Below are 56408 nucleotides of genomic sequence, written 5' to 3' on the forward strand. Positions count from 1 at the left end.
GCAAGCGGTTCTTCCTGGACGAGTTCGGCATCGAGAACGACGAAGCCTGGCTGCCCGACACCTTCGGCTTCGCCGCCGGCCTGCCGCAGATCATCCGGGCCGCGGGCTCGACCCGGCTGCTCACCCAGAAGATCTCCTGGTCGCAGACGAACAAGTTCCCGCACCACACCTTCCAGTGGGAGGGCATCGACGGCACCCGGATCTTCACCCACTTCCCGCCGGCCGACACCTACAACTGCTCCATGAAGGGCAGCGAGATCGCCCACGCGGCCCGCAACTTCAAGGACAAGGGCGTCGCCCGGCACTCCCTGGCCCCCACCGGCTGGGGCGACGGCGGCGGCGGCACCACCCGCGAGATGGTCGCCAAGGCCGCCCGGCTGCGCGACCTCGAGGGCTCCGCGCAGGTCGTGTGGGAGACACCGCAGGCGTTCTTCGACAAGGCCCAGGCCGAGTACCCCGAGCCGCCGGTCTGGGTCGGCGAGCTGTACCTGGAACTGCACCGGGCCACCCTCACCAGCCAGGCGAAGACCAAACAGGGCAACCGGCGCAGCGAGCACCTGCTCCGCGAGGCCGAACTGTGGGCCGCCACGGCCGCCGTCCGCACCGGGTTCAGCTACCCGTACGAGGAACTGGACCGGATCTGGAAGACGGTGCTGCTGCACCAGTTCCACGACATCCTGCCCGGCTCCTCCATCGCCTGGGTGCACCGCGAGGCCCGGGCGACCTACGAGCGGCTGGCCGGTGAGCTGACGGGCATCATCGACGCCGCCCAGCGCGCGCTGGCCGGCGAGGGCACGGTCCCGCTGGTGTTCAACGCGGCCCCGCACGCCCGCGCCGGGATCCCCGCGGGCGCTGCCGGCGCCCCGCGGGCGACGGCCGGCACCCGGCTCACGCCCCGGCCGGACGGCGGACACGTCCTCGACAACGGCCTGCTGCGCGTGGAGATCGACGGGCGGGGCCTGGTGGTGTCGGTGTACGACATCGGGGCCGACCGCGAGAGCGTCGCACCGGGCCGTGCCGCGAACCTGCTCCAACTGCACCCGGACTTCCCGAACATGTGGGACGCCTGGGACGTGGACGAGTTCTACCGCAACACGGTCGTCGACCTGACCGACGTGGACGCGGTCACGGCGGGCGAGGACGGCGGCTCGGTGCGGATCGAGCGGTCCTTCGGCGACTCCCGCGCCGTCCAGGTGCTGTCCCTGCCGCCGGGGGAGCGGCGCCTGGTCGTGGACACCGAGGTCGACTGGCACGAGACGGAGAAGTTCCTCAAGCTGGCCTTCCCGCTCGACGTGCATGCCGAACGGTACGCGTCGGAGACCCAGTTCGGGCATTTCCACCGGCCCACCCACACCAACACCTCGTGGGAGGCGGCCAAGTTCGAGGCGTGCAACCACCGCTTCGTGCAGCTGTCCGAGCCGGGCTGGGGCGTCGCCGTCGTCAACGACTCGACGTACGGCCACGACGTGACCCGGACGGTCCGCACCGACGGCGACCGCGGCACCACCACCACCGTCAGGGTCTCCCTGCTGCGCGCCCCGCGCTTCCCCGACCCGGAGACCGACCAGGGCGTCCACCGCTTCCGGCACGCGCTGGTGCCGGGCGCGGACATCGGTGACGCGGTCCGCGAGGGCTGGCGGATCAATGTCCCGGAGCGTCAGGTCGAGGGCGCCGGGGAGGTCGCGCCGCTGGTGACGGTGGACGACGACGCGGTCGTCGTCACCGCGCTGAAGCTCGCCGACGACGGCAGCGGGGACGTGGTGGTCCGCTTCCACGAGGCCCACGGGGGACGCGCCGCCGCCACTCTGACGGCCGGTTTCGAGATCGCCGACGTCATGGTCACCGACCTGCTGGAACGCCCGCTGTCCGACACGACCGCCCCCGCCCACGACGGCGCACGCATCACCGTACGGCTACGCCCGTTCGAACTGATGACGCTCCGCCTGCGACGCCCGTGAAACGCGGGGCCGTGGGCCACACCACCCACCCCACGGCCCCGCACCCCCCGCCAGACACGCGCCCTGCCAGATACGCGCCCCGCCAGGGGCGCGGGGAACTGCGTGCTCAGCCACGACGTGGCCGTGGCCGACGGGGGGACCGTCAGCGTTTTAGCGGCGCGGGGAACTGCGCGCCCAGCCACGACGCCGCCGCGCCCGACGGAGGACCGTCACCCCTCACCCGGAGGGACCGTCACGCCTCACCCAGCGGAGCGCGAAGCTGGGCCCGCAGCCACTCCTCCACCTCACCGACATGCGCCGCCGCCGCGGCCCGGGCCGCCTCCGGGTCGTGGGCCGCCAGCGCTCGGTGGATGGCGGCGTGTTCACGGCGGGTGCGGGCGAACGCACCCTCCTCCTGGTAGCCGCGCCAGACCCGGGCGCGGAACGTCCGGGAGGACAGGCCGTCCAGGATCGCGGCCATGGTCTCGTTGCCCGCCGCGGTCGCGATCTCCCGGTGGAAGGCCAGGTCGTGGGCGAGGATCTCCTCGGGGTCCTCGGTCGCGTTCATCGCCGCCAGGTGCTTCTCGACCTCCGCGAGCCCGTCCGGGGTGATGCGCGCGGCGGCCATCGCGGTCGCCGTGGACTCCAGGATCCGGCGCACCTCCAGGAGTTCCACCAAGCGCGGGCCGCGTGACAGGTCGGCGACCACCCCGAAGGTCTCCAGCAGGTCGCCGGCCTCCAGCGCGGTGACGTAGATGCCCGAGCCGTGCCGGGCCTCCAGGACGCCGAGCACCGTCAGCGCCCGGATCGCCTCTCGCATCGAGCTGCGCGAGATGCCCAGCTGGGCGGCAAGATCACGCTCCGTGGGCAGCCGCTGGCCCGGTTCCAGCCGGCCCTCGGCGATCATCGCCTTGATCCGCTCGATGGCGCGCTCGGTCACGGTGCCCTTCTGCGGGGCTGTCTCGTCCACGCCACTCCTCCTGTCACCGGTCCGCCGCAGTCTAATCACTGATGTGGTCGGACCACTATGGCGGTTTTATGGGAAAGACAGCCTCGCAGGGGTGTTGTGGAGGCCGAGTGGTCTGATAAGTATGCGGGCATCGGCCAGACGACGTCGACTAGGAGCCTGCAGATGCCCGGCGCAACACTGAGGTCACCGAGGAAGCGGAACCGGATCCGGATCATCGGCGCGACGGCCCTGGCCGTCGGTGCCTCGCTCGTGCTCGCCGCATGCGGCAGCACCAAGGACGACGGCGCCTCCGGCGCCGCAGGCGGCGGCACCGGCAAGGTCGGTGTGATCCTGCCGCTGCTCACCTCGCCGTTCTGGCAGTCGTACAACGACTACGTGCCGAAGATGGCTAAGTCCGAGGGCGTGGACGTGCTGAAGACGATCAACTCCAACAGTGACCCTGCGCAGCAGATCACCGACATCAACAACGAGCTGAACCAGGGCGTCAAGGGCCTGGTCGTCGCGCCGCTCGACAGCGCCGCCATCGAGGCCGGGCTCGACCAGGCCGAACGCAAGGGCGTGCCGGTCGTCGCCGTGGACGTCGCCCCCGACAAGGGCAAGGTCGCCATGGTCGTCCGCGCCAACAACGTGGCCTACGGCGAGAAGGCATGCGACTACCTGGGGCAGCACGTCAAGAGCGGCAAGGTCGTGCAGATCATGGGCGACCTCGCCTCGGTCAACGGCCGTGACCGCTCCGAGGCGTTCCGGTCCTGCGCGAGCAAGAAGTACCCGGACCTGAAGGTCCTGGAGATCCCGGCGAAGTGGGAGTCCGACACCGCGGCCTCCAAGCTGGACACGCTGCTGAACGCCAACCCCGACATCAAGGGGATCTACATGCAGGCCGGCGGCGTCTACCTGGCGCCCACCCTGCAGACCCTCAAGTCCAAGAGCATGCTGAAGCCGGCGGGGCAGCCGGGCCACATCGCCATCGTCTCCAACGACGGCATCCCGCAGGAGTTCGACGCCATCCGCAAGGGCGAGATCGACGCCACCGTGTCACAGCCCGCGGACGCCTACGCCAAGTACGGCCTCTACTACATCAAGGCCGCGATGGAGGGGAAGACGTTCGAGCCCGGGCCGACCGACCACGACTCCACCATCGTCAAGCTGCCCAGCGGCATTCTGGAGGACCAGTTGCCAGCGCCGCTGGTCACCAAGGACAACGTCGACGACCCCAAGCTGTGGGGCAACACGGTCAAATGAGCACCCCACCGGCCACACCCCTTGTCCAGGCGCAGGGCATCGTCAAACGCTACGGACCCACCGTGGCCCTCGCCGACGGCCGGCTCACCGTGCTGCCCGGTGAGTCGCACGCCCTCGTCGGCCGCAACGGCGCGGGCAAGTCCACCCTCGTCAACGTCCTCACCGGCCTCCAGGCCCCCGACGAGGGCACCGTCCGCTTCGACGCAGAGCCCGCGCCACCGCTCGCCGACCGGGACGCCTGGCGGCGCCGGGTCGCCTGCGTCTACCAGAAGCCCACGGTCGTCCCCGAACTGACGGTCGCCGAGAACCTCTTCATCAACCGGCAGCCGGTCAGCCGGGGGTTCATCAGCTGGCGCCGACTGCGGGCCGAGGCCGCCGACCTCCTGGACACCTGGGACGTGCGGGTCGACCCCGAGGCGCGCACCGCCGACCTCAAGGTCGAGGACCGCCAGATGGTGGAGATCGCCCGGGCGCTCAGCTTCGGCGCCCGGTTCATCGTCCTCGACGAGCCGACCGCCCAGCTCGACAACCGGGAGATCGAGCGACTGTTCGCCCGGATGCGGTCGCTCCAGGACTCCGGCGTCACCTTCCTGTTCATCTCGCACCACCTCCAGGAGGTCTACGAGGTCTGCCAGACCGTCACCGTGCTGCGCGACGCCCGCTGGATCGTCACGGCCCCGGTGGCCGAACTGCCGCGCGCGGCCCTCGTGGAGGCCATGGCGGGCGAGGCGATCACCGAACAGGCCGTGCAGGTCAGGGATGTCGACGCCGGCGCCCCCGTCCTCCTAGATGCCCGCGGCCTCACCTCGGACGCCTACCAGGCCGTCGATCTGACCGTCCGTCGCGGCGAGGTCGTGGGCCTCGCCGGGATCAGCGGCAGCGGCAAGATCGAGCTGGCGGAGTCCTTCACGGGACTGCACACGCCCAGCAGCGGGACGGCCCGGTTGAACGGGAAACGGCTCCCGTTCGGCGATGTGCAGGCCGCCCTGCGGGCCGGCGTCGGCTTCGTCCCGCGCGACCGGCACGCGCAGGGCCTGGTGTTCGGCATGACCATCGGCGACAACGCCACCCTGAGCGTCCTCGATCGCCTCGGCCGCTTCGGGTTCGTCGGTACCGACCGCAAGCGCCGCTTCGCCACCGACCTGATCGAACGCCTCGACATCCACACCGAGGGCCCCGACCAGTCCGTCTCCGACCTGTCCGGCGGCAACGCGCAGAAGGTCGTCATGGCCCGCGCTCTCGCCTCCGACCCGCACCTGCTGGTGCTCGTCAACCCGACCGCGGGCGTCGACGTGAAGTCCAAGGAGTCCCTGCTCTCCCGCGTGGACACCGCCCGGGAGGACGGCACCGCGGTCCTCGTCGTCTCCGACGAACTCGACGACCTCCGCCGCTGCGACCGTGTCCTCGTCCTCTTCCGCGGCCGCGTCGTCGCCGAGTATCCGGCGGGCTGGCGCGACCACGAGCTGATCGCCTCCATCGAAGGAGTGGACCATGGCTGACACCAAGGCTTCGCAGGTGCAGCAGGTGCGGCTGACCGACGGCCGGTCGGCGCGGACCGTGCTGCTGCGCCGGGCCCGCGAACTCGCGCTGGTTCCGGCCCTGCTGCTGTTGCTCGTGCTCGGCGCCGTGCTCAACGACTCCTTCTTCACCGAGGAGACGTTGATCTCCATTCTGGCCTCGTCGGCCGCGCTGGCCATGGTGGTGCTCGCCGAGTCGCTGGTGCTGATCACCGGCAAGTTCGACCTGTCACTCGAATCGGTGGTCGGCATCGCGCCGGCGGTGGCGGCGCTCATGGTGCTGCCGGCCGCGAAGTCGGGCTGGGGTACGGAGCTGCCCCCGGCGCTGGCCCTGCTGGCCATCCCCCTGGTGGGTGCGGCCATCGGCGCCTTCAACGGAATCCTCGTGGTGAAGGTGAAGCTCAACGCGTTCATCGTCACGCTGGCCATGCTGATCATCCTGCGCGGAACCCTCGTCGGTGCCACCAACGGCAAGACGCTGTTCGGTATGCCGGACTCGTTCTTCTCGTTGGCCACCACGACGTTCCTGCGCATTCCGCTGTCGGTCTGGCTCGCCGCCGCTGCCTTCGCCGTGACCGGGCTGGTGCTCAAGTACCACCGTGTCGGCCGGTCGCTGTACGCGATCGGCGGCAACCTGGAGGCGGCCCGGGCCGCCGGCATCCGGGTCGACAGGGTCCGGCTGGGCGTCTACGTCGTGGCCGGTGTGCTCGCCTCGATCGGCGGTCTCATGTACACCGGTTACGTCGGTGCTATCGGCGCCAGCCAGGGCCAGAACATGATCTTCACGGTGTTCGCCGCCGCCGTCATCGGAGGCATCAGCCTCGACGGCGGCCAGGGGACCATGTTCGGGGCCCTCACGGGAGTCCTTCTGCTGGGCGTGGTCAAGACCATGCTCACCCTGGCCCAGGTCCCGTCGAACTGGATCGACGCCATCTACGGCGGAATCATCCTGCTGGCCCTCATGATCGCCCGCGTGACCACGGGCCGGGCCCAGGACTGACCCGCGCCCCGCCACCTACCGACCGAAAGGCATTCCGTGTCCCCGACCCCGGCCCGCGTCATCGCGGTCGACACCCACGACATCCGCTTCCCGACCTCGCGCGAGCTGGACGGCTCCGACGCGATGAACCCGGACCCCGACTACTCCGCGGCGTACGTCGTGCTGCGCACCGACGCCGCCGACGGGCACGAGGGGCACGCGTTCACCTTCACCATCGGGCGGGGCAACGATGTCCAGGTCGCCGCGATCGACGCGCTGCGCCATCACGTGGTCGGCCGCTCCGTCGAGGAGATGTGCGGCGACCCGGGATCACTCTTCGCGGACCTGATCGGGGACAGCCAACTGCGCTGGCTCGGGCCCGAGAAGGGCGTGATGCACATGGCGATCGGGGCCGTGGTCAACGCCGTGTGGGACCTCGCCGCCAAGCGGGCCGCGAAGCCGCTGTGGCAACTGCTCGCCGACGCCGACCCCGAGTGGATCGTGCGGCAGATCGACTTCCGCTACCTCACGGACGCGCTCACCGCCGACGAGGCGCTGGACCTGCTGCGCCGCGGCCGGGCCGGCGCCGAACAGCGCCGGGCCCGCCTCCTGGAGCGCGGCTACCCGGGCTACACCACGTCCGCGGGCTGGCTCGGTTACGACGACGAGAAACTCACCCGGCTCGCCACCCAGGCCGTCGCCGACGGCTTCCGGCAGATCAAGCTGAAGGTCGGCGCCGACCTGGACGACGACGTACGCCGCTGCCGCGCCGCCCGCGCCGCCGTCGGACCCGGCATCCGCCTGGCCATCGACGCCAACCAGCGTTGGAACGTCGACGAGGCGATCCGCTGGACCCGGGCGCTCGCCGAGTTCGACCCGTACTGGATCGAGGAGCCCACCAGCCCCGACGACGTCCTCGGCCATGCGGCGATCCGCCGGGCGGTGGGACCGGTCAAGGTCGCCACGGGCGAGCACGTGCACAACCGCATCGTCTTCAAGCAACTGCTCCAGGCCGACGCCGTCGACATCGTGCAGATCGACGCGGCCCGGGTCGGCGGCGTCAACGAGAACCTGGCGATCCTGCTGCTCGCGGCCAAGTTCGGCGTCCCGGTGTGCCCGCACGCGGGCGGAGTGGGCCTGTGCGAACTCGTCCAGCACCTGTCGATGTTCGACTATCTGGCGGTCTCCGGCACCACCGACGACCGGGTCATCGAATACGTCGACCACCTGCACGAGCACTTCCTCGACCCGGTGGTCGTCCAGGACGGCCACTACACGGCCCCCACCGCCCCCGGCTTCTCCGCCGCCATGCGGCCCGAGTCCATCGCGCGCTACACCTACCCCGACGGCACCTTCTGGGCCGCCGACCCCGAAACCCGGAAGGGACACGCGGCATGAACGACTTCGAGGGACTGACGGCCCTGGTGACCGGCGGTGCGTCCGGGATCGGCCGGGCCACCGCCGAGCTCCTGGCCGCACGCGGCGCCCGGGTCGCCGTCCTCGATCTGGACCCCTCGACGGTCGGCGGGCCCCTGATCGGACTGCGTGCCGACGTCACCGACGACGCCTCCGTACGCGCCGCGGTGGACGCGGCGGCGGCGCAACTCGGCGCCGACGGCGTCCTGGACGTGCTGGTCAACAACGCGGGCATCGGCGCGCAGGGCACCGTCGAGGACAACACCGACGACGAATGGCACCGCGTCTTCGACGTCAACGTCGTCGGCATGGTCCGCACCGCCCGCGCCACCCTGCCCCACCTGCGCCGCTCCCGGCACGCGGCCATCGTCAACACCTGCTCGATCGCCGCCACCGCCGGCCTGCCGCAACGGGCCCTGTACGGCGCCACCAAGGGTGCCGTCCTCTCCCTGACCCTCGCCATGGCCGCCGACCACCTCTCCGAGGGCATCCGCGTCAACTGCGTCAACCCCGGTACGGCCGACACCCCGTGGATCGGCCGCCTGCTGGACTCCGCCGCCGACCCGGCGGCCGAACGCGCCGCGCTGGAAGCCCGCCAGCCCACCGGCAGGCTCGTCTCCGCGGCCGAAGTGGCGGGCGCCATCGCCTACTTGGCGAGCCCGCTGTCCGGCGCCACCACCGGCACCTCCCTCGCCGTCGACGGCGGCATGCAGGGACTGCGGCTGCGCCCGGCGGCCCGGTGAACACACTCGGCCGCAGCGCCGTCCCGGTCAGCGCCCTGGCCCTCGGCACCGCGAGCATCGGCAACCTGTACACCGAAGTCGGCGACGAGCAGGCGCACGAGACGGTGGCCGCCGCCTGGGAGCAGGGCGTCCGCTACTTCGACACCGCTCCGCACTACGGCCTCGGCCTCGCCGAACGCCGCCTCGGCGCGGCCCTGCGGGAACTGCCCCGCAACCAGTACACCGTCTCCACGAAGGTGGGCCGCCGCCTGGAGCCGTCGACGACGGGCGGCGACGACCTCGCCGACGGCTTCGCAGTGCCCGCCACCCACCGCCGCGTCTGGGACTTCAGCGCCGACGGCGTCCGCCGCAGCCTGGACGCGAGCCTGCAACGGCTCGGCATCGACCGGGTGGACGCCGTCTACCTGCACGACCCGGACCACCACGCCGAGCAGGCATTCCGCGAGGGCTACCCCGCCCTGGAGGAACTGCGCGCCCAGGGCGTGGTGGGCGCGATCGGCGCCGGCATGAACCAGACGGAGATGCTCACCCGCTTCGTCCGCGACACGGACGTGGACGTGGTGCTGTGCGCGGGCCGCTACACCCTGCTCGACCAGCGCGCCCGGACCGAACTGCTGCCGGCCGCCGTCGAGAAGGGGGTGTCGGTCGTCATCGGCGGCGCGTTCAACTCCGGCCTGCTGGCCGACCCGAAGCCCACGGCGACCTACGACTACGCCCGGGTGCCCGCCGGACTGCTCGACCGGGCGCTGCGCATGAAGGCGGTCGCCGACCGGCACGGCACCACTCTCAGGGGCGCCGCCCTGGCCTTCTGCGCCGCGCACCCGGCCGTCGCCGCGGTCCTGGTAGGCGCCCGCTCCGCGGCCGAGGTCCGGGACAGCGCCGAGCAGTTCGGCACACCGGTGCCGGACGCGTTCTGGCACGAACTGCGCGACACCGGCCTGCTGCCCGAGGAGCCGTCATGACGTCCGGAGCCGGCACACGAACCGCGAAGGAGCCGTCTTGAGAGCCGCCCCGCCCACCGCGGTCCGCCCGCACGCAACCACCGCGCCCACCCGGGTTCGCCCGCACGGGACCGCCGCGCACGAGGCCGCCCACGTCGGGGAGCTGCGATGACGGTCGATGCCCACCACCACGTGTGGGACCTCTCGGTGCGCGACCAGGACTGGATCACCGGGCCCGGACTCCAGCCGCTCCGACGCACCTTCACGGTCCAGGACCTGCAACCGGAGGCACGCGCGGCCGGAGTGGACCGTACCGTCCTGGTGCAGACCGTCACCGTGGCCGAGGAGACACCCGAGTTCCTGGCCCTCGCCGACGGGCACGAGCTGATCGCGGGGGTCGTCGGCTGGACCGACCTCACCCGCCCCGACGTCGCCGACGAACTCGCCCGGCTGCGCGCACTCCCCGGCGGCCGGTACCTGAAGGGCATCCGCCACCAGGTCCAGGGCGAACCCGACCCCGAGTGGCTGCTGCGCCCGGACGTCCTCCGGGGCCTCGCGGCGGTGGCCGACGCGGGTCTGGTCTACGACCTCGTCGTCCTGCCGCACCAACTCCCGGCGGCGGCCCGGGCCGCGGCGGCGCTGCCCGGGCTGACCTTCGTCCTGGACCATCTGGGCAAGCCGCCCGTCGCCTCGGGTGAGCCCGGGTCCTGGACGGCGGACCTCCGGGCGCTCGCCGCGCTCCCCAACACGGTCGCCAAGCTCTCCGGACTGGTCACCGAGGCCGACCCGGCGTCCTGGACGACCGGTGATCTGCGCCCGTACGCGGACGCGGCCCTGGCCGCCTTCGGCCCCGACCGGCTGATGTTCGGCTCCGACTGGCCGGTGTGCACCCTGGCGGCCTCGTACGGCCGGGTGCTCGCCACGGCCCGGGACCTGACGGCACAGCTCGCCCCGGCCGAGCGCACCGCGGTCTTCGAGGGCACCGCCGTCCGCGTCTACGGCATCTGAGCCGTCGCCGCCAGCCGGGTCGGCGGCAGGAACTCCCGGACGTACGTACGCTCCCAGCAGGCGCCCGTCGCCCGCAGCTCGTGCCAGGTCGTGTAGCGGTAGCGGAAGAGGCGGGCGCGGACGTAGCGCGGCGGCCGGTCCGCCGGGAACGGTGAACGGCGCAGCAGCCGCAGGGTGTCGCGGTCGTTCTCCAACAGCCGCTCCACGAGGCCGCCGAACCACTCCCCGGCGTAGGCGGGCGAGAGCGCGGCGAACCACATCAGCCAGTCCAGTCGCAGATGGTAGGGGGCGAACTGACGCGGCCAGCGCCGTGGATCACTCGGCTTGCCCTTGAACTCGTACTCCCGCCACCCCTCGTCCGCGCGCGGTACGGCGTCCAGCGTGCCCTCGACCACCACCTCGTAGCGGATCCGGCTCACGCTGCCGAAGGCGCCGTAGGTGTTCACCAGGTGCAGCGGGTCGAACGAGCGGTTCATCACCTGGCGCCGGGAGACCATGTTGACCACGGGGCGGTAGCTCAGGAACAGGACGAGCGCGGCGGCGGTGAGCACCACGCCCGCGTACCAGTGCGGGGCCGAGGGCACCTGCGGCGGTGTGCCCGGGTACCGGATCGCCGAGAGGGCCAGCACGATGGTGATCCAGTTCAGCCAGGAGAAGTTGCCGGACAGCACCAGCCACAGCTGAGTGACGATCATCAGGGCCGCCGCGGCCGTCGCCACCGGCTGCGGGGTGAACAGCAGGACGGGCACGACGAGTTGGGTGACATGGTTCGCCGCCGCCTCCACCCGGTGCAGCGGCCGGGGCAGCCGGTGGAAGAACCAGCTCAGCGGGCCCGGCATCGGCTGGGTCTCGTGGTGGTAGTAGAGGCAGGTCAGCTTCCGCCAGCACGGATCGCCGCGCATCTTGATCAGACCCGCGCCGAACTCCAGGCGGAACAGGATCCAGCGCAGCAGGAACAGCACCACCACCGGCGGCGCGACCTCGTCGTTGCCGAGGAACACGGCGAGGAAACCGACCTCCAGCAGCAGCGACTCCCAGCCGAACGCGTACCAGGTCTGGCCGACGTTCACGATCGACAGGTACAGCGCCCAGGGGACCAGCCACAGCAGCATCGCGCCCGCCAGCGGGAGCCGGGCGTCCAGGCCCGCGAGCAGCGCCGCCGACACGGCGCAGCCCGCCCAGCAGCAGGCGGCGAAGAAGCGGTCCGAGTAGTGCAGGTGGAAAAGGCTCGGTGCGCGCCGGAACGGCACCCCGGCCACGAACCGGGGGATCGGCAGCATTCCGCGCTCGCCCAGCAGGGCGCGGAACTGGAGGACGGCCGTCAGGAACGCGACCAGGTACACGGTGGCAAGAGCCCGCTGGAACACCAGTCGGCTCAGCCAGTACTCGGGTGCGGTGAACCAGTCCACGGCCGTGCGCTCCTTCCTCCAGTGTCACCCACGGGCGCGTACCCCACTGTCCGTACCGCACCGCTCCGCTTGCGTAACCCGGCGGAGTGACGCAGACAATGGTCACGCAATGCCCCGAACGGTGCCCGAACGAGGTCGGAGAACGTGGTGCGGATACCCACCGGAACCATCGTCACGGTCAGTGCGCGCGCGGTGCTCCCGGCGGCGCCGCTCCCCGCGGGACACGGCGGCGGTGCCGGCCGGGCCACCCGGTCGTCCGGCCGGGTCCGCCCGGAAGCGGCGGACGCCCCGGGACCCGCTCCGTCCGCGCACTCCACGGCCACCCGGACGGCCCAGCCGGGCCGCGACTGCTGCGCTCCGGCCTCCCGCCAGGTCCTCCCGGCCGCCCGCCGGGTGTCCTTGGCTGCCCACCCGGCGCCGTGCGGCGCCCGTCCGGTTCCGCCTGCCACCCGTCCGCTCCCGGCACCCGCGGCGGAGCCGCAAGCCGCCCGGCGGACCGTCCCCGACACGCCCGCCCGGACTCCAGGCGCCTGCCCGGCGCCGGACACCGGCAGCACCCTCGACGGCCCCTGCGGCGCCGTCGGCCGCTGAGTGTCCGCCGTGGCCGCACCGGCACCGCTCGAAGATTCGGGCGAACCCTGGCAAGGTGGCCCCATGGCTGATCGGGGAGCGAGCGCCCTGTCAGTCCCGGACGACTGGCCGGCCCACCCGGATCCGTTCCTGGCACTCAACCGCATGGGCACCTTCGACTGGGACCTGGGCACCGGTCTGTATCACATGGATGCCCAGGCGTACGAGGTGTTCGACCTGCTCCCCGAGGAGTTCGACGGGCGCCTGGAGTCGCTCGGCCTGCGGATTCCCCAGACCGAGGCGAGCCGGATCGACGCCGTGATCTCCCGGGCCATCAAGGACGGCAGCGAGAACTACGGAGCGTACTTCCGCATCCGGCGCCGGGACGGCAGCTACCGCTGGACGCACACCCAGGGCTACATCAGGCGCGACGACACGGGCCGGCCGGTCCACGTCATCGGCATCGTCCGCGACGCCACCCAGGAGCTTGAGGACAGCGAGGGACGCCGGCTGCGGGCCGCCCAGGAGGCCGCCTTCCGCAGGCAGAGCAACGTCGTGCAGGTCATCACCGCCGCCCTGTCGCACGCCCACAGCGTCCAGGACGTCATCGACGCCCTCAAGGACTCCGACGGCGTACGCCACCTGGGCGCGGCCAGCCTGGTGATGGGCCTGGTGGAGGCGGGCCGCATCCGGCTGGTCGCCGAGGGGCCCGAAGGCAGCCTGGTGCCGGGCACCCTGCTCACCGGGATCGACGAGCAGTACCCGATGAGCGAGGCGGTTCGCATGCTCAGCCCGCGCTTCATCGAGTCGCCGGAGGACTTCGCCGCGCGCTATCCGATCCTGTGGCCGCACATCACCGGCCTCGCCGTCACCTCGGCCGCCTATCTGCCGCTCATCGCCCAGGGCCGCCCGATCGGCGCCATGGGCCTGCTCTACAGCGACCGCCGCGGCTTCTCCACCGAGGAACGGGCCGTCCTGATCGCGCTGGGCAGCAGCATCGCGCAGAGCCTGCAGCGGGCCATGCTCTACGAGCAGGAGCGGGACCTCGCCCAAGGACTCCAGCAGGCGATGCTGCCGCGTACCATCCCCAGCGTGCGCGGCGCCGACATCGCCGTCCGCTACCGGGCCGGCTCCGCCGCGGGCTCACTGGGCCGGGACATCGGGGGTGACTGGTACGACCTCATCCCGCTGCCCGGCGGCCGGGTCGGCGCGGTCATCGGCGACGTCCAGGGACACGACACCCACGCGGCGGCCGTCATGGGCCAGTTGCGCATCGTGCTGCGCGCCTACGCCGCCGAGGGACACACCCCGGCCGCGGTGACGGCGCGGGCCTCCGTCTTCCTGCACGAACTGAACACCGACCGGTTCGCCACCTGCCTGTACGCGGAGGCCGACTTGGCCACCGGGGTGGTCCAGGTGGTCCGGGCCGGGCACATCGACCCGCTGATCCGGCACACCGACGGGAGCTGTCGCCGGGTGGCGGTCGACGGCGGGCTGCCGCTCGGCCTGTCCGCCGAGTTCGGGCAGCTCGCATACCCGGTCACCACCCTCGAACTGGACCCCGGCCAGACCCTCCTGCTGTGCACCGACGGCCTGGTCGAACAGCCCGGCACCGACCTCGACGACGGCGTGCGGGCCCTCACCGGGCTCATCGCCACCGGTCCCCAGGACGTCCGGGAACTGGCCGACCGGCTCATCGACGTGGCCGAGGAGCGCGGCGGCGACGACGACGTGGCCCTGCTCTTGCTGCGCCGCCGGAACCTGGACGCCGCCCGGAGCGGCGTCCGGATCCAGCGGCACGTGGCCCCCGGCGACCCGGAGGCCCTGGTGACGGCCCGGCGCACGATCCGGGCCGCGGTCCGTGCCTGGGGCGCCCGCGAGCGCACCGACGAGATCGAACTGGTCGCGGACGAGCTGATCACCAACGCCCTCATGCACACCGAGGGCTCCGCGACCGTCACCGTCAGGGTGCTCCTCGGCCGCGAGCGCAGACTGCGCGTCGAGGTCGAGGACTCCTCCAGCGCGCTGCCACGGCGCCGGGAGGCGGGGGAATCAGAGGTCTCCGGGCGCGGTCTGCTGCTGGTCGACCGGCTCGCCGACGTCTGGGGCGTGGAGGCGCGGGGCGGCGGCAAGTGCGTGTGGTGCGAGTTCTCGGTGGGGCGGCGCGGCTGACCACCCGGGCCCCCGGTGGCACTCTGGACGTATGCCGGAACTCCCCGAGGTGGAAGCGCTCAAGGATTTCCTGACCGAGCACCTGGTCGGCCACGAGGTCGTCCGGGTGCTGCCGGTCGCGATCAGTGTCCTGAAGACCTACGACCCGCCGGTCGGCGCCTTCGAGGGCGGCAAGGTCACGGCCGTGCACCGGCACGGCAAGTTCCTCGACATCGAGGCGGACACGGGCCTGCGCTTCGTGACGCACCTGGCCCGCGCGGGCTGGCTGCAGTGGAGGGACCGGCTGCCGGACGGCCCGCCGCGCCCCGGCAAGGGCCCGCTCGCGCTGCGGGTCGCCCTGGAGGACGGCGCCGGCTTCGACCTGACCGAGGCGGGCACCCAGAAGCGGCTCGCGGTGTACGTCGTGCGCGATCCGCAGCAGGTGCCCGGCGTGGCCCGGCTCGGTCCCGACCCGCTCGCCGACGACTTCGACGAGGCCCGCCTCGCGGCTCTGCTGGCCCAGGAGCGGCGGCAGCTCAAGGGCGCGCTGCGGGACCAGAGCCTGATCGCCGGCGTGGGCAACGCCTACAGCGACGAGATCCTGCACGCCGCGAAGATGTCCCCGTTCAAGCTCGCCGCCTCCCTGACGCCCGAGGAGAACCGGCGGCTGTACGAGGCGATGCGCACGACCCTGACCGACGCGGTCGCCCGCTCCCGGGGCCTGGCCGCCGGGCGGCTCAAGGCGGAGAAGAAAAGCGGGCTGCGGGTGCACGGCCGCACCGGCGAGCCCTGTCCGGTCTGCGGCGACACCATCCGCGAGGTGTCCTTCAGCGACTCGTCCCTGCAGTACTGCCCCACCTGCCAGACGGCCGGCAAGCCGCTGGCGGACCGCCGGATGTCCCGGCTGCTGAAATAGCCCGCGCTCGGGCAGGCCGGCGCCCCGGAGGACGGCGGGGGAGTCACCGCCTCGGGCGCGCGGGAACCGCGTGTCCGGCCGCCACCGAGCCGTGGCCGGACCACACCCCCGCGGTCCGGCCCGGCGGAGCGCTCAGCGGCCCGGCAGCGTACCCATCGGCAACGTGGCCAGCCGCTCACCGCCGGCCGTCCGTACCTCGTAGTGGTCGATCTCCCCGGGGTGCAGGGCGGAGGCGCCGCGCAGGGTGCTCGTCCGGGGGTCGTGGCCCGGCACGGACCAGCTGGTCAGGATCTGCTCGGCGCCGTCCTGGCCGACGGCGACCAGCCGGCAGGAACGCGGACCGGCCCCGTCCCTCACCTTCAGTTCGACCCCGGTGCCGTAGCCCTCGTCCTCGCTGGTGACCTGCGCCCACACGCCCGACTCCGGGTCGGTCGTCGCCGTGATGCGTGCGGACGGGCCGCGGTGCGCGGCGTGGACGGCGGCCCCGGGACCGGCGACGGCGAACACCACCGAGGCGGCCAGGCCGTACAGCAGGCGCCGGCGCTGTGCCCGGTGCCGTGCCGTCACCTCGCCGAGCAGCCGGTCCAGCAGCCGGGGACCGGGCTGGGCCAGCGGGTGCACACGGTGCGGCGTGGCCCGCCGGTAGAGCATCAACTGCCGTGTGGTGGGCCCGAATCCGGTCATCTGCGCCGCGCAGCGCGGGCACCCCATGAGGTGGTCCTCGAAGCGGAAGGCTTCCGCCTCGTCCAGTACGCCGAGCGCGTAGGCGCCGACGTCGCGATGCCGTTCCAGGGACCTCATGCCAATCCTCGTGCCGTTGGGTGCGGGTGGGACCACTTCGTGCACCCACCGGTACGCACCGGACAGCGGAATCACTCAGGCCGGCAGGTCTCGATGCAGCCGCGGAACCAGCCCGGGCACAACGGAACGACGCGGACGCGCCGGCGTAGGAAGCCGCGGCGGCAGGGAAGCCACGGTCGGGGCGCCGCAGCGAGGGAGCCGCCGGAAGCCAGGGGAGGGCCTCAGAAGAGGTGGATGGCGAGATGTCCCAAGGGCAGTCCGAGCCGCCAGGCGGGGGTCCACACCTTCGGGCCGTCCTCCTCGCCGACCACCGGCCCGCCGCCCGGCACCGCGTCCAGGTCCGGGGCGAGCAACTCCGTCTCCTGGAGCCAGCGCCACGCCTGAGCCGCGAGGTCCAGGTCCGGTGAGGAAGCGCCCGAGGCGATAGCCGTGGCCGCGAGCCGGGCCATGCGTTCGCGCACCCAGTCCTGCCACGGCTGGTCGTACGCCGTCAGCGAGAGCCAGGTCTCCAACTGGGAGACGACCCGGATGCCGGAGAGCTCGCCGTCGGTGTCGGAGAGGAAGACGGTGAGCGCCAGCGCGTCCCGGCCGGCCCGGAACTCGAAGGACGTGGGTGGCATCAGATCGCCGGTCCGCAGCAGTTCGTCGGCGATGTACTCGGCGTAGAACCAGGCCATGGGGACGGCCGGCACGCCGTCGGCCCCGTCCGTGCTCTTTCGACCTCTGTCCAGCATCCCGTCCTGCCTTCCACCGTCACGTGCGCGTCGCCCGGACCCCGCCCCGGTCCGGAACACGGATGAGGACAGCTGATTGCGCCGACGGGGTCATCGGCAAGGCGCTTTGCCGAGGTTTGACCGAGGCTTCGGTTTCACCGCAGTTCGGGCGCGTATCCCGGCAGGACCCGGCGCAGGGCGCGCAGTGCGTAGTACGCGCGGGACTTCACCGTACCGGGTGGGATTCCGAGCGTTTCGGCGGCTTCCGCAACACTCGCCCCCTGGAAATACACGAGCACCAGGACTTCACGGTGTTCCGGAGTGAGAGTCTTCACAGCCTCGCGGACGTCGAGCGTCGCGGCCGAGCGCTCCGCGTGGTCGCCGCAGATCCGGGCGCTCTCCAGGACGGCGTCGCCGACCTCCGGCGGCCGCGCCTGCCGGGCCCGCCGGGCGTCGATCGCCAGCCGCCGGCCCACGGTCAGCAGCCACGGCCGCACCGAGTCGAAGGCGTCGGCGCGCAGCGCCTCGGGGTGCTGCCAGGCACGTACGTAGGTTTCCTGAACGAGGTCCTCGGCGCGCTGCCGGTCCCCGTCGCACAGCCGCAGCAGCAAGGCGAAAAGCGGTCGGCCGTGCTCGCGTTGCAGCGCGGCCAGCTCATGCTCGGCGGTCGTCGTCCCGTGGTCAAGGGTGGTTCCGGCCGTCATGGGCGTATCGCACCGCAGGGTCCGCCGCCGGGACAGAGGACGCACAGGGCTCTGCGACGGACGGTCGATCGCGTCGGCGAACGGTACGACGAACGGTCCGTCAGTTCCGGTCGTGGACACCGGACGAGTTGAAGACACCTGCCGAATCGTCGGGGGCGCCTGTTAGATTCGTGCCCTTTTATCGGTAAATAATAAATGTGACGGTGAGTCAAGAAACCTTGGGGTGAGCTGATGATCGCACGCAGACGACAGGTGGCCCTGGCCCTGACCGCCCTCCTCGCGGCGGCCGCCGCCTGTCAGGCCGAGGCCCGCAAGGAGTCCCAGGCGTCCGCCCCCGCGCGCCCGGCACCCGCAGCGGCACGCGGTTTCACCTTGGTCGCCTCCGGCGACGTCCTGCCGCACACCTCGGTCATCGAGCGGGCCCACTTCGACGCGGGCGGCGTCGGCTACGACTTCCGCCCGATGCTGGCCGGCGTCCAACCCGTGGTGGCCCAGGCCGATCTGGCGCTGTGTCACATGGAGACGGTGTACGGCTCGAACGGCGACTACTCCGGCTACCCCGCGTTCAAGTCCCCGCCGGAGATCGCCCCCAGCCTCGTCGCCGTCGGCTACGACGGCTGCTCCACCGCCTCCAACCATGCGCTGGACGACGGCGCCGACGGCATCGCCCGCACCCTGGACGCCATGGACCGGTCGGGGCTGCGGCACGCCGGGACGGCCCGCACCGCGGCGGAGGCGCGGGACATCACCCTGCACCAGGCGGGCCCGGCACGGGTCGCGCACCTGTCGTACACCTACGACACCAACGGCTTCGTGCCGCCGGCCGGGCAGCCCTGGGCGGTCAACCTGATCGACGAGAAGCGCATCGTCGCCGACGCCCGCACGGCCCGGCGACAGGGCGCCGACGTGGTCGTGGTGTCGCTGCACTGGGGCACCGAATGGCAGGACGAACCCGACGAGCGGCAACTCGCCCTCGCCGAGCGCCTCACCGCCTCGCGGTCAGGCGGGCGCCCCGACCTCGACCTGATCATCGGCACCCACGCCCATGTCCCGCAGGCGTACCAGAAGATCAACGGCACCTGGGTGGTGTACGGCATGGGCGACCAGATCGCCGGCGAGATGTACAACCGGCAGGGCGTCCAGGACCCGCGCGGCAACGAGTCCACCCTCGCCCGCTTCACCTTCGCGCCGCCCGCCCGGCCCGGCGCCCGCTGGGAGGTGAGCCGGGCCGAGTTCATCCCGCAGCTGTACGACCTCGACGCGGGCCGCGTGGTCGATGTCAACGCGGCCATCGCGGGCGGCGCCGAACTGACCGCCGTGCGCGACCGGATCCGGGACGTGGTGCTGGCCCGCGGCGCCGCCAAGGACGGTCTGGCCATGGGGGGTGGCCGGGGGACCGGCGCCGCCCGCGGGTGATCCGTAGCCGGTGCTAGCGACCAGCGAGCGCGGACCGCCGGTAGGAGTAGCCGAAGTACACGGTCACCCCGATCAGGAACCACACCGCGAACCGCACCCACGTCTGCCACTGGAGGAACGTGATCAGCCAGATGGAGAAGACGACCCCCAGCGCCGGTACGACGGGCATCCACGGGGTGCGGAAGGTGCGTGGCAGGTCCGGCTGCCGGTAGCGCAGCACGATCACCGCCGTGCACACCACCACGAAGGCCAGCAGGATGCCGATGTTGGTCAGTTCGGCCGCCTCGCCGATCGGCAGGAACCCGGCGATGGCGGCCGAGGCCGCCCCGACGATCCAGGTCACCCGCGTCGGCACGTGCCGCGTCGGATGCGTCTTCGCGAACCACCTGGGCAGCAGCCCGTCCCGCGACATCGAGAACCACACCCGGGTCACGCCCAGCATGAACGTGAACATCACCGTGAGGATGCCGATGATCGCGCCCACCGCGATCACATCGGCCAGCCCGCTCAGGCCCACCGACTTGAAGGCGCTGGAGAACCCGCTCTCCTTGTCGATGTCCCGGTAGTTCTGCATCCCGGTCAGCACCAGGCAGGCCGCCACGTACAGCACCATCGAGATCGCCAGCGAGAGGATGATCGCCTTCGGCATGTGCCGCTGCGCGTCCTTGGACTCCTCGGCGGCGGTGGACATGGCGTCGTAGCCGAAGACGGCGAAGAACACGGTCGCCGCCCCGGTGAACGCCCCGCCGACCCCGTACGGGAAGAACGGGTGGTAGTTGGCGGTGTCGATGTGCAGGACGCCCACCCCGATCACCAGGAGCACCACCAGCACCTTCAGCACCACCACGATCGTCTCGAAGCGGGCCGCGTTGCGGATGCCGAGGGTCAGCAGCCAGGCGATGAGCAGGCACAGCAGCGCGGCGAACAGGTCCACCCGGTGCCCCGCCCCGGTGCCGGGTGCCCCCAGCATCCACGCGGGCAGGTCGGCGCCCATCTCCTCGACCAGAAAGCTGAAGTAGCCGGAGATGCCGATGGCGACCACCGCCACGATCGCCGTGTACTCCAGCAGCAGGTCCCAGCCGATGAACCAGCCCGCGAACTCGCCGAGCACCGCGTAGCCGTAGGTGTAGGCGGAGCCCGCCTTCGGGATCAGCCCCGCGAACTCGGCGTACGACAGGGCCGCCGCGGCACTGGCCAGACCGGCGACGAGGAAGGAGACGAGCACCGCGGGACCGGCCACGCCGTTGGCCACCGTGCCGGCCAGGGTGAAGATCCCCGCGCCGATGATGCCGCCCACCCCGATCGCGGTGAGCTGCCACAGGCCGAGCGATCGCGCCAGCCTGGGGCCCTCGCCGGCCTCGGTGTCCTCGATGCGCTCGATGGGTTTGCGGCGGAGAACTCCCTCACCCGCGCGGAGTCTTGCCATGAGCCTCACCTCTTCGCCTGCGGCAATCGGCTGACGGCGGTTCATGATGGCGCAGGGGGCCACGGGGCGGAAGACGCCACGCATGTCCCGGGGCCGTGGGCAGGCCCGGCCGGCACCCGCGCCGGGAGGGCGGTCCGGCGGACCTACGGCACCACCGTCACCGGCCAGCGGCCCGCCTTCACCAGGCGGATCGCCACCGAGCCGATGATCCGGTGGCCGGCGTGCTCGGACGCCCCCACCACGACCGCGTCCGCCTTCAGTTCGTCGGCCGCCCTGACCAGGCCGTTGTAGGGATCACCGCGGAACGTGTGGAACTCCCAGCGCAGGTCGAATATCCCCCTGACCTGCTCGGCGGACTCCCGGATGTGGGTGACGAGACCCTCGGCGATCTCGTCGGTCGTGTCCGCCACCGGAGCCCCCAGCGCGGCACCCGCAGCCATCACCGGCTGCACATAGACGAAGGCGAGCAGGGCACGCTGCCGCCGGGCCAGACCGGCGCCGTAGGCCGCGGCCCGCAGCGAGGATTCGGAGCCGTCCACCCCGACCATGATGACCTTCGGCCCGTCCGTGCCCCGCTCGAACGTGTGCCCATGCTGTTCGTGCTTTTCCGCCACGGCCGTGAGGCTATCGGAAACCGCAGGTCCCGCCCTCTTGCGCGCGCCTTCGCCGGGCGATCCGCCCCCGCTGTGCCTAAAGTCGCAAGCGCCTGCTTGGGCGCGTTCGGCCCGCTCTGCGGCCTTCGCACGGCCGGCCCTCCCGCTGCCGGGCGTCCCGCTTCGCCTGGGCGTCCTGCTCGGCGTGGGCGTTCCGCTTCGCCTGGGCGTCCTGCTCGGCGTGGGCGTTCCGCTTCGCCTGGACGTTCTGCTCCGCTCGCTCGTCCCACCCGCCGGGTCGTCCGTCGCGGTCCGCGTCCGCCGTGGCCCGCACCCGGCGTGACGACCCCACCGGCCACGCCGAACGTGTGGATTTCTGGGCCGTGCGGGTGGATTCCGGCCGCCGCACCGGGTGTCCGAGTGGTGCGCCGGTGCCTCGTGGGGCGACTGATGAGTCATGAAGAAGGATCAGACGCTCACGCGGCGCCGGATGCTGCTCGCCGGAGCCGCTGCCGTGGGGACGGCGGGCACCGCCGGCCTCCTCCTCTCCGGCGGTACCGACCCGGCACCCGCACGGCCCGCCGCGCCCTTCGCCGGACCCGGCGGACGGATGGTGATGAAGTCCTCCGCCTTCCGCCTCCAGCCGCTGACCGGTGACGGGCCCCCGCGCACCGAACCCGCCAGGACACCGGTGCGCGACGAGCCGATCCTGCGCATGCCCGGCGGCGGCCGCCGCATGCTGCTGACCTTCGACGACGGTCCCGACCCCCAGTACACCCCGCACATCCTGGACACCCTGGCGAAGTACAACGTCCGGGCGACGTTCTTCGTCTGCGGCGAGATGGCCGACTGGAACGGGAACCTGCTGGCCCGGATGGCCGGCGAGGGGCATGTCGTCGGCAACCACACCTGGTCCCATCCGCTGCTCACCGAACTGAGCCGGGCACAGATCCGCTCCGAGATGGAACGCACCAGCGAGGCCATCGTGCGGGGCTACGGCGAGCACCCGCGCTGGTTCCGCGCGCCCTACGGAGCCTGGAACCGGGCCGCCTTCCAACTGGGCGCGGAGATGGGGATGGAGCCGCTCGCCTGGACGGTGGACAGCCTCGACTGGACCGAGCCGGGCACCAGCACCATCATCGACCGGATCGAGACCGGTGCCGCCCCCGGTGTCGTGGTGCTCTCCCACGACGCCGGGGGAAACCGCGCGCAGAGCGTCAGCGCGCTGCGGCGCTATCTGCCACAGCTGCTCGACCAGGGCTACCACCTGACCATCCCCAGACGCCCCTACCCCTGATGGCCCGTGCCGCCCGCCCGGCCGGACCGCTCGGCCGGGGACGGCTCAGTGGACCTCGACCAGGCGGGCGAAGACGACGACGTTCCCCTCGTATCCGTTCTGCTTGGAGAAACCGCCTCCGCAGGTGATGACGCGCAGTTCGGGGGTGCCTTTGGAGCTGTAGACCCGGTCGCTGGGGAAACTGTTCTTCGAGAAGACCTCGATGCCGTAGATCTCAAAGACCGCGGTCTTTCCGTCCTTGCGCCGGACCTCGACGTGATGTCCTTTCTTCAGGGAGCCGAGTGCGTAGAAGACCGCGGGTCCGGATTTGTTGTCCACGTGCCCGACGACGACGGACGTTCCCTTTTCGCCGGGCGCGACGGCACCGTTGAACCAGCCGGCCAGATTCGGGTTCTCCGGTGGCGGTGCGGCGACCCAGCCGTCGCCGTCCAGACCGACCGGCACGACCGGGGCGTCCACCCGGATCGCGGGGATCATGATCCGCTCGGCCTCGGAGAACGGCAGCGACGTCGGTGCCGGGGTGAAGGTGGCACCGGGCGCCGGCCGGTCCACGGCAGCGGCCTGCGCGGGCTGCGGCGGTCCGACGTCGAACTCCCCGGACCCGTTCCGAATGAGCGCGAGGCCGGTCAGCAGAACCAGCGCTATCACGCCCCACGGAGCGCGCTTCTTCCGCCGTTCCTCCTCTTCGGAAAGCTCGGAGAGCTCGAACGCAGACATTCGCCTTCCCCTCTCGACACGGTCGTCGCCATGTCATTCGCGCATACGAGAACGCTAAGTCCCGTGCACGCGGGCGGCGACGGGGGCAGCGGCGAACGGGTGGCCGGACGGTCCTTCGGTGCGCCATCCGAGTTGCGGTCCGCAGGAATTTTTCTGACGGTCTGTGACCTGCAGCAATATCCGATTATGCGCTTGTCGTTCGAACTGTCGGATCACCGGGATGGACCATTCTCGACATGCGGGCGTGTTCCGCACATCTGAAGGTCGACTCCGGAGGTGCTTTTTCGCCGATCGACCGGGGACGGGTCCCGGGGTGCCTCTCGCGGAGGATCACATGGGTAACACTCGCGCCCTGGCGGCCACGGCAATCGCCGTCGCCGCCCTTGGGCTCGCCGCCCCCACGGCCGTCGCGGACAGCGTGGGCAACGGGGGCGGACCGAGCAACACCGGCGGAACCGGGATCGCTCCGGGCACCGGGGTGGCCCCGGGCGGCGTCGTGCCGGGTGGCGGAATCGGCCCGGGCGGCGTCGCGCCGGGCGGTGGGGTTTTTCCCGGCGGCGGGGGCTTTCCCGGCGGCGGTGGGTTCTATCCCGGCGGCGGGGGCTTTCCCGGCGGTGGGTTCTACCCCGGTGGCGGGGTCTTTGCCGGTGGCGGGTTCTTTCCTGGCGGTGTCGGCCCGGGCGGCGGTTTCCGGGGCAACGGCCGCGAAGGCATCCGGCCCGGGAACGGAAACAGGCCGGGCCCGGTCCACGGCGGCCTCGGCGGCTCCAGCACCTCAGGTGCGACGCCCACCGACGTGGCCATCGGCGGCGGTCTGGTGGCGGCGGCCGTGATCGGCGGCAGCGTGGTCTGGGTGCGCCGCCGGTTCGAGAAGCGGGCCTGACCCGGCGGTCCGCTCGTGCCGGACGGCTGCTGCGCGCCGAGCGGAGCGCGTGCGGCCGGATCTCCGCCCCCGATCCCGTAACGGGCCGGGAGCGGAGATCCGGCAGCGCGGGCGGCTGGGCGTTCCGGCGCCGTCGCGGGTTCTCGCCCAGGCGTCGTCGCCGGTGCCCGGTCAGGCATCGTCACGGGTGGTGCGGCGGGCGAGCCGGTAGGCCGTGCCGACCGAACCGGCGATCAGCACCGTACCGAGGCCGATCTCCCCGAGGTCGAATCCGGCGACGCTGCCGCCGTCGCCTGCCTGCACCGCGCCCGGAACCGTCGCCGAGGCGTCGCCGGTCCCGCGCGACTCCTGTGTCCTCCCGGAATCCCGGCCGCCGTTGCCACCGCCGTCCGCGACCCGCAGGTCCGTCGAGCCGCTCGTGCCGTCGCAGTCGAAGGTCACCCGGTACGACGTGCCGGACTTGACGTGCGCGTCGACCGTGGTGGTGGCCGACGACCGGCCCGTCGGGATGCGGACCGTTTCGAAGACGTCGGAGGTGACCGTGGCGCCGCCCTTGCAGCCGTCGTTGCGGTCCAGGCGCAGAGTGACCTTGCTGCCCGCCGAGATGGTGGACGGCTTGACCCCGAAGCCGAACGGTGCGCCGGCGTGGTTGCCGCCGTCGGCCGCCACGGCGGCGGGCGCACCCAGGGCGAGGGCGGCGGCGCCCAGCAGCGCGCCCGAAGCGACGCGTATCGCGCACATGGTTGTTTCCTCCGGTCCCCGAGGGGCAGCCCGCGGACCTTCTGCCGCTTGCGCCGTGCGTGCACCTCGATGTCCGGAACGCTAGGAAGAGTGGCGCAGGTGCGCGAACGCAGTAGCGCGAACGGGTTATCCATGTCGGCCGGTCGGGCGACCGCTGCTGCGGACGGGGGACGCGCGCGGCGTGGCGCGCACATCCCCCGTCGGCCGGTCGGCGCAGCGCCGTACGAGGCCGTTCTTGCCTGCCGGAGGGTCAGCCCCTGATGGTCGGGAAGAGGTCCAGGAACGGCTGTGCGGTCGCGTCCATGCCCCGGCTGTAGGGGGCGTCGAAGACCCAGATCAGGAAGAGCATGAACGCGATGGTGGCGGAGAACAGCCCGGCGAGGATGAGTTCCCGCGCGGTGCGCCTGATCTGCAGGGCGAAGATCATGCCGACGGTGATCACCCCTCCGAAAAGCAGCCCGAACCACACCACGCCGGGCATGGTCGCCCCCGTGGAGTCCGCGCGGGCGTTGCGCGCCTGGTCCGCCGCCGTCACCTGGTCGAGGAGCGGTTGGTACGCCTGCGCCTCGAAGTCCGTCTTCGGCTGGTAGTCGGTGACGTCGTGGCGGACGCGTTCGAGCAGACGGGTGCCGGTGTCGGTGAGGGTTTGGTCCTCCTCCATCGCCTTCCACTCGGTGTGTACGACGTGTCCGACATAGGCGTTGACATCCGCCCGAATTCCATCACGGACGTCGGGCGGATAGACCCGAACCCGCTCTGAGATCTCGTGCAGCGCCTGGGCCTCCGCCTGCACGTGGTCCTGCGCCGTGCTGCGCGCCTCCCAGACCCCGGCGATGGCCAGGCCCAGCACGATGGCGTAGACGACGCCGATCCACATCGTCATGTACTCGATGACGTCGGGGGTCTCGCTGGGGTCGTCGTCGCCCGAGGTCGTGCGGTTCCTTAGCACGGTGACCACGACCACCACGGCGCACGCGCCCAGCATCGCGAGGACGAGAACAAGCCAATCCGACAACAGATGCCTCCAGGGGCGGGCGTATCGATGCGTCGGTGTGCCGTGGCGCGTCAGCGGGGACGCAGCGCGGCGACGGCGACGATCGCGGGGATGGTGATGAGCAGGACGTAGGTGACCGGTGAGGTCCGGTGGGGCGCCGGGGCGTCGGCCCGCCGCGGTTGGTGGCTCGGATAGGTGACCGGGGTCGCGGAGGGTCGTGGGCTGGGCTTGGGCGACGGCTTGGGCGCCGGAGGCGGTGTGCGGGGCGGCGCGGGCCTGGGGACCGGGCGCGGCGGGGCCGGAGCGGGTGGCACGGCATGTGGCGGCGGCGGCACGGGCTTCGGCTTCGGAGGCGGCGTCGGCTTCGGCGTCGGTTTCGGGGTGGGCTTCGGAGGTGGGGACGGTGGGGGCGGGGGAGGTGTCGGTGTCGGTGTCGGGGTGGGCGTCGGGGTGGGAGTGGGCGTCGGGCACGGCGGAGGCGTGGGCTTCGGGCAATGCGGCGGAGTCGGCCAGGAGCCGCCCGCGGCGGCCACCGCCACCGCCACCGTGCCGTCCGGGCCCGTCGAGGCGTACGCGCAGGCGTCGGCCCTGGCCGTGCCGATCGGACAGCCCACGAAGGTCCACACCAGCGCCACCAGAGCCAACACCCGTACGACGGGTGGGAATCGGGTCGCTTCGGGTCCATGCACGACCGAGATAATGAGTCGTTCGGCCCCCAGCCACGCCGAAGAGTGCGCGGATTGGCCCGATCGAGGGACTGTGGTCCGCGGAGGTTTGAACGAGGGGATTCCGGTTTCCGGAGTACGGGCCCGCTCCGCGCACGGGGCGCGGACAAAACTTCGGGGCGGTAGTACACGGCGCTCCCGCGCGAAGACTTCCTGGCGGACCGCCTCGCCGACGCTTGCGCCCGCGGCGGTGCCGACGGCCACGACGGCGTGCGGTCACGACGACGCCGCCACTCCGCAGAGCCGCGGCGGGAGCGTCGTAGGCCGCAACGGCAGGCCACGGTCCACCGCTTCATGAAGGACAAAGGACAGGCGGGCCGAAGCCCGTCTCGAACCGCACCGGCGACTGCCTGGAGAAGTGGCCGGTGGCCGCTCGGGTGAAGGCCGACGACACCAAGGACGTACAACACAGGGGCCTGATGGACTTCACCCGGACTGACGCATCAGGCAGACAGGCGGGTGGCCACGGGGGTGTTCCCTCGCACCGCACGGAGGGAACGGCCGCTGGGTGCTCGCGTGCTCACGCTGCGGCTTCGTTCCGGCACGTGCCGCAGGCAGTGACCGGGAACGGACGGTCAATTTCCGTTTCGGGTCGCTCCATTGGCGGACGATCAGTAGCCTCTGCTCGAACACCGGATCGCCTACGCCTTGGAGCGATAGATGGAGCGTCCCGCCTGGGCGCCACGGAGCATCGACGTCTCGGTGCCCAGCGTTGCGCGTATCCACGACTTCTACCTGGGCGGTTCGTACAACTTCGAGGTCGACCGGCAGGCGGCCCGCAGGGCCATGGAGTTCCTGCCGGGACTCCCGAAGATCATGCAGGCGAACCGGGCGTTCATGCGTCGTGCCGTGCGTTTCGCGGCCGGGGAGGGCATCACGCAGTTCCTCGACATCGGCTCCGGCATCCCCACGTTCGGCAGCGTCCACGAAGTGGCCCGGAGAGCCCGGCCGGACGCCCGCGTGGTGTACGTCGACCACGACCCGGTGGCGGTGGCGCACAGTCAGACGGTGCTGGCGGACGACGAGGACGCGGGCGTCATCGCCGCGGACCTCCGCAAGCCCCAGGAGATCCTGTCGAGCCTGGAGATCCGGCGGCTCATCGACCTGAATCGGCCAGTGGCGCTGCTGCTCGTTGCCATACTGCACTTCGTGGAAGACGCGGACGAGCCCTATGGAGCGGTGGCCGAACTGCGCGAGGCACTCGCGCCGGGCAGCCTGCTGATCCTCACGCATGCCTCGTACGAGGGAATGCCGCTGCCGCCCGAACGGGCCCAGGGCGCGGTCGACGTGTACAGGGACATTCGCAACCCGCTGATCATGCGCTCGCGCGACGAGATCGCGCGGTTCTTCGAGGGGTACGACATGGTGGAACCCGGACTGGTGGCGATGCCGCGCTGGCGCCCGGAGGAGTCGGTGCCGGAGGACGAGGATCCGTTCGCCTTCTCCGGGTTCGCGGGCGTGGGGCGTACGACGTGATCGCGGAGCCGGACGGGCCGGAGGACAGACTGCAGAGGTTCGCGACCATCTGGAGCCGGGCCGTGTTCCCGGTGACCTCGACGTCGCTGACCCGGCCGGAGCTGGCGGAACGGCTCCTGCCGCTCGCACGCCGGCTGAGCGGGGCGCTGCGGCAGCACGGCTTCGACGCGGAGGAAGGGAAGGCAATCGGTGCCGCGCTGATCGACGCGCACTGCACCGACCCGGAGGCGCTCAGCCGCACCCTGGACTGCGTCGACGCCTACCTGGTGCTCTACTGCGGCGAGGACGGCCCGCAGGAGGAACTGCGGATGCGCTGCTCACGGCTGCAGCACGCCATGGCGGCCGGATTCGCGCAGGCGCTGCGCGAGCGGACCCTGGCCGAGCAGGAGGCCATCGCCCGGGCCGCGTTGCAGGCCCAGGGCGTGGTGGCGCAGGCCCTGCACGCCAGCGAGGCTCGCTTCCGGGCGGTGTTCGAGGGCGCCGCCATAGGGATCGGCATCGCCGACCTCGACGGCCGGGTGCTCCAGGTCAACGAGGCACTGATGCGCATGTTCGGGCTCCCCGAGCAGGCGCTGCGCGGCCGCCGGGCGCTGGAGTGGACGCACCCCGAGGACGCGCCGCATACCTGGCGCCTCTACGACGAACTCGTGCGCGGCGAGCGTGAGCACTACCACGTGGAGAAGGCCTTCAACCGCACCGACGGAACCGTGCTGTGGACCAATCTCACGGTCTCCCTGCTGCGTGACGCCGACGGCAACCCGCAGTACCAGCTCGCGCTCATGGAGGACACCACCGAGCGGCGGCTGCTGAACCTCCGGCTGCGTTACGAGGCCACGCACGACGCGCTCACCGGACTGCCCAACCGCACCCTGTTCTTCGAACGCCTGGAGAAGGTGCTCGCCGCGGGCGGGGGCCAGCGCTTCGGCCTGTGCTACCTGGACCTGGACGGCTTCAAGACCATCAACGACAGCCTCGGCCACGCGGCCGGCGACCGGCTGCTCGTCGAGGTCGCCGACCGGCTCCAGGCATGCGCCACCGCGCCCGGTGAGATGGTCGCCCGGCTCGGCGGCGACGAGTTCGTGGCGCTGACCACCGGACCCGAGACCGAGCGCGAGGTCGACGAACTGGCGGAGCGCATCATGAACGCGCTCATCACCCCGGTCAGCGTTGACGGCCGCGAACTCCTCGTGCGCGGCAGCATCGGCATCGTGGAGGGTCCGGCGGGCGAACGCACCGCGGCGGAGGTGCTGCGCAGCGCCGACATCACCATGTACCGGGCCAAGTCGGCGGGGGGCAACCGCACCGAGCTGGCCGACCCGGAGGCCGACGCCCGCGCCATCACCCGGCACGGACTGACCACGGCGCTGCCCACGGCCCTGGAACGCGGCGAGTTCTTCATCGAGTACCAGCCGCTGGTGCACCTCGGTGACGGCAGCGTCCGCGGTGCCGAGGCGCTGGTGCGCTGGCTGCACCCGCAGCACGGCGTCCTCGGCCCCGACCGGTTCATCCCGCTCGCCGAGCACACCGGGCTGATCGTCCCGCTGGGCCGATGGGTCCTGGAACAGTCGGTGCGCCAGGCCCGCGACTGGCGGGAGAGGTACGGCGAGCAGACGTCGACCGGCCCGCTGCGCATCAACGTCAACCTCTCGCCCTGCCAGCTCAGCCATCCCGGTCTGGTCCAGGACACGGTCGAGATCCTGGAGCGCACGGGCGTCGCCCCGGACGCGCTGTGCCTGGAGGTCACCGAGTCCGCGCTGATCGGCGCCGACGACGACCTGCTCAAGCCGCTGCGCCGGCTCGCCGAGATGGGCGTCGACATCGCCCTGGACGACTTCGGCACCGGCTATTCCAACCTCGCCAACCTGCGCCGCCTGCCGGTGAGCATCCTCAAACTGGACCGCTCCTTCACCCAGAGCATGCAGCAGTTCCCGGCCGATCCCGTGGACCTCAAGATCGTCGAGGGGATCGTCTCACTGGCCCACAGCCTGGATCTGACGGTCACCGTGGAGGGCGTGGAGACCGGCGCCCAGGCCGAACAACTACGCATACTGGGCTGCGACACGGCCCAGGGCTGGTACTACGCCCGCCCCGGCCCCCCCGACCGCCTCCACAACCTGGCCCTGGTGGACGCAACAGGCTGATCCCCTCCCGCGCCCCGAAAGGGGCGCGGGGAACTGCGCGACCAACTACGTCCGACCCGCACCCCGGAAACAACCCCAGACACCCCCCCCCGAACCGCCCCACCCCCCGGGCAAAAGCGGCACAGCCCCCTTCACCGCTCAAACAACATCCGCTGCAACTCCCGAGCAGCCCGCGGCGGCGCCACATCGCTCCGATGCGCAAGCGCGATCGTCCGGTACAACCCCGGCCGAGCCAGCGCAGTGACCCGCAGCCCCCGCCCCGACCGGGTAGCGACCATGCGCGGCACGACGGCCACCCCCAGCCCGGCCCGTACGAAGCCGAGCACCGCGTCCATCTCGCCGCCCTCCACCGCGAAGTCCGGCTCGAAGCCCTCGGCGCGGCACGCGGCGACGGTCAGTTCCCGCAGGTCGTAGCCGTGCCGGAACATCACGAGCCGCGCGCCCTCCAGATCGGAGATCCGGACGTGGCGGCGCCCGTCACGGCTCGGCGGCTCGGCCTCCGGTGAGGACACCACCACCAGGTCCTCGCGCAGCAGCTCCACCGTGGTCAGGGCGGGCGACGGCGTCGGCAGCGGCAGTACGACCAGCGCCAGGTCGAGCGCGCCGCGCGCCAGCTCCCGTACGAGGTCGTGGGAGCCGCCCTCCTCGATCAGCAGCCGGATGCCGGGATAGCGGTCGTGGAAAGCGCGCAGTACGTCCGGGAGCAGGCCCGTGCACACGCTCGGGGTGGCGCCCAGCCGCACACGTCCGCTGCGCAGCTGCACCAGTTCCTGCACCTCGTGCCGGGCGGTGTCCGCATCGGCCAGGATCCGCCGGGCCAGGGGCAGCAGCGCCTCGCCGGCGTCGGTGAGCGTGATGTTGCCCCGGGCCCGCAGGAACAGATCCGCGCCCAGCTCCCGTTCCAACGCCCTGATCTGCTGGGACAGTGACGGCTGGGCGACGTGGACCAGCTCCGCGGCCCGGGTGAAGTGCCGGGTCTCGGCGACCGCCACGAAGTACTGGAGCTGCTGGAACTGCACCCAGCCAGCATAGTCCCTGCCTATGGAAACAAGCTGGACCATGTCTTGGACCGATGGGCCTCGCGGGCCCTAGCGTGCAGGCCATGGCACTGGCAACGCGGACGGACCGGCGGCCGTCCATGGCGCGCACGATGTGGGACAGCTCCGTCGGCAAGAAGACCGTGATGGCGGTCAGCGGCCTGATCATGCTCCTGTACCTGGTCGTGCACATGTACGGCAACCTGAAGATCTTCTTCGGGGCGGGGACCTTCAACGCCTACGCGCACTGGCTGCGCACCGTCGGCGAGCCCTTCATGCACTACGAGTGGACGCTCTGGATCATCCGCGTCGCACTCGTCGTCGCCGTCGTCGCGCACGCCGTCTCCGCCTACCAGCTCAGCCGCCGCGACCTCAAGGCCCGCCCGACCAAGTACGTGCACAAGAAGCCCCGGGCGAGCTACGCCACGCGCACCATGCGCTGGGGCGGGATCATCCTCGGCCTGTTCATCGTCTGGCACATCCTGGACCTGACCACCGGCACCGTGCACTCCGGCGGATTCCAGCCGGGGCACCCCTACCAGAACGTCGTCGACACCTTCTCCATCTGGTACGGCAACGTCATCTACATCGTCGCGATGCTCGCGCTCGGCCTGCACGTCCGGCACGGCTTCTGGAGCGCCGCCCAGACCCTCGGTGCCGGCAGCCGCACCCGCGACCGGGCCCTGAAGACCGTCGCCGACGTTCTCGCGCTGCTGCTCACGGCCGGTTTCATCGCCGTACCCGTGGGCGTCATGACCGGAGTGGTGAACTGACATGACCATCCCCACCGCATACACGGACTACGCGACCGGCGAGCCGGTCGCCGACACCCGGGCCCCGGACGGGCCGATCGCCGAGCGCTGGGACCGGCGCCGCTTCGAGGCCAAGCTGGTCAACCCGGCCAACCGCCGCAAGCACACGGTCATCGTCGTCGGCACCGGCCTCGCCGGTGGTTCCGCCGGCGCCACGCTCGCCGAACAGGGCTACCACGTCGTCCAGTTCTGCTACCAGGACTCCCCGCGCCGTGCCCACTCCATCGCCGCCCAGGGCGGCATCAACGCCGCGAAGAACTACCGCAACGACGGCGACTCGGTCCACCGGCTGTTCTACGACACCGTCAAGGGCGGCGACTTCCGCGCCCGCGAGTCCAACGTCCACCGGCTGGTCGAGGTCTCCGTGGAGATCATCGACCAGTGCGTGGCGCAGGGCGTGCCGTTCGCGCGTGAGTACGGCGGCCTGCTCGACACCCGCTCCTTCGGCGGCGTCCAGGTCTCCCGCACGTTCTACGCCCGTGGCCAGACCGGGCAGCAACTGCTGCTCGGCGCCTACCAGGCGCTGTCGCGGCAGATCGCCGCGGGCAACGTCGAGATGCACCCGCGCACCGAGATGCTCGACCTGATCGTCATCGACGGGCGGGCCCGCGGGATCGTGGCCCGCGACCTGATCACGGGCCGGATCGACACATACGTCGCCGACGCCGTCGTCCTGGCGAGCGGCGGTTACGGCAACGTCTTCTACCTGTCGACGAACGCCATGAACTCCAACGCCACCGCGATCTGGCGGGCCCACCGCCGGGGCGCGTACTTCGCCAACCCGTGCTTCACCCAGATCCACCCCACCTGCATCCCGCGTACCGGTGACCACCAGTCCAAGCTCACCCTGATGAGCGAGTCGCTGCGCAACGACGGCCGGATCTGGGTGCCGAAGGCCAAGGGCGACACCCGGCCGCCGAACCAGATCCCCGAGGACGAGCGCGACTACTACCTGGAGCGCGTCTACCCGGCCTTCGGCAACCTGGTCCCGCGCGACATCGCCTCCCGCGCCGCCAAGAACGTCTGCGACGAGGGCAGGGGAGTGGGCCCCGGCGGGCAGGGCGTCTACCTGGACTTCGCCGAGGCCATCCAGCGGATGGGCCGGAAAGCGGTCGAGGCGAAGTACGGCAACCTCTTCGACATGTACCAGCGGATCACCGACGAGGATCCCTACCGGGTACCGATGCGTATCTACCCGGCCGTGCATTACACCATGGGCGGCCTGTGGGTCGACTACGACCTGCAGACGAGTATCCCCGGCCTGTTCGCGATCGGCGAGGCCAACTTCTCCGACCACGGGGCCAACCGGCTCGGCGCGTCGGCGCTGATGCAGGGGCTGGCCGACGGGTACTTCGTGCTGCCGGCCACCATCAACGACTACCTGGCCCGCAACCCGCACCAGGAGGCGGTCACCGCCGGCCACCCGGCGGTGCGGGAGACCGTCGCGGAGACCGAGAGCCGGCTCGAACGGCTGCTCGCCGTCGACGGCGACCGCACCCCCGACTCCTTCCACCGCGAAGTCGGCGAACTCATGTGGGAGTTCTGCGGCATGGCGCGTTCGGACGCCGGACTGCGCAAGGCGTTGGAGCGCATCCCGCAGATCCGGGAGGAGTTCTGGCGGCGCATCAAGGTGCCCGGCACCGGCGAGGAACTCAACCAGTCGCTGGAGAAGGCCAACCGCGTCGTCGACTACCTGGAACTGGCCGAGCTGATGTGCCTCGACGCCCTGCACCGCGACGAGTCCTGCGGCGGCCACTTCCGCGAGGAGTCCCAGACGCCCGAGGGCGAGGCGGCCCGCAAGGACGAGGAGTTCTCGTACGCGGCCGCCTGGGAGTTCAACGGCACCGGCGAGGCGCCCGTCCTGCACAAGGAAGACCTGGTCTTCGAGTACGTCCACCCCACTCAGCGGAGCTACGCATGAAGCTCACCCTGCGCGTCTGGCGGCAGCCGAACGCCGACGCCGAAGGCGCCATGTCCACCTACGAGGTGGACGGGATCTCCTCCGACATGTCCTTCCTGGAGATGCTGGACACGCTCAACGAGGAACTCATCCTCAAGGGCGAGGACCCGGTCGCCTTCGACCACGACTGCCGTGAGGGCATCTGCGGGGCGTGCAGCCTGGTGATCAACGGAGACGCGCACGGACCCGAGCGCACCACCACCTGCCAGTTGCACATGCGGTCCTTCACGGACGGCGACACGATCGACGTCGAACCATGGCGGGCCTCGGCCTTTCCCGTGGTCAAGGACCTGGTGGTGGACCGGTCGGCGTTCGACCGGATCATCCAGGCCGGCGGCTACATCACCGCCCCCACGGGAGCCGCCCCGGAGGCCCACGCCGCACCGGTGCCCAAGCCGGACGCGGACCTCGCCTTCGAGCACGCGGAGTGCATCGGGTGCGGGGCGTGCGTGGCCGCGTGCCCGAACGGTGCCGCGATGCTGTTCACGTCCGCGAAGATCAATCACCTGAACGTGCTGCCGCAGGGGGCGCCCGAGCGGGAGACACGGGTGCTGGACATGGTGGCCCAGATGGACGAGGAGGGATTCGGCGGCTGCACCCTCACCGGGGAGTGCGCCACCGCGTGCCCGAAGGGGATCCCGCTGATGTCCATCAGCAGCATGAACAGGGAGTGGCTGCGGGCCGCGCGCAAGTCCCCGCGGCGCTGACCGCCTGGGCCGGGCCGTGGAGCGGGCGGTCGTTCCCGGTCCCGGTCCCGGTGCGGGTGCCAGTCAGGCGCGGGTGGGATGTGGCCGGGGGCGCGCAGGTCCCCGCGGCCCCAGGATGTGCTCCCTCGGCGTGCCTGCGCGCCGGGTGACAAGACGTTCGCCGAAGGGTGCGGACGGGCGGGGCCGGGAGTGGTGCTCATCCCCGGCCCCGTCAGGCACCCTCACGGCCCGCGGGTGACCCGTCGTTCAACATCCCCACATCCGTTCTCCTGGCTCAGGTCACGCGGAGGCCAACCGGTGTCGGAAGAACTGGATCGGCAGGCCGAAGCCGGTCTGCCGGTCGTTCGCCGACCCGGCCCGTGACCAGGAGAGAGCCATGACCGGCGTTTCCACCCTCGACCGCCCCCCGCAGCCCGCGGCGCCCACCCGCTACACCGTCACGCTCGCGACCCACGAAGCCGACGTGCGGGCCGCGCAGCGGCTGCGGCACGAGGTCTTCGCCGGGGAGATGGGTGCCCTGCTGTCCACCCCGCAGCCGGGTCACGACATCGACGCCTTCGACGCGTACTGCGACCACCTGCTCGTGCGGGAAACCGTGACCGGGCAGGTCGTCGGCACCTACCGGCTGCTGCCGCCGGAGCGGGCCGCGGTCGCGGGCCGGCTGTACTCCGAGGGCGAGTTCGACCTGAGCGCGCTCGACCCGATCCGGTCCGGCCTGGTCGAGGTCGGCCGCTCCTGCGTGCACCCCGACCACCGTGACGGCGCCGTCATCGGCCTGATCTGGGCGGGGATAGCGCGCTACATGGTGGACCGCGGCCACGACTGGCTGGCCGGCTGCTGCTCCATCCCGCTCGCCGACGGCGGCACCCTCGCCTCCGCCACCTGGCACCGGGTCAACGAGAAGTACCTCGCCCCGCAGGAGTACCGGGTACGCCCCCTGCTGCCGTGGATCCCGAACGCCCAGGTGCCGGCCGAACGGACCGAGTTGCCCGCGCTGCTGCGCGGCTACCTCCGGCTCGGTGCCTGGGTCTGCGCCGAGCCCGCGCACGACCCGGACTTCGGGGTCGCCGACCTGTACGTGCTGCTGTCGATGCGCCGGGTCAACCAGCGCTATCTGCGGCACTTCCTCTCGCTCGTCCCGTCCTGATGAGCGTCTGGCTGCCCAGCGCGCCCTGCACCCCGGCGGCGTGCGTGGAGCCGGCGGGGCCCGCCGCGGCCCTACCACGTGCCGTGCTGCGGATCACGGGGGTGGTGGTCCTGCTGCTGACCGGGATCGCGTTGATCCCGCTCGGCGGGAGGATCCCCGCCGGGCTGGTCGCGCGGTGGTGCCGGACGATCGTGCGGGCCGCCGGGGTCCAGGTACGCGTCACCGGCGCCGCCGCGCCCACCGGTGGCCTGCTCCTGGTGGCCAACCACATCTCCTGGCTGGACATCCCGCTGCTGGCCGCGGTGCGCCCGGCGCGGATGCTGGCCAAGACCGAGATCCGCCAGTGGCCCGTGGCCGGGGCGCTGGTGGCCCGGGCCGGTGTGCTGTTCATCGAACGCGACCGGCTGCGCGCCCTGCCCGGCACCGTCGCCCGGATCACGCACGCGCTGCGCGGCGGTGCCGCGGTGGCCGTCTTCCCCGAGGGCAGCACCTGGTGCGGGCGGGCGCAGGGCCACTTCCGCCGGGCCGTCTTCCAGGCCGCCCTCGACGCGGGCGTACCGGTCCAGCCGGTGCACCTGCACTACCGGGTCGCGGGCGGCCCGGCCAGCACCGCACCGGCCTTCGTCGGGGAGGACATGCTGCTCGCCTCCGTGTGGCGGGTGGCGACGTCGCGCGGGCTGGTGGCCGAGGTGGAGGTGCGGCCGGTGATACCGGCCGGCCGCCACCCCGACCGCCGCTCCCTCGCCCGCGCCGCCGAGCCGGCCGCGCACGGGCCGGACTGGACCCATGCGGCCCTGGTCGCCGGCGGCCCGCCGGTCGAACCCGTGCGCCCTGCGCAGCCTGCCGAAGCGGCCTGAACCCGAGCGTCCGGCCCGGCCCGCCGCCCCTGCCCGTTTCCGCCGCCGCACGTGCGCGACGCCCGTGAGACCGTGCTCACGGGCGTCGCGTCGGTGGACGTACGGGTGGTCGTGGGGCCGGGCCGCGGGACTCCGTACGGTTCGGCCAGGTGAGGGGACAGCCGCGGTCCCGGCCTCTCGCCCCGGTGACTACGGATGCGGAGGGATGTCCCTGTCCTGGCCGCCCATCTCGTCCTTCATCCTCTGCTGGGCAGTGTCGACCTGGGACTGGTACTTGTTGCCGGTCCGCTCGTCGACGTAGTCGCCGGCCTTGTCGACGCCCTTGCTCGCCTGGTCCTCGTGACCTTTGAGCATGCCTTTGAGCTTGTCCATGAGGGACATGACAACCCTCCTCGCTGATAGTTGCTCCGTCTCTCAGGTTCACCGGCCCGGGCGCGGTTCGCATCTCGGGAGCGGGATCGTTCGGATGCACGCATGTCCCCTATGTGTCAATTTGGAAACTAGGTATGCCTTCCGCCGCAGAAAGGCCCGCGAGGATGACTACTCCCGGTTTCGGATTCGGACGCAGCCCCTTCGAAGAGTTCGACGAGTTGATGTCCCGCTTCTTCGGCGGGACCGGTCAGGCCGCACCCGCCCGGCGGGTCCAGCGGGTCGACATCGGCAGCCTGCTGTCGGAGCGGGGCCGCGAGCTGGTCGCGGAGGCGAGGGACATCGCCGCCGCGGAGGGCAGCGAGGAACTCGACGCCCGGCATCTGCTCGCCGCCGCCACCGAGCACGACTCGACCCGGCGCCTGATCAGCGAGGCCGGCGCGGATCCCGACGGCGTCCGGGAGCGGCTGGGCACCGCCGGGGGCACCGGCGAGAAGACCGAGCCCGCCAGCCTGACCCCGGCCGCCAAACGCGCCCTGCTCGACGCCTACCAGATCTCGCACGCCGAGGGTGCCTCCTACATCGGCCCCGAGCACCTGCTGCGGGCGCTCGCCGCGAACCCGGAGTCGGCGGCCGGCCGGGTCCTGGCCGAGAGCGGCTGGGAAGCCACCCGGATGCCCGTGGAGAGCGCCGCCGAGCGACGGGGGCCCAGCAACACGCCGACCGTCGACGAGTACGGCCGCGACCTCACCGAGGACGCCCGCGCCGGCCGCCTCGACCCGGTGATCGGCCGCGACGACGAGGTGGAGCAGACCATCGAGGTGCTGTCGCGGCGCAGCAAGAACAACCCGGTCCTCATCGGCGACCCCGGCGTCGGCAAGACGGCCATCGTCGAGGGGATCGCCCAGCGCATCGCCGCCGGAGACGTCCCCCAGACCCTCAAGGGCAAGCGGCTGGTCGCCCTGGACCTGGCCGGACTGGTGGCAGGGACGAAGTACCGCGGCGAGTTCGAGGAGCGGCTGAAGAAGCTGCTCGACGAGGTCGGCGAGCACGGCGACGAACTCGTCCTCTTCCTCGACGAACTGCACACGGTCGTCGGCGCCGGCTCGGGCGGCGAGGGTGCCCTGGACGCGGGCAACATGCTCAAGCCCGCCCTCGCCCGCGGCGAACTGCACCTCATCGGCGCGACCACCATCGACGAGTACCGCAAGCACATCGAGAAGGACGCCGCCCTGGAGCGCCGCTTCGCGCCCATCCTGGTGGGCGAGCCCACCGTCGACGACACCATCGCGATCCTGCACGGTCTGCGCGACCGCTACGAGGCCCACCACCAGGTCCGCATCACCGACGAGGCGGTCGTCGCCGCGGCCGAGCTGTCCGACCGCTACATCACCTCCCGCTTCCTGCCGGACAAGGCGATCGACCTGATGGACCAGGCCGCCGCCCGGGTGCGGCTGCGCGCCAAGACCCCGCTCGCCGACACCCGCGACATCGAGGACCGGATCGCCGCCCTGGGCCGGGAGAAGGACCAGGCGGTGGCCGACGAGGAGTACGAGCGGGCCAAGGACCTGCGCGACCGGATCAAGGAGGCCGAGGCCAGGCTGTCCGAGCTGACCAAGGGGGAGGAGCGCACGCCCAGGGTCACCGCCGAGGACATCGCCGAGGTCGTCTCCCGCACCACCGGCATCCCCGTCGCCCAGCTCACCGAGGAGGAGCGGGAGCGGCTGATGAAGCTGGAGGAGCACCTGCACGAGCGGGTCGTCGGCCAGGACGAGGCGATCACCGCCGTCGCCCGCGCCGTCCGCCGGGCCCGCGCGGGCATGAGCGATCCGAGCCGGCCCGTCGGCAGTTTCCTCTTCCTTGGGCCGACCGGTGTCGGCAAGACCGAACTGGCCCGCGCCCTGGCCGCCGCCCTCTTCGGCGACGACACCCGGATGATCCGGCTGGACATGAGCGAGTTCCAGGAGCGGCACACCGTCTCCCGCCTGGTCGGCGCCCCGCCCGGATACGTCGGACACGAGGAGGCCGGACAGCTCACCGAGGCGGTGCGCAGGCAGCCGTACGCGGTGCTGCTGCTCGACGAGGTGGAGAAGGCCCACCCGGACGTCTTCAACACGCTGCTGCAACTGCTGGAGGACGGCCGGCTGACCGACGCGCAGGGCCGCACGGTCGACTTCAAGAACACCGTCGTCATCATGACGTCGAACATCGGCGCCGACCGGATCCTGGCCGCCGGGGTGGCGGACTACACGAAGGTCCGCGAGTCGGTGATGCCGCTGCTGAACCAGCACTTCCGGCCGGAGTTCCTCAACCGCATCGACGAGATCATCGTCTTCCGCGGGCTGGACCGCACCCAGCTGCGTCAGATCGTGGACCTGCTCCTTGAGCACACCCGGCGCCGGCTGCACGCCCAGGACGTCGCCCTGGAGGTCACCGACGAGGCCGCCGCGCTGCTCGCGAACATCGGCTACCAGCCCGACTTCGGCGCCCGCCCGCTGCGCCGCACCATCCAGCGGGAGGTCGACGACCGGCTCGCCGACCTGCTGCTGTCGGGCCAACTGGTCGCGGGCGACCGGGCCGTGGTCGACGCGGCCGACGGCTCGGTGACGATCCGCACGGACAAGCCGGCGGCCGTGGAGGGCTGACGCCGCCGCTTCTCCCGCACCCGGCGGTCACTCGGGGACGGCCGCCGGGCGCACGAGGCGGGCCAGCCGGCGGTAGGAGTCCAGCAGGGCCGCCCGGTCGTACGTGCTGGTGGTGACCAGGACCTCGTCGGCTCCCGTCTCCTTGAGCACCGTCCGGAGCCGGCGGGCGACCTGGTCCTCGGTGCCGGCGATGTGACCGCTCAGACCGGACTCGTAGAGGTCCCGCTCCTTCGCGGTCATGGCGCGGGACGCCACGGCCTCGGCCGGCGGCAGCGGCGGGAAGGACCCGTGCGTGCGGGAGTACGCCATGGACCATGCCTCCGGGACGAGGAGCCGCCGCGCCTCCTCCTCGCTGCCGGCCACCGCGATCGTGCCGGAGATCACGACGTACGGCTGCGCGGCCCAGGGCGAGGGCCTGAACTGGGTCCGGTACTCGTCGATGCCGCGCAGCATCCGTTCCCGTCCGCGCAGGTCGCCGATGACCATGGGCAGCCCCGCGCGGGCCGCGATGCCGGCCCCCTCGCCCATGGCCAGCACGAACGGCGGCACGCGCAGCCCCTCCGCCGGGCGGGCGTGCACCCCGCTCGGCGAGCCGCCGCGGAACCAGCCCAGCAGCTCATCGAGTTGCGCCGCGAAGTCCTCGGCGGCGCCCTTGTCGCGCCCCAGTGCCTTGCGCACCCCGTCGGTGAAGCCCACGGACCGGCCCAGGCCCATGTCGATCCGCCCCGGATACAGCGACTCCAGCACGCCGAACTGTTCGGCGACGACCAGGGGCCGGTGGTTGGGCAGCATCACTCCGCCGGTGCCCACCCGTATCGTGCGGGTCGCGGCGGCCACGGCCGCGGCCAGCACGGTCGGCGCGGAGCCGGCGACTCCGGGTACGCCGTGGTGCTCGGAGACCCAGAAACGGTGGTAGCCGAACGCCTCCAGCTCCCGTGCCAGCGCGACCGTGTCGCGCAGCGCCTCGGCGTGGGTGTGTCCGGCGCGGGTGCGGGAGCGGTCGAGGACGGAGAACCGGGTGGCGGGGATCGGCGCGTTCACATGGGTGTCAACGCGGTGGCGGCGCCGGGATTCCCGCCGGGACCCCGGCCGGGCCGGGGTGGGGTGGGGCCGCGGGCGCCGCGGAACGGCCATCCCGCCCGGGTGGCTAAGGTGGACCGGGTGGCAGACAGCAGCGGGCGTCCGATCGCCGTGTTCGATCTCGACAACACCCTGGCCGACACCGCGCACCGGCAGCGCTTCCTGGAGAGCAGCCCGCGCGACTGGGGCGGCTTCTTCGCCGCGGCGCCGCAGGACCCGCCGCTCGCCGAGGGCGTGGCGCTGCTCCGGGAGCACGCCCGGGAGTGCGACATCGTCTATCTGACCGGGCGGCCCGAGCGCTGCCGGCGCGACACACTGGACTGGCTCGCCGCCCAGGGGCTGCCTCAGGGCCGCGTCGTCATGCGGCAGGACGCGGGGCGCGGGGGTGGGAGAGGCGACCGCAGGCCCGCCCGGTTCGTCAAACTGGAGGTCCTTCGCGGGCTCGCCCGTGACCGCGCGGTCCGCGTCCTCGTGGACGACGACGAACTGGTGTGCGACGACGCCGAACGGGCCGGCTTCACCGTCGTACGGGCCCGCTGGGCCGACCGGTCCGCCGCGCTGGCGGACGCCCAGGAACGGGACGGCCGGACCTGAGCCGGCCTGGGCCGTGCCGGGCGGCGCCTCAGTCCTCGCCCTCGATGCGGAACCCCACTTTCAGGCCGACCTGGTAGTACTCGATCCGCCCGTTCTCGATCTGCCCCCTGACCTGCGTCACCTCGAACCAGTCCAGGTTGCGCAGAGTCTGTCCGGCGCGCGCGATGCCGTTGCGGATGGCCTGGTCGATGCCCTCCTGCGAGGTACCGACGATCTCGGTGACCCGATAGGTGTGGTTGGACATGCGGGTGCTCCTCTCGGCGCTGACGCGTGCCCCGTCCCCCGTGGCCGGTGTGTCGCACGTCACTCCACGGTGCCGTATGCGGAGGCGGAGCGCGAGGCGTCACAGTCGCACCGACGGCACCACTTGACCGCCGCATTGGTCCATACCAAAATCAGCACACCCGTACGAGTCAGTCGCTCGTCCCCCCATGTCGGGCCCCTTCCCCCTGTCCGTAGACAGAACAGGACCCCACGTGAGACAGGTTCCGCTGCGACGCCGTCTGCTCGCCGTCTGTTGTGTGTCCGCCTTCCTCGCCGGGGGCTGCGGTCTGCTGCCCGGTGGCAGCGAGCGCCACACGGTCACCGTGTGGCTGATGAAGGGAAGCGCCTCGAAGGACTTCCTGGACCGCTTCACCGACGACTTCGAGCGCCGCCACCAGGACATCCGCCTCGAATTCCGCATCCAGGAATGGACCGGGATCGTCGGGAAGGTGCAGAAGACGCTCAGGGGCGGCCCCGGCTCGGGCCCCGACGTCATCGAGGTCGGCAACACCCAGGTCTCGCAGTACGTCGAGGGCGGGCGGCTGACCGACCTGTCGCTGGAGTCGCTGCGCGACTGGGGCAAAAAGGACTGGCTGCCCGGCCTCGCCGAGCCGGGCCAGGAGGGCTCCCGCCAGTTCGGCATCCCCTGGTACGCCGCCAACCGCGTCGTCATCTACCGCAAGGACCTGTTCCAGCAGGCCGGTATCGCCCGGCCGCCCAGGACCCGCGACGAATGGCTCACCGACACCGAGAAGCTGGACCAGGGCGACGGCCAGGGCATCTACCTCGCCGGCCAGGACTGGTACACGCTCTCCGGGTTCATCTGGGACGAGGGCGGCGAACTCGCCGAGGAGAAGGACGGCGTGTGGAAGGGCACCCTGGACACCCCCGCGGCGCTGCGCGGCATGGACTTCTACCGACGGCTCCAGGCGCTCGGCGCGGGCCCCGCCGGCGCCGACGAGGAACACCCGCCCCAGGCAGGCGTGTTCGCGCAGGGCCGGGTGGCACAGATCGTGGCCGTTCCCGGACTGACCCAGACCATCCTCCAGCACAACCCCGAACTCAAGGACAGACTGGGCTACTTCCCGGTGCCCGGGTTGACCGCCGACCGGCCCGGGTCCATGTTCACCGGCGGCTCCGACCTGGTCGTGCCGCAGAACACCGACGACCGGGACGGGGCCGTGGCCGTCGTCGCCGCGCTCACCGGGGCCAAGTGGAACACCGAACTGGCCCGCGCCATGAACTACGTGCCCAACAAGGCGAGGCTGGCGAGCGCCGTCGACGCCTCGGAGGGGGCCGCCGCCATGGCGGCAGGTGCCGCGCACGGCCGGGCGACCCCCAACACACCTCAGTGGACCGAGGTCGAGGCGAAGAATCCGATCAAGCCGTACATGACCAAGGTGCTCGGCGGCGCGGACCCCGCGAGCGAGGCCCGCCGCGCCTCCGAACAGATCACGGGGAAGCTCGCCCCGGCCTTCGGGTGACTCACCGGACGGTGCTGAGCGACAGCGCGAAGCGGCCCGCGGTGTCGGTCCACCAGCGGGTCAGCTCAAGTCCGGCGGCGGCCAGTTCCGCGCTCACGCCGCTCTTGCGGAACTTCGCCGACACCTCGGTGCGCAGTTCCTCGCCCGCCGCGAATTCCACGGCGAGGTCGAGCGCCGGGACCTTCACGGTCTGTGCCGTGCGGGCGCGCAGCCGCATCTCGACCCACTCGTGCCGCGCGTCCCACAGCGCCACGTGGTCGAACGCGTCGGGATCGAAGTCGGCGCCCAGCTCGCGGTTGACGACGGCCAGTACGTTCTTGTCGAACTCGGCCGTCACCCCCGCCGCGTCGTCGTACGCGTGGACCAGGGTTTGTTCGTCCTTGACCAGGTCCGTGCCGAGCAGCAGGGTGTCGCCCGGCGACAGCAGACGGCGCACCGAGGCCAGGAAGGCGGCCCGTTCCGCGGGCAGCAGATTGCCGATGGTGCCGCCGAGGAACGCCAGCAGTCTGGGGCCGGGCGTGGGCGGCAACGCCAGTTCGGCCGTGAAGTCCGCGATCAGAGCGTGCACGGCGAGCCCGGGACGCTCCTCGATCAGAGACCGGGCGGCCTGGGTGAGCGCGCTCTCGCTGACGTCCACCGGCACATAGACGTGCAGCGCGGTGAGGGCGTCGATCAGGTGCCGGGTCTTCTCCGAGGAACCGGAGCCCAGTTCGACCAGGGTGCGGGCGCCGGTCGCGGCGGCGATCTCGCCCGCCCGGGCGAGCAGGATCTCCCGTTCGGCCCGCGTCGGGTAGTACTCGGGCAGTTCGGTGATCCGCTCGAACAGTTCGCTGCCCCGCGCGTCGTAGAACCACTTCGGCGGCAGCGTCTTGGGGGTCGAGGTCAGGCCGCGGCGGACGTCGGCGCGCAGCGCCGCGTCCGTGGCGTCCTCCGGCAGGGTGCGGGTGACGTGCAGGGAGGTCACGTGCAAGGCTCCTTACGTGCGGGTGCCGGGTCCTTGAGCGAGCTGAGCCGGACCTCGGTGCGGTCCGCGTGGAGCAGGGTGCGGTCGGGGACCTCCCGCCAGCGCGGATCGTCGTCGTACGGTTCGGAGGCGACGACGGTGGCGCCGCCCGGTTCGGCCAGGTACCAGAGGGTGTCGCCCCAGGCGGTGGCCAGGATCGCGGTGCCGTCGGTCAGCAGCAGATTGAGCCGGGAGGCCGGGGCGGCCTCGGCCAGCTCACGGACCGTGCCGGCCAGCGCGCCGCCGGGGTCCTCACCCGCGCGCAGCCGGTGCAGCAGCAGCGCCCAGACGAACGCCGAGTCCGTGCGCGCGGCCAGCGACAGCATCTCGACCGGCGGCAGCCCCGGGACCAGCGGCGCCGCCGACGCGGGCCAGCCGGCCACCGCGCCGTTGTGGCTGAACAGCCAGCGGTCCGCGGCGAAGGGCGCCGCCGCGGCCTCTCCGTCCGCGCCCGGCAGGGTCGCGTCGCGTACGGCGGCGAGCAGCGCACCGGTGCGTACGACCCGGGCCAGGTCGGCGAAGGACGGGTCGGCCCAGATCGGCCCGGCCCGCCGGTAGCGGGCGGGCACCGGGTCGTCCGGTGCGTACCAGCCCACCCCGAAGCCGTCGGCGTTGACCGTCCCGTGCCGCTGCCGCCGCGGTGCCCACGCCTGCCGGTACAGGCCGTGCGGCGGGTCCGCCAGGCGCCGGCCGAGCGGCTCCTCGGGGCCCAGGCAGGCCAGGTGGCGGCACATCAGACGGCCTCCGAGCGGGCGGTGCGGAACCCGGAGAAGATCTGCCGCCGGATCGGATAGTCCCAGTTGCGGAACGTGCCCCGGCAGGCCACCTGGTCCACCGCGAACGAGCCGCCGCGCAGCACCTTGCACTCGGGCCCGAAGAACACCTCCGAGTACTCCTTGTACGGGAACGCGGTGAACCCCGGGTAGGGCAGGAAGTCGCTCGCCGTCCACTCCCACACGTCGCCCATCAACTGCCGTACGCCCAGCGGCGACGCGCCGGCCGGATAGCTGCCGGCCGGGGCCGGGCGCAGATGGCGCTGGCCCAGGTTGGCCTGGTCGGGCGACGGGTCGTCGTCGCCCCACGGGTAGCGTCTCGAACGGTCCTGGAGCGGATCGTGCCGGGCGGCCTTCTCCCACTCCGCCTCGGTGGGCAGCCGGCGCCCGGCCCAGCGCGCGTACGCGTCCGCCTCGTACCAGCACACGTGCAGCACCGGCTCGTCCGGCGGGACGACCTCGGTGGCACCGAAGCGGCGGCGCAGCCACTGTCCGTCCTCGCGGTGCCAGAACTGCGGGGCGACGATGCCGTGCCGGCGGATGTGCGCCCAGCCCGCCGGGGCCCACCAGCGCTCGTCGTCGTAGCCGCCGTCCTCGATGAACCCCTGGTACGCGGCGTTCGTCACCGGAGTCGTGTCGATGTGGAACGGCGCCACCTCACGCCGGTGCGCCGGACGCTCGTTGTCCAGTGCCCACGGCTCGGTGGAGGTGCCCATGGTGAACGGGCCGCCGGGGACCAGGACTTCGGCCGGTCCGTCGAACGGTGGCGCCGGGGCCGGGTCGGGCGCGGTGAGCGCCTGCGGGCCCGTACGGAGCTGATGGGTGATCAGCATCGTCTCGTCGTGCTGCTGTTCGTGCTGCGCGATCATCCCGAAGGCGAAGCCCGCCTCGGTCAGCGGACTCCCGTGGAACGCGGCGCCCTCCAGCAGGTCGAGGGCGCGGCCCCGCACCTCGGCCGCGTATCTGCGGGCCTCGGCGGGCGGCAGCAGCGGCAGTGTGGGCCGCTCGGCCCGCGGATGCTCGAAGGCGTCGTAGAGCCCGTCTATCTCGGGCCGCATCGCATCCCGCCCGCCGACCGCCCGCAGCAGCCACAGCTCCTCCTGGTTGCCGATGTGGGCGAGGTCCCACACCAGCGGGGACATCAGCGGCGAGTGCTGCGCGGTGAGGTCGGGTTCCTCGACGCAGCTGGTCAGCAGGGTGGTGCGGGCCCGGGCCCGGGTGAGCGAGGCCAGCGCGCGTGCGCGGACGGCTTCGCCGCCCGTCGCGGAGGTGACGGCCGCGCCGTCCATCTCGGGGGTCATACGGGGAAGTCCTTCCCATGAGCGGAGTGCACGCCGGCCGGGCGGAGCCGGGTCCGTCCGTCCAGGGCGCGCACGTCGTCGAGCAGGTCGTCGGCGGGGCAGCGGCCCCGGCGGACGTAGCGTTCGAAGTACGCGGCGACCGCGTCCGTGACCTCGGTACCGGCGCCGAGCCTGGGCAGCGCCTCCAGGGCCGCCGCGAAACAGCCGACCGCCGCGTCGTGCAGTTCGGGGTCGCCGAGGCCGGTGCGGGCCGCGTCGAGCCAGAGCGGATTGTGCGGCGCGGGACGCGTCTGCGAACGCTCGGCCAGCGGCTTCACGGCCCGGTAGGCGGTCTCGGCGGCCTGCGGGTCGTCGAACAGCGCGGTCGTCACCGCGAGCGGCACGATCCAGCCGTCCTCGCCGGGCTGCGCGTCGATCATGCGCAGCTCCAGGTGACCGCGCGGTCTGACCGGCGGGAACAGGGTCGTCAGGTGGTAGTCGAGGTCTTCCTTGGTGGGTGCCCGCGGTGTGCGGGAGCGGGTCCAGTCGCGGAAGCTGAGTCCGTCGGGGACGTCCCAGGGGCCGCCGTCCCGGCGCACGCACATCACCGGCGCGTCCAGGACGTGCCGGGCCCAGGCGTTGCGCGGCTCCCCGGTCAGCGGGGGCGCACCCGCCCGGCCGGGCCCGATCTCCATCCACAGCAGTTGCCGGGTGGAGCGCCAGCCGGTGGGCCGCCGCCCGGCCATCGGGGAGTTGGCGAAGGCGGCCACCAGGACCGGACCCAGCTGGTGAGCGAGCCACCAGCGCCGCCCGTGGCCGAGCGGTCCCGGTTCCTCGTAGCCGGCGTCCAGGCACACCTGGACGGAGGCCGAGGCGCACATCATGTGACGGCCGGCCGGGCCGGTGCGGTCGAGACACATCTCCATCGCCTCGTAGCGCGGCTCGCGCAGGAAGCGGCGGGGCGGGTGCCAGGGATCGTGGCCGAGGCCGACCAGGTCGAGGCCGTCGCTGCGCAGTACCGCGCGGACGGCGTCGAGATCGGCGGAGACGGTGCCTATGCACTCCATCAGGGAGGCGGCGGGCGGCGAACTCAGCTCCAGCTGGCCGCCGGGCTCGACGGTGAGCGCCGACCTCAGGTGCACGGGCCGTAGTGCGGCGTAGGCCGCTTCGAGTCGTTCGGGTGTCACGGGGAGCTGCGGGGTCCGCAGTTCGTGTACGAGCCATTCCAGTTCCACGCCGACGGTGCGGGGCGGGCCGGTCTTGAAACAGATGCCGCGGACCAGCGCCTCGACCTCGGCCTCCGTGAGGGCGGTACGGGGGTGCGTACAGTCGCTCGCCGAAGCGGTAGATGCATCTGACATGTCGGGATCCTCCTGAGATTCCACCATGCCACCGGCCCGGAATCCGGTGGGGCCGGGCAGGGGCTCGTCCCACCCAAGACCCTGAAAGTGATTCGCACAAGAGTGCGCTACCGGATGTTCCGGATCGGTCACCTCCGTTTCCGTGGGCGTTTCCAGCACGTTCCGCGGGCGGGAAAACCCCGTTGCACCGCAGCACCAGCATCGCCCACGATGCGCCCATGAGCATTACGGGGGCGAACGCGGGGCGGGTGGCCAGGGCTTTCACGGAGGCGGCGACATGAGCGCGCGCCTGCGCGCGGTGGCACGCGAAACGGAGCAGATCGTGGCGGCCGGCGCCTATCGCACACCCGGCGGACGCGCTGTCACGCTGGCCGCGACGATCGAGGCCGCGCGTGACGGCACGCGGGTGCACGGGCCGGGTCCGGTGGAGGTGCCGTCGGCCCCACCTGTCGACACGTTCTTCGAGGTCACGGGCGAAAGCAGCCTCCAGGCCGCGGCCCGGCTGGCCGCCGCACCGGTGGCCCTGCTGAATTTCGCCTCGGCTCGTAACCCGGGCGGCGGATATCTGAACGGCGCCCAGGCCCAGGAAGAGGACCTGTGCCGTGCCTCCGCGCTGTACACCTGCCTGCGCCGGGCCCCGGAGTTCTACGACCACCACCGCGCCCACCGCGACCCGTTCTACACCGACCGGGTCATCCACTCACCGGCCGTGCCCGTCTTCCGGGACGACCGCGGCGCCCTCCTCGACGAGCCGTTCACGGCCGGATTCCTCACGGCCGCGGCACCGAACGCCGGGGTCGTGAAGCGCTCGGCGCCGCAGCGCGCGGGCGAACTGCCGCAGGCCCTCGCCGTGCGGGCGGGGCGGGTCCTGGAAGTCGCAGCGGCGCACGGCTACCGGCGGCTGGTGCTGGGCGCCTGGGGCTGCGGGGTGTTCCAGAACGACCCCGCCCAGGTGGCGGGCGCCTTCCACACGCTGCTCGGCCCCGGCGGGCGATTCGCGCATACATTCGAACGCGTGGTGTTCGGGGTGCTGGACCGCACACCGGGAGCCGTGGTGCGGGACGCCTTCGCGCGGGCGTTCAGGACGCCGCAGCGCCGACCGTAGGGCCTTCGCTGCTGCCCGCGGCGCCCTCCTCCGCGGCTACCGCGTCATGCGGTGCTCCGCCACCTCGGCGCCGGCCGTAGCGCTCCGGCAGCCGGTGCACCCCGAGGCTTGACCGCATCCGTGCTCCGGCATCTCAGCGCCAGCCGTAGCGCTCCCGCAGCCGGTGCACCACCAGGTTGAACCGCATCCGGTCCAGGGCACAGGCCTCCCGGCGCATGCCGTCCTCGTGCAGTCGCAGCACCCGGTCCACGTCCACCCAGGAGTCGCGCCCCGACCGGTCCCACGGCCCGCTGCCGATCGCCACCCACTCCCGGTCGCCGTCGTGCCGCTTGCTCGACAACTGCACCGCGAGCAGCGTGCCGCCCGCCTCCCGGGCCACGACCAGCACCGGCCGGTCCTTGCCGCGCCCGTCGTTCTCCTCGAACGGCACCCAGGTCCACACGATCTCTCCGGGATCGGGGTCGCCGTCGTGCGCGGGCGCATAGTCGGTACGCACCCGGCCCACGTCGTGCGGGTCGGCCTCGGTGGTGGCGGAGGGGCCGTAGCGGCCCGGGATGTCCTCATCGGCAAAGGCAGTCACGGGGGAACCCTAAGGGGTCCCCCGCAGCACCCGCGCGGGGTCACCCCCGATCCGTCGTCACCGGCACATGCTGCGTGCGGGGCGCCCCGGACGCGCCGCCGGCCGGGGAAGTCCCGTTCGGAGAAGGACCGTTGTGCGACTGGCCGTTCTGGTTCATGGAGGCCAGCAGCTGGCGGGCCAGGCCCAGCCCGGTGCCGCCCATGGTGAGCGCCTTCGCGAACATGTCCGCCATGCCGTCGGCGCCGTTGAGCAACACCATGTTGTCCACGTTGCCGAAGGCCGACGCGCCCGCCCGGACGATCTCCGGCCAGTTCTCGGCGAGTTGCTGGGCCACGACGGCCTCCTGGTTCTCGGCGAGGGCCGCCGCCCGCGCCTTGATGGCCTCGGCCTCCGCGAGCCCCTTGGCCCGGGTCGCCTCGGCGTCCGCCAGGCCCTTCGCCTGCGCCGCGGCGGCCTCGGCCTCACCCGTCGCCCGGGTCGCCGCCGCACCGGCCGAGCCCCGGTTCTTGGTCGCCTCGGCCTCCGCGCTCGCGGCCGTCTTCACCCGGGTCGCCTCGGCCGCCGCCGCCAGTTCCGTCTCCTTCGCCTTGGCCTGCGCCGCCGAGATCCGGGCGTCCCGCTCGGCCTCGGCCAGGGTGCGCTTCTCGTACGCCTGGGCGTCGGCGGGCTTGCGCACGTCCGCCTGGAGCTGCTGTTCGCGCCGGTTCGCCTCCAACTCGGCCACCCGGGTCTCCTGGACGACGACCTCCTGCCGGGCGCCCGCTTCGGCGAGCGGACCGGCCTGCCGGGCCTTCGCCGCCGCCTTGTCCCGCTCGGCCTGGTAACCGGCCTGAAGTATCTCGCTGTCCCGGGTGGCCTCCGCCATCCGCGCGAACGACTGCTGCTCCGCCTCGGTGGCGAGCCGGTTCGCCTCCGCCTGTGCGATGCGCGCGTCCCGCTGTACGGCCGCCGCGTGCGGCGCGGCCAGATTCTGGATGTAGCCGCTCGGGTCCTCGATCTCGTGGATCTGCAGCGAGTCGACGATCAGCCCCAGTTTCTCCATCTCCGTACCGCAGGCCGCCCGGGTCTGCCCGGTGAGCTTCTCCCGGTCGCGGATCATGTCCTCGACGGTCAGGCCGCCCACGATGGAGCGCAGATGGCCGGCGAAGACGTGGTGCACCCGATCGGACATCTGCCACTGCTGGTCCAGGAAGCGCCGGGCCGCGTTGGCGATCGACACGAAGTCGTCGCCGATCTTGAAGATGACCACGCCCTGCACCTTGAGCGGGATGCCCTGGTGGGTCACGCAGTCCACGTGCAGCTCGGTCTCGTTCAGATCGAGGGAGAGCTTGCGCACCGCCTGGACGCCGGGCAGCACCAGTGTGCCGCGCCCGGTGACGATACGGAAACCCATGCCCTCCTCAAGGCCCTCGGTGCGGTGTTTGGAACCGGAGATGACGAGCGCCTCGTTCGGCTCCGCGACCCGCCACATCAACTTGAGCAGTGCGATCAACGCGAGAACGGCGACGGCGACCGCCCCCGCTCCAATGCCGACGGACATCGGCCTGCGCCCCCCTTGCCTGGGTGCCTGTTCGGCACCGGACGAAGGGAGTGTGCGCTCGGCGCAGCCGCCGGTGAAGGCGTCGGCGGATCCTTGCCCCAATTTTGACGTACCCCGCCTTCACCTGGGGCGGAGCATGCTCAACTGTCGTACGCGGCCGTGACGTACACCGTTCTCGGCGGCAGGTACTCCACCACCATCACCACCGTGCCCGGCTCGATCCGGCCCGTTCCGGTCGCGGCGTGGGCGAGGAAGTGCTCCGCGCCGCCGCGCACCCGCACGATCACCTCGCCGACCAGCCCCGGTCCGACCGTCCCGGTGACCCGCCCCACGAGCCCGACCATCGACGCATCGCCCATGGCCACAGGCTACGGCCAAGGGCCGTCGAACGGCCGGGTATTGCCCGGTCCGATGCTCAGGCACCCGGGTCGGCGGGGCTGCCGGAGCGGTGTGCTTCCGCACCCGCACGGGCCCGCTGACGGTGATGCTTTTGCGCCGTCAGACCGATTCGTCGGGGACGGCGGCGGTCTGGGGCCGTGGCGACGCGGTTCTGGGCCAGGGGCGGCTGGTGAAGCGCTCGATGTCCGAGTTGAACTGCCGCAGGTCGGCGATGAACCGCAGCCGGCGCTCCGGGGGCCAGCCTGCGACGACCTGGGTGAGACCGTCGACGATGGTCTCCCGCTGTACGGTGAGCCGCCGCCCCCCTTCTGCGGTGATGCGGTACTTGCGGGCCATCCCGCCGTCCGGATCGGGCGTCCGCTCGACCAGCCCCTGACGCAGCAGGGCCGAGGTCTGCCGGGTGAACGTCGATGCGGCCAGTCCGAATGCCTCGACGAAGTCCGGCACGGACATCGGCCCCTGCACCTCCAGTCGGCTGAGCAGGACGTACGCGCTGCGATCCAGCTCGTCGCCGCCGCGCACCCCGCGGGAGGTCATCTCCCGGTGGCGCGTCAGGATCAGCAGCTCCAGCTCGATGCGTTCCCCCGCCTCACGCGCATCCACTCCGGTACCCCTCCGTCCCCCGTGACCGTGTGCTCTCCCGCTGGTGACTGTGCGCTTCACCTTACGGTGAAAACACGCCAATGGACGAGAAGTGCATCATGCACACTTGATGCAGGATGCACAATGTGAATAGCGTCCTGCCTGTGACCGCGTCCGCGTCTGTCCGCCGCGCCCTCACTCTGAATCACCCCCACCCCGAATCTCCAGCCCCCACTAGGAGAAGCAGATGCGACCCAAAGACCAGACCCTGCGCCTGCCCCTGCCCAGCGACAGCCCCCTGGAGCCGCCCGCCGAGTGGGAGCGGCTCCGCCGGCAGTGCCCGGTGGCCACCGTCGAACTCCCCAGCGGCGACGAGGCTGCCCTCCTGACCCGCTACGACCACGTCAAGTCGGTCCTCGCCGACACCCGCTTCACCCGCCCCAAGGCCGGCGAGGGCGCCGCCCGGATCGCTCCCGAGGGCGCGGGCGGCCCCGCCGCCGACGGCGAGGGCGCGCTGACCCTGCCGGACCGGGGCGAGCCGCACCTGCGGTGGCGGCGCCAGGTGGGCAAGTACTTCACCGCCAAGCGCATGACGGCGCTGCGCCCCGGCATGGTGCGCACCGCCGGACAACTGGTGGACGACATGCTCGCGCAGGGCCGGCCCGGCGACCTCAGGGCCAGTCTCGGTTTCCCGCTGCCCGTCTACGTGATCTGCGACATCCTGGGCGTTCCCGCCGAGGACCGGGAGCGCTTCTCCCACTGGTCCGACGCCTTCCTGAACGTCACCCGCCTCACCGGCGAGCAGGCGAGGGCGGAGCACGACGAGTTCGCCGCGTACATGGCGGCGCACATCGAGGCGACCCGGAAACGGCCCGGCGACGACCTGATCAGCATGCTGGTCAAGGGGAGCGAGTCGGAGGGCCAGGGGCTGACCGGCGAGGAACTCGTCGCCACCGGCATGGGCCTGCTGGTGGCCGGGCACGAGACCACCGCGAACATGATCGGCAAGATGGTCTGCCTGCTGCTCGCCGACCGCAGCCGGTGGGAGCGGCTGGTGGCCGATCCCGGCCTGGTGCGCACCGCGGTGGAGGAGTCGCTCCGCTTCGACGTCAACGTCGGTTTCGGCATGCGGCGTTACCTCACCGAGGACATCGAGATCGACGGCGAACTGCTGCCCGGCGGAACCACCGTCGTGTGCAGCATGGCCGCCGCCAACCGCGACGAACGGACCTTCGCCGAAGCGGATCGCATGGACCTCACCCGGTCCCCGAACCCGCATCTGACGTTCGGCGCCGGACCGCACTCCTGTCTGGGCCAGGCCCTGGCCCGCACGGAACTCCAGGTCGCCCTGGAGGTTCTGCTGCACAAGGTGCCCACGCTCCGCCTGGACGTGCCCGCCGAGGAACTGCCGCGCATCGAGGGTCTTCTCGTGGCCGGACCGAGCACGGTTCCCGTGAGCTGGTGACGGGATCGCACCCGGAAGGAAAGGACCGTCCAGTGAAGATCACTGTGGATCAGGACCGTTGCTGCGGTGCCGGCCAGTGCGTGCTGACCGTGCCGGAGGTGTTCGACCAGCGTGACGAGGACGGCGTCGTCGTGCTGCTCGACCCGGAACCCGCACCGGAGCTGCACGCGGCCGTGCGGGAGGCCGCGGCCGTCTGCCCGGCGGCTGCCATCACGGTGGCCGAGGAGACTCCTGCCTGAGTCGCGCGGCACCTTCGCCCGCGGCACCGGCTGACAGAGGAGGGACCAGGCCCAGCCGCGCACCGGGCGGGATTCCGGCACTCGCCGGGATCCCGGCCACCGGCTGGGCCGTCCGCTCACGTTCCGAACCGCTCACGCTGAGATCCGTCCACGCTCAGATCCGTCCGGGTCACGAACTCCCGGGCCACGAACCCGGCCGTGGACCCCGCCCACCCGCAGACCCGGTATCGGGACCGGCCACCCACCGCCGTATGCATCCATCCTCCACGCGGGTCCCTCACGCACGGGCCCGCGCCCTTCACCCCGAACCCCGCCCCCGAACCTGGTCGCACGGCACCCCCGGCCGCATGGCGCCCCCGCAGCACCGGGCACTGCCTGCACGGCCCGTCACGCGTCCGTCCAACCCTGTCCGACCGAACCGCCGCGTGACCGTCTCCCTCACACCGACCGCCCCTCCCGACCGACACCCAGCAGCCCCGCCCGAAAGGAACCAGAACGCACATGCCCGCCCCCCGCACCGAGTCGTCGCCGCCCGCCTCCCACCCGCACGACCCGGACCCGTCCCTGGAACCGGACCTGGACCTGGACGCCCTGCGGGCGAAGTACCGGGCGGAACGCGACCGTCGGATCCGCCCCGAGGGAAACGCCCAGTACCGGCGCCCGACCGACGAGTTCGCGTCCTTCGACGAAGACCCGCACGCCGACGCGGAGTTCACCCGGGAGCCCAGGCACGACCAGGTGGACGTGCTTGTCGTGGGCGGCGGGTTCGGCGGACTGCTGGCCGGCGCGCGGCTGCGTCAGGCCGGCGTGGACTCGATCCGGATCGTCGAGAAGGGCGCGGACTTCGGCGGCACCTGGTACTGGAACCGCTACCCGGGCATCCACTGCGACATCGAGTCGTACATCTACCTGCCCCTGCTGGAGGAAGTGGGCCACGTCCCGGCGTGGAAGTACGCGCCGGGGGAGGAGATCCGGCAGCACGCACGGGCCGTCGCCCGCCGCTTCGGCCTCTACGACGACGTCTGCTTCCAGACCGTGGTGACCGAACTGCGCTGGGACGAGGGCACCTGCGAGTGGCTCGTCCGCACCGACCGCGGGGACCGGATCAGGGCCCGGTACGTGGTGGTCGCCACCGGCACACTCAGCCAGGTCAAACTGCCCGGCATACCCGGTCTTGAGACCTTCCGGGGACATACGTTCCACACCAGTCGCTGGGACTACGCCTACACCGGCGGCGACGCGAACGGCGGACTCGACAGGCTGGCCGGCAAGCGGGTGGCCCTCATCGGCACCGGCGCCACCGCCGTCCAGGTCGTGCCGCACCTCGGGGCCGACGCCGGGCACCTGTACGTCTTCCAGCGCACCCCGTCCTCCGTCGACGTACGCGGCAACCGGCCCACCGATCCCGAGTGGGCCGCCGCCCTGGAGTCCGGCTGGCAGCGGCGCCGCCGGGACAACTTCCTCCAGGTCGTCACCGGCATCCGGGCGGCCGAGGACCTGGTGGACGACGCCTGGACCTCCAGCGCCCGGCTCCAGGAGAAGATGATCCCGACCAACAGCTACGCGCAGGTCCCGCCCGAGGAACGCGAACGGGCCTACGAGATCGCCGACTTCCAGAAGATGGACGAGCTGCGCGCCCGGGTGGACGCCGTCGTCACGGACCCGGCGACGGCCGCGAAGCTCAAACCCTGGTACCGGTACATGTGCAAGCGGCCCACGTTCAGCGACACGTATCTGCAGACCTTCAACCGGCCGAACGTCACCCTCGTCGACACCGCCGACACCCATGGCGTCGAGCGGATCACCGAGCACGCCGTAGAGGTGGGCGGGACGTCGTACGAGGTGGACTGCATCGTCTTCGGCACCGGTTTCGAGGTCGGTGTCTCCGGGCTGCTGTCCGGCCGGCTGCCCGCGTACGGCCGGGGCGGTGTCGGGCTGCGGGAGGCGTGGCGGGACGGGCCGCGGACCCTGCACGGGTTCTACAGCCACGGCTTCCCCAACCTGTTCCAGCTCGGACCGCTGCAGAACGCCGCCGCGGTCAACTACGTCCACGTCCTCGACGAGCAGGCCGTCCACGTGGCCGAAGTCGTCGCGCAGGCCCGGGAACGGCGGGCCCGGTACGTCGAACCGGCCGCCGAGGCCGAGGCCGCCTGGGTGGCCACGATCCGGGAGAAGGCCGCGGACCTGGCCGCCTTCCGCGCCGAGTGCACCCCCGGCTACTACAACAACGAGGGCAAGCCGCACGCGGCCGGCCAGCAGTACGGGGACGGACCGGTCGCCTTCCACGCACTGCTGCGGAGCTGGCGTGCCGACGGCGGGGTGCGTGACGTCCTGGTCGATGCGGAGTGAACGCCGGCGACCGCTCCGCGGCGGCCGGGTCCGGCCGCCCCAGCCGGTTCGACGAGACGGGCCTTGCCCGCACCACGAGCGCACGGTGGGCGGCCCGGCGGCTCAACCCGCCCAACCGGCTGTGGGGTTCGAACGGCGTGGCGTTCGGGCCGGACGGCCGCCTGTACGTCGCCCAGTTCCTCGCCGGGCAGATCAGCGCCGTGGACCCGGCCACCGGAGACGTCGAAACGGTCGTACCGATGGACGGGCCGGTGCAGTCGCCCGACGACCTCGCCTTCGGCGCGGACGGTTCGATGTACGTCGCCGACCTGGTCCCCGGAAGGGTGTGGCGGCGCGACCCGCGGGGCACG

General features: G+C 72.1%; 50 protein-coding genes (1 of these 50 running past the window's edge). 28 read left to right on the forward strand and 22 right to left on the reverse strand.

What is annotated here, in order from left to right; translation table 11 throughout:
• On the forward strand, positions 1-1958 hold a 1958-nt coding region (locus tag ACFYPJ_RS27180), incomplete at its 5' end, for an alpha-mannosidase (protein ID WP_389022344.1).
• A 232-nt stretch (positions 1959-2190) separates the two neighbouring features.
• Here ACFYPJ_RS27180 and ACFYPJ_RS27185 read toward each other — a convergent pair.
• Positions 2191-2907: a FadR/GntR family transcriptional regulator gene (locus ACFYPJ_RS27185; RefSeq protein ID WP_389022346.1), complete on the reverse strand. Its 717-nt coding sequence runs from the start codon at positions 2905-2907 to the stop codon at positions 2191-2193.
• A gap of 162 nt (positions 2908-3069) precedes the next feature.
• Here ACFYPJ_RS27185 and ACFYPJ_RS27190 point away from each other — a divergent pair, with 162 nt between their 5' ends.
• The 7 genes from ACFYPJ_RS27190 (at position 3070) to ACFYPJ_RS27220 (ending at position 10753) form a co-directional block, all read left to right on the forward strand.
• Complete coding sequence (locus ACFYPJ_RS27190; protein ID WP_389022348.1) at positions 3070-4149, forward strand: sugar ABC transporter substrate-binding protein; 1080 nt, start codon at positions 3070-3072, stop codon at positions 4147-4149.
• Positions 4146-5648, forward strand: coding sequence for a sugar ABC transporter ATP-binding protein (locus tag ACFYPJ_RS27195; RefSeq protein ID WP_389022350.1), 1503 nt, complete (start codon positions 4146-4148; stop codon positions 5646-5648). The genes ACFYPJ_RS27190 and ACFYPJ_RS27195 overlap by 4 nt, the downstream gene beginning before the upstream one ends.
• Positions 5641-6666 (forward strand): ABC transporter permease, encoded by a 1026-nt coding sequence (locus tag ACFYPJ_RS27200; RefSeq protein ID WP_389022353.1) that lies wholly within the window; start codon positions 5641-5643, stop codon positions 6664-6666. The genes ACFYPJ_RS27195 and ACFYPJ_RS27200 overlap by 8 nt, the downstream gene beginning before the upstream one ends.
• 36 nt (positions 6667-6702) lie before the next feature.
• Positions 6703-8043: an enolase C-terminal domain-like protein gene (locus ACFYPJ_RS27205; protein WP_389022356.1), complete on the forward strand. Its 1341-nt coding sequence runs from the start codon at positions 6703-6705 to the stop codon at positions 8041-8043.
• Complete coding sequence (locus ACFYPJ_RS27210) at positions 8040-8804, forward strand: SDR family NAD(P)-dependent oxidoreductase (RefSeq protein WP_389022359.1); 765 nt, start codon at positions 8040-8042, stop codon at positions 8802-8804. Before ACFYPJ_RS27205 ends, ACFYPJ_RS27210 begins: the two co-directional genes overlap by 4 nt.
• Complete coding sequence (locus ACFYPJ_RS27215) at positions 8801-9766, forward strand: aldo/keto reductase (RefSeq protein WP_389022362.1); 966 nt, start codon at positions 8801-8803, stop codon at positions 9764-9766. The genes ACFYPJ_RS27210 and ACFYPJ_RS27215 overlap by 4 nt, the downstream gene beginning before the upstream one ends.
• 147 nt (positions 9767-9913) lie before the next feature.
• The gene (locus tag ACFYPJ_RS27220; RefSeq protein WP_389022365.1) at positions 9914-10753 is read left to right on the forward strand and encodes an amidohydrolase family protein; all 840 of its coding nucleotides are present in this window, start codon (positions 9914-9916) and stop codon (positions 10751-10753) included.
• On the opposite strand, the gene ACFYPJ_RS27225 is transcribed toward ACFYPJ_RS27220, so the two are convergent.
• Entirely contained in the window at positions 10741-12162 is a 1422-nt protein-coding gene (locus ACFYPJ_RS27225; RefSeq protein ID WP_389022367.1) for a lipase maturation factor family protein, read from the reverse strand. The genes ACFYPJ_RS27220 and ACFYPJ_RS27225 overlap by 13 nt on opposite strands.
• 654 nt (positions 12163-12816) lie before the next feature.
• Here ACFYPJ_RS27225 and ACFYPJ_RS27230 point away from each other — a divergent pair.
• Together ACFYPJ_RS27230 and ACFYPJ_RS27235 are read left to right on the forward strand one after the other, a co-directional pair.
• On the forward strand, positions 12817-14904 hold the full coding sequence (locus ACFYPJ_RS27230) for a SpoIIE family protein phosphatase (RefSeq protein WP_389022370.1): 2088 nt from the start codon (positions 12817-12819) through the stop codon (positions 14902-14904).
• A 31-nt stretch (positions 14905-14935) separates the two neighbouring features.
• Positions 14936-15799, forward strand: a complete 864-nt coding sequence (locus ACFYPJ_RS27235) for an Fpg/Nei family DNA glycosylase (protein ID WP_389022372.1) — start codon at positions 14936-14938, stop codon at positions 15797-15799.
• Positions 15800-15931: 132 nt separating this feature from the next.
• On the opposite strand, the gene ACFYPJ_RS27240 is transcribed toward ACFYPJ_RS27235, so the two are convergent.
• From ACFYPJ_RS27240 to ACFYPJ_RS27250, 3 genes are all read right to left on the reverse strand, one after another.
• On the reverse strand, positions 15932-16600 hold the full coding sequence (locus ACFYPJ_RS27240; protein WP_389022375.1) for an anti-sigma factor family protein: 669 nt from the start codon (positions 16598-16600) through the stop codon (positions 15932-15934).
• Positions 16601-16821: 221 nt separating this feature from the next.
• Positions 16822-17334 carry a hypothetical protein gene (locus ACFYPJ_RS27245; protein ID WP_389022379.1) on the reverse strand — a complete coding sequence of 171 codons (513 nt, stop codon included), beginning with the start codon at positions 17332-17334 and terminating at the stop codon, positions 16822-16824.
• Between the two features lie 134 nt (positions 17335-17468).
• Positions 17469-18017, reverse strand: coding sequence for a sigma-70 family RNA polymerase sigma factor (locus ACFYPJ_RS27250; RefSeq protein ID WP_389022382.1), 549 nt, complete (start codon positions 18015-18017; stop codon positions 17469-17471).
• A gap of 231 nt (positions 18018-18248) precedes the next feature.
• Between ACFYPJ_RS27250 and ACFYPJ_RS27255 the strand changes: the two genes are divergently transcribed.
• The gene (locus ACFYPJ_RS27255; protein ID WP_389022385.1) at positions 18249-19433 is read left to right on the forward strand and encodes a CapA family protein; all 1185 of its coding nucleotides are present in this window, start codon (positions 18249-18251) and stop codon (positions 19431-19433) included.
• Between the two features lie 13 nt (positions 19434-19446).
• On the opposite strand, the gene ACFYPJ_RS27260 is transcribed toward ACFYPJ_RS27255, so the two are convergent.
• Positions 19447-20859: an amino acid permease gene (locus ACFYPJ_RS27260; protein WP_389022388.1), complete on the reverse strand. Its 1413-nt coding sequence runs from the start codon at positions 20857-20859 to the stop codon at positions 19447-19449.
• Positions 20860-21002: 143 nt separating this feature from the next.
• Positions 21003-21407, reverse strand: a complete 405-nt coding sequence (locus ACFYPJ_RS27265) for a universal stress protein (protein WP_389022720.1) — start codon at positions 21405-21407, stop codon at positions 21003-21005.
• A 502-nt stretch (positions 21408-21909) separates the two neighbouring features.
• Here ACFYPJ_RS27265 and ACFYPJ_RS27270 point away from each other — a divergent pair.
• Positions 21910-22749, forward strand: coding sequence for a polysaccharide deacetylase family protein (locus tag ACFYPJ_RS27270; protein WP_389022391.1), 840 nt, complete (start codon positions 21910-21912; stop codon positions 22747-22749).
• 45 nt (positions 22750-22794) lie between these two features.
• On the opposite strand, the gene ACFYPJ_RS27275 is transcribed toward ACFYPJ_RS27270, so the two are convergent.
• Complete coding sequence (locus tag ACFYPJ_RS27275) at positions 22795-23466, reverse strand: class F sortase (protein WP_389022394.1); 672 nt, start codon at positions 23464-23466, stop codon at positions 22795-22797.
• Between the two features lie 334 nt (positions 23467-23800).
• Between ACFYPJ_RS27275 and ACFYPJ_RS27280 the strand changes: the two genes are divergently transcribed.
• Positions 23801-24349: a hypothetical protein gene (locus ACFYPJ_RS27280; RefSeq protein WP_389022396.1), complete on the forward strand. Its 549-nt coding sequence runs from the start codon at positions 23801-23803 to the stop codon at positions 24347-24349.
• A gap of 171 nt (positions 24350-24520) precedes the next feature.
• Here the strand turns inward: ACFYPJ_RS27280 and ACFYPJ_RS27285 are convergent, their stop codons facing one another.
• Both ACFYPJ_RS27285 and ACFYPJ_RS27290 read right to left on the reverse strand, forming a co-directional pair.
• On the reverse strand, positions 24521-25090 hold the full coding sequence (locus tag ACFYPJ_RS27285; RefSeq protein ID WP_389022399.1) for a hypothetical protein: 570 nt from the start codon (positions 25088-25090) through the stop codon (positions 24521-24523).
• 250 nt (positions 25091-25340) lie between these two features.
• Entirely contained in the window at positions 25341-26105 is a 765-nt protein-coding gene (locus ACFYPJ_RS27290; protein ID WP_389022402.1) for a hypothetical protein, read from the reverse strand.
• 1364 nt (positions 26106-27469) lie between these two features.
• Here ACFYPJ_RS27290 and ACFYPJ_RS27295 point away from each other — a divergent pair.
• Positions 27470-28285, forward strand: a complete 816-nt coding sequence (locus ACFYPJ_RS27295) for an SAM-dependent methyltransferase (protein ID WP_389022404.1) — start codon at positions 27470-27472, stop codon at positions 28283-28285.
• Complete coding sequence (locus ACFYPJ_RS27300; protein WP_389022407.1) at positions 28282-30426, forward strand: putative bifunctional diguanylate cyclase/phosphodiesterase; 2145 nt, start codon at positions 28282-28284, stop codon at positions 30424-30426. The genes ACFYPJ_RS27295 and ACFYPJ_RS27300 overlap by 4 nt, the downstream gene beginning before the upstream one ends.
• Positions 30427-30557: 131 nt before the next feature.
• Here the strand turns inward: ACFYPJ_RS27300 and ACFYPJ_RS27305 are convergent, their stop codons facing one another.
• Positions 30558-31445, reverse strand: a complete 888-nt coding sequence (locus ACFYPJ_RS27305) for a LysR family transcriptional regulator (protein ID WP_389022410.1) — start codon at positions 31443-31445, stop codon at positions 30558-30560.
• Positions 31446-31564: 119 nt separating this feature from the next.
• On the opposite strand from ACFYPJ_RS27305, the gene ACFYPJ_RS27310 reads away from it, so the two are divergent.
• The 5 genes from ACFYPJ_RS27310 (at position 31565) to ACFYPJ_RS27330 (ending at position 36946) form a co-directional block, all read left to right on the forward strand.
• Positions 31565-32236: a succinate dehydrogenase gene (locus ACFYPJ_RS27310; RefSeq protein WP_389022723.1), complete on the forward strand. Its 672-nt coding sequence runs from the start codon at positions 31565-31567 to the stop codon at positions 32234-32236.
• A 1-nt stretch (position 32237) separates the two neighbouring features.
• Positions 32238-34196, forward strand: a complete 1959-nt coding sequence (locus ACFYPJ_RS27315; protein ID WP_389022413.1) for a fumarate reductase/succinate dehydrogenase flavoprotein subunit — start codon at positions 32238-32240, stop codon at positions 34194-34196.
• Entirely contained in the window at positions 34193-34942 is a 750-nt protein-coding gene (locus tag ACFYPJ_RS27320; protein WP_389022416.1) for a succinate dehydrogenase/fumarate reductase iron-sulfur subunit, read from the forward strand. Before ACFYPJ_RS27315 ends, ACFYPJ_RS27320 begins: the two co-directional genes overlap by 4 nt.
• Positions 34943-35318: 376 nt before the next feature.
• Complete coding sequence (locus ACFYPJ_RS27325; RefSeq protein WP_389022419.1) at positions 35319-36089, forward strand: GNAT family N-acetyltransferase; 771 nt, start codon at positions 35319-35321, stop codon at positions 36087-36089.
• Positions 36089-36946, forward strand: coding sequence for a lysophospholipid acyltransferase family protein (locus ACFYPJ_RS27330; RefSeq protein WP_389022422.1), 858 nt, complete (start codon positions 36089-36091; stop codon positions 36944-36946). The genes ACFYPJ_RS27325 and ACFYPJ_RS27330 overlap by 1 nt, the downstream gene beginning before the upstream one ends.
• Positions 36947-37135: 189 nt before the next feature.
• Here the strand turns inward: ACFYPJ_RS27330 and ACFYPJ_RS27335 are convergent, their stop codons facing one another.
• Positions 37136-37327, reverse strand: coding sequence for an antitoxin (locus ACFYPJ_RS27335; RefSeq protein WP_389022424.1), 192 nt, complete (start codon positions 37325-37327; stop codon positions 37136-37138).
• 155 nt (positions 37328-37482) lie between these two features.
• On the opposite strand from ACFYPJ_RS27335, the gene ACFYPJ_RS27340 reads away from it, so the two are divergent.
• Entirely contained in the window at positions 37483-39960 is a 2478-nt protein-coding gene (locus ACFYPJ_RS27340; RefSeq protein WP_389022427.1) for an ATP-dependent Clp protease ATP-binding subunit, read from the forward strand.
• Positions 39961-39987: 27 nt separating this feature from the next.
• Here ACFYPJ_RS27340 and ACFYPJ_RS27345 read toward each other — a convergent pair whose 3' ends face one another.
• Positions 39988-41001 (reverse strand): LLM class flavin-dependent oxidoreductase, encoded by a 1014-nt coding sequence (locus ACFYPJ_RS27345; RefSeq protein ID WP_389022430.1) that lies wholly within the window; start codon positions 40999-41001, stop codon positions 39988-39990.
• A 120-nt stretch (positions 41002-41121) separates the two neighbouring features.
• On the opposite strand from ACFYPJ_RS27345, the gene ACFYPJ_RS27350 reads away from it, so the two are divergent.
• Positions 41122-41634, forward strand: coding sequence for a hypothetical protein (locus tag ACFYPJ_RS27350; protein ID WP_389022433.1), 513 nt, complete (start codon positions 41122-41124; stop codon positions 41632-41634).
• Positions 41635-41662: 28 nt separating this feature from the next.
• Here the strand turns inward: ACFYPJ_RS27350 and ACFYPJ_RS27355 are convergent, their stop codons facing one another.
• A complete protein-coding gene (locus ACFYPJ_RS27355) occupies positions 41663-41878 on the reverse strand; it encodes a dodecin (RefSeq protein ID WP_389022436.1) in 216 nt (71 codons plus the stop codon).
• A 247-nt stretch (positions 41879-42125) separates the two neighbouring features.
• On the opposite strand from ACFYPJ_RS27355, the gene ACFYPJ_RS27360 reads away from it, so the two are divergent.
• The gene (locus tag ACFYPJ_RS27360) at positions 42126-43382 is read left to right on the forward strand and encodes an extracellular solute-binding protein (RefSeq protein ID WP_389022726.1); all 1257 of its coding nucleotides are present in this window, start codon (positions 42126-42128) and stop codon (positions 43380-43382) included.
• Position 43383: 1 nt separating this feature from the next.
• Here ACFYPJ_RS27360 and egtD read toward each other — a convergent pair whose 3' ends face one another.
• Genes egtD through egtA form a run of 4 tightly spaced genes read right to left on the reverse strand, consistent with a single transcriptional unit; the run spans position 43384 to position 47799 of the window.
• A complete protein-coding gene (gene egtD / locus ACFYPJ_RS27365; protein WP_389022439.1) occupies positions 43384-44346 on the reverse strand; it encodes an L-histidine N(alpha)-methyltransferase in 963 nt (320 codons plus the stop codon).
• Entirely contained in the window at positions 44343-45119 is a 777-nt protein-coding gene (gene egtC, locus ACFYPJ_RS27370) for an ergothioneine biosynthesis protein EgtC (RefSeq protein WP_389022442.1), read from the reverse strand. The genes egtD and egtC overlap by 4 nt, the downstream gene beginning before the upstream one ends.
• Positions 45119-46459 (reverse strand): ergothioneine biosynthesis protein EgtB, encoded by a 1341-nt coding sequence (gene egtB, locus ACFYPJ_RS27375; RefSeq protein WP_389022444.1) that lies wholly within the window; start codon positions 46457-46459, stop codon positions 45119-45121. Before egtB ends, egtC begins: the two co-directional genes overlap by 1 nt.
• Entirely contained in the window at positions 46456-47799 is a 1344-nt protein-coding gene (egtA, locus tag ACFYPJ_RS27380) for an ergothioneine biosynthesis glutamate--cysteine ligase EgtA (protein ID WP_389022446.1), read from the reverse strand. Before egtA ends, egtB begins: the two co-directional genes overlap by 4 nt.
• A 277-nt stretch (positions 47800-48076) precedes the next feature.
• Here egtA and ACFYPJ_RS27385 point away from each other — a divergent pair, with 277 nt between their 5' ends.
• Positions 48077-48904, forward strand: a complete 828-nt coding sequence (locus ACFYPJ_RS27385) for a TIGR02452 family protein (protein ID WP_389022449.1) — start codon at positions 48077-48079, stop codon at positions 48902-48904.
• A gap of 133 nt (positions 48905-49037) precedes the next feature.
• Here ACFYPJ_RS27385 and ACFYPJ_RS27390 read toward each other — a convergent pair whose 3' ends face one another.
• The 4 genes from ACFYPJ_RS27390 to ACFYPJ_RS27405 form a co-directional block, all read right to left on the reverse strand.
• Positions 49038-49484 carry a type II toxin-antitoxin system PemK/MazF family toxin gene (locus ACFYPJ_RS27390; RefSeq protein ID WP_389022452.1) on the reverse strand — a complete coding sequence of 149 codons (447 nt, stop codon included), beginning with the start codon at positions 49482-49484 and terminating at the stop codon, positions 49038-49040.
• Positions 49485-49524: 40 nt separating this feature from the next.
• Entirely contained in the window at positions 49525-51024 is a 1500-nt protein-coding gene (locus ACFYPJ_RS27395; RefSeq protein WP_389022455.1) for a flotillin family protein, read from the reverse strand.
• Positions 51025-51164: 140 nt separating this feature from the next.
• Positions 51165-51383, reverse strand: a complete 219-nt coding sequence (locus tag ACFYPJ_RS27400; RefSeq protein ID WP_389022458.1) for a hypothetical protein — start codon at positions 51381-51383, stop codon at positions 51165-51167.
• A 139-nt stretch (positions 51384-51522) separates the two neighbouring features.
• Complete coding sequence (locus ACFYPJ_RS27405; protein ID WP_389022461.1) at positions 51523-52026, reverse strand: MarR family winged helix-turn-helix transcriptional regulator; 504 nt, start codon at positions 52024-52026, stop codon at positions 51523-51525.
• A gap of 226 nt (positions 52027-52252) precedes the next feature.
• On the opposite strand from ACFYPJ_RS27405, the gene ACFYPJ_RS27410 reads away from it, so the two are divergent.
• The 4 genes from ACFYPJ_RS27410 to ACFYPJ_RS27425 all read left to right on the forward strand — a co-directional run.
• Entirely contained in the window at positions 52253-53470 is a 1218-nt protein-coding gene (locus tag ACFYPJ_RS27410) for a cytochrome P450 (RefSeq protein WP_389022464.1), read from the forward strand.
• Between the two features lie 32 nt (positions 53471-53502).
• Positions 53503-53709 (forward strand): ferredoxin, encoded by a 207-nt coding sequence (locus ACFYPJ_RS27415; protein ID WP_389022466.1) that lies wholly within the window; start codon positions 53503-53505, stop codon positions 53707-53709.
• Between the two features lie 501 nt (positions 53710-54210).
• Entirely contained in the window at positions 54211-56058 is a 1848-nt protein-coding gene (locus tag ACFYPJ_RS27420) for a flavin-containing monooxygenase (RefSeq protein ID WP_389022469.1), read from the forward strand.
• Positions 56055-56408, forward strand: the 5' end (the start) of a protein-coding gene (locus tag ACFYPJ_RS27425) for a hypothetical protein (protein WP_389022472.1). It continues 1389 nt past the right edge of the window; 354 of the gene's 1743 nt are visible here — the first part of the coding sequence; the start codon lies at positions 56055-56057; its stop codon lies off the right edge, out of view. The genes ACFYPJ_RS27420 and ACFYPJ_RS27425 overlap by 4 nt, the downstream gene beginning before the upstream one ends.

Origin of the sequence: Streptomyces sp. NPDC006012, assembly GCF_042871185.1 — a bacterium.
Classification (GTDB): domain Bacteria; phylum Actinomycetota; class Actinomycetes; order Streptomycetales; family Streptomycetaceae; genus Streptomyces.

What these genes read in the sequence shown, in the direction of transcription:
- ACFYPJ_RS27190 (WP_389022348.1), top strand. Translation starts at nt 3,070, where the DNA reads ATGCCCGGCGCAACACTGAGGTCACCGAGGAAGCGGAACCGGATCCGG.
- ACFYPJ_RS27195 (WP_389022350.1), top strand. Translation starts at nt 4,146, where the DNA reads ATGAGCACCCCACCGGCCACACCCCTTGTCCAGGCGCAGGGCATCGTC.
- ACFYPJ_RS27200 (WP_389022353.1), top strand. Translation starts at nt 5,641, where the DNA reads ATGGCTGACACCAAGGCTTCGCAGGTGCAGCAGGTGCGGCTGACCGAC.
- ACFYPJ_RS27210 (WP_389022359.1), top strand. Translation starts at nt 8,040, where the DNA reads ATGAACGACTTCGAGGGACTGACGGCCCTGGTGACCGGCGGTGCGTCC.
- ACFYPJ_RS27220 (WP_389022365.1), top strand. Translation starts at nt 9,914, where the DNA reads ATGACGGTCGATGCCCACCACCACGTGTGGGACCTCTCGGTGCGCGAC.
- ACFYPJ_RS27230 (WP_389022370.1), top strand. Translation starts at nt 12,817, where the DNA reads ATGGCTGATCGGGGAGCGAGCGCCCTGTCAGTCCCGGACGACTGGCCG.
- ACFYPJ_RS27235 (WP_389022372.1), top strand. Translation starts at nt 14,936, where the DNA reads ATGCCGGAACTCCCCGAGGTGGAAGCGCTCAAGGATTTCCTGACCGAG.
- ACFYPJ_RS27240 (WP_389022375.1), bottom strand. Translation starts at nt 16,600, where the DNA reads ATGAGGTCCCTGGAACGGCATCGCGACGTCGGCGCCTACGCGCTCGGC.
- ACFYPJ_RS27245 (WP_389022379.1), bottom strand. Translation starts at nt 17,334, where the DNA reads ATGCTGGACAGAGGTCGAAAGAGCACGGACGGGGCCGACGGCGTGCCG.
- ACFYPJ_RS27250 (WP_389022382.1), bottom strand. Translation starts at nt 18,017, where the DNA reads ATGACGGCCGGAACCACCCTTGACCACGGGACGACGACCGCCGAGCAT.
- ACFYPJ_RS27255 (WP_389022385.1), top strand. Translation starts at nt 18,249, where the DNA reads ATGATCGCACGCAGACGACAGGTGGCCCTGGCCCTGACCGCCCTCCTC.
- ACFYPJ_RS27260 (WP_389022388.1), bottom strand. Translation starts at nt 20,859, where the DNA reads ATGGCAAGACTCCGCGCGGGTGAGGGAGTTCTCCGCCGCAAACCCATC.
- ACFYPJ_RS27265 (WP_389022720.1), bottom strand. Translation starts at nt 21,407, where the DNA reads ATGGTCGGGGTGGACGGCTCCGAATCCTCGCTGCGGGCCGCGGCCTAC.
- ACFYPJ_RS27270 (WP_389022391.1), top strand. Translation starts at nt 21,910, where the DNA reads ATGAAGAAGGATCAGACGCTCACGCGGCGCCGGATGCTGCTCGCCGGA.
- ACFYPJ_RS27275 (WP_389022394.1), bottom strand. Translation starts at nt 23,466, where the DNA reads ATGTCTGCGTTCGAGCTCTCCGAGCTTTCCGAAGAGGAGGAACGGCGG.
- ACFYPJ_RS27280 (WP_389022396.1), top strand. Translation starts at nt 23,801, where the DNA reads ATGGGTAACACTCGCGCCCTGGCGGCCACGGCAATCGCCGTCGCCGCC.
- ACFYPJ_RS27285 (WP_389022399.1), bottom strand. Translation starts at nt 25,090, where the DNA reads ATGTGCGCGATACGCGTCGCTTCGGGCGCGCTGCTGGGCGCCGCCGCC.
- ACFYPJ_RS27295 (WP_389022404.1), top strand. Translation starts at nt 27,470, where the DNA reads ATGGAGCGTCCCGCCTGGGCGCCACGGAGCATCGACGTCTCGGTGCCC.
- ACFYPJ_RS27310 (WP_389022723.1), top strand. Translation starts at nt 31,565, where the DNA reads ATGGCGCGCACGATGTGGGACAGCTCCGTCGGCAAGAAGACCGTGATG.
- ACFYPJ_RS27315 (WP_389022413.1), top strand. Translation starts at nt 32,238, where the DNA reads ATGACCATCCCCACCGCATACACGGACTACGCGACCGGCGAGCCGGTC.
- ACFYPJ_RS27320 (WP_389022416.1), top strand. Translation starts at nt 34,193, where the DNA reads ATGAAGCTCACCCTGCGCGTCTGGCGGCAGCCGAACGCCGACGCCGAA.
- ACFYPJ_RS27325 (WP_389022419.1), top strand. Translation starts at nt 35,319, where the DNA reads ATGACCGGCGTTTCCACCCTCGACCGCCCCCCGCAGCCCGCGGCGCCC.
- ACFYPJ_RS27330 (WP_389022422.1), top strand. Translation starts at nt 36,089, where the DNA reads ATGAGCGTCTGGCTGCCCAGCGCGCCCTGCACCCCGGCGGCGTGCGTG.
- ACFYPJ_RS27335 (WP_389022424.1), bottom strand. Translation starts at nt 37,327, where the DNA reads ATGTCCCTCATGGACAAGCTCAAAGGCATGCTCAAAGGTCACGAGGAC.
- ACFYPJ_RS27340 (WP_389022427.1), top strand. Translation starts at nt 37,483, where the DNA reads ATGACTACTCCCGGTTTCGGATTCGGACGCAGCCCCTTCGAAGAGTTC.
- ACFYPJ_RS27355 (WP_389022436.1), bottom strand. Translation starts at nt 41,878, where the DNA reads ATGTCCAACCACACCTATCGGGTCACCGAGATCGTCGGTACCTCGCAG.
- egtC (WP_389022442.1), bottom strand. Translation starts at nt 45,119, where the DNA reads ATGTGCCGCCACCTGGCCTGCCTGGGCCCCGAGGAGCCGCTCGGCCGG.
- egtB (WP_389022444.1), bottom strand. Translation starts at nt 46,459, where the DNA reads ATGACCCCCGAGATGGACGGCGCGGCCGTCACCTCCGCGACGGGCGGC.
- egtA (WP_389022446.1), bottom strand. Translation starts at nt 47,799, where the DNA reads ATGTCAGATGCATCTACCGCTTCGGCGAGCGACTGTACGCACCCCCGT.
- ACFYPJ_RS27385 (WP_389022449.1), top strand. Translation starts at nt 48,077, where the DNA reads ATGAGCGCGCGCCTGCGCGCGGTGGCACGCGAAACGGAGCAGATCGTG.
- ACFYPJ_RS27395 (WP_389022455.1), bottom strand. Translation starts at nt 51,024, where the DNA reads ATGTCCGTCGGCATTGGAGCGGGGGCGGTCGCCGTCGCCGTTCTCGCG.
- ACFYPJ_RS27400 (WP_389022458.1), bottom strand. Translation starts at nt 51,383, where the DNA reads ATGGGCGATGCGTCGATGGTCGGGCTCGTGGGGCGGGTCACCGGGACG.
- ACFYPJ_RS27410 (WP_389022464.1), top strand. Translation starts at nt 52,253, where the DNA reads ATGCGACCCAAAGACCAGACCCTGCGCCTGCCCCTGCCCAGCGACAGC.
- ACFYPJ_RS27420 (WP_389022469.1), top strand. Translation starts at nt 54,211, where the DNA reads ATGCCCGCCCCCCGCACCGAGTCGTCGCCGCCCGCCTCCCACCCGCAC.